Source organism: Flintibacter hominis, from assembly GCF_014287965.1.
GTDB lineage: Bacteria > Bacillota > Clostridia > Oscillospirales > Oscillospiraceae > Lawsonibacter > Lawsonibacter aceti.
Map to the genome: position 1 here is coordinate 1 of NZ_JACOPO010000012.1, position 49,723 is coordinate 49,723.

Below are 49,723 nucleotides of genomic sequence, written 5' to 3' on the forward strand. Positions count from 1 at the left end.
CCACCTGGTCAGCGGGGACAAGGCCGGGGATGGACTCCAGCTCCTCCTTACCGCCGGCGTTATACCAGGCGGTCAGGCCGGGGATCTGCTGCTCCTGGATCAGGGACAGCATATCGGTCCTCCACGCGGTGCCCTTAGCCGCGTTCAGGGCGCGGATGGGAAGAATGCCGTTCTTGGCTACGATGCCGGCCATCTCCGTATCGTTCCACTTGATAGTTGCCAGTCTCATAATTATTTCCTCCTTCGTATACCTGTTAAAAATAATTGAGTTTGTTCACGTTTTAGAACTCTTATATGAGTCGTCCCACAGGCTCACGGCCAGAAAGATAAGACACAATGTTTTCTGCGGCGATCGTGGATACTCGCATGGCTGCCTCCAAGGTGGTGGGGGCATAGTGAGGAGTGACGATGACATTGTCCATTTGGAACAGAGGGCTGTCTGGGGAGGCGGGCTCCGGATCGGTGACGTCCAGGCCGGCGCCAGCTAGCTTGCCGCTCTGAAGCGCGCTGATCAATGCCGCTTCATCAACCAGAGGTCCCCGTGCGCAGTTGATAAGTAGGGCGGAGGGCTTCATGACGGACAGCCGCTCTTGATTGATGATCTTACGAGTGCCATCTACCAGGGAGCAGTGGAGAGAGACAACATCAGACCGGCAAAGCAGATCGTTTAGGTCGGAAACCAGTGTAATTCCCTCAGGAGCCTCCGTGACAAAGGGGTCATAAGCCAGCACTTCCATGCCGAATCCGTAGAGACACATTTTGGCAAAGCGTGTGCCGATTTTCCCAAGCCCTACCACGCCTACAGTCTTGCCGGAGATCTCCATGCAGGGGGAGGTGTTCTTAGCGGCAAATCCAATCTCCTTGTAAGCCTTAGAGACAGGAATGATTTTTTTAGACAGGGACATCATCAGAGCAAAGGCGTGTTCAGCGACTGACAGGCCGTTGGCATCCGGGGTAATGGTGACCGCGATCCCTGCCTTCTTGCAGTATTCCAGGTCGATGTTATCCACACCCACGCCGTGCTTGCTGACTATTTTCAGGTTTTTCCCAGTCTCCAGCAATGATTGGGGCAACTCGATGATGCGAACAAAGACAGCGTCCGCGTCAACGATTTCACGGCGGATCACATCCATATCCCGATCGGCATAGACCACCTGATGTCCTGCTTTCGATAGAATGTCAGGCCCTACAGCGTGAACGGATTCTGTAATTAAGATTTTTCCCATGCTGATTGCTTCCTTTCCAGATTTGATTGATTTTGAGTCCCAGTCTGGCATTGCCACGGGCAGCCTGTGAACATCCTCGTTCTGCTTTTCAGCATACCTGATAGATACCGTCTTTTCCAATACTTTAATGCACATGTTTCTATAAGCGAGAACTTATAGTGTGCGGGCTTGCCGTGGCATTATAAGAGTTTACTAATATCGCCATTGGCAACTTTAAAATTGACTTTATCTCTCGTTACTGCTACCATAAAGCATGAAAATGCACAATTAAAAGCGGACAAGTTTGTGCATAATATCCATTATATAGCCTCCTGTTACCCTGCAGCATACGGGTAGAGAGGAAAACTTGCTCCGTCTTAGTACGTGTAAAGATGTTATAAAATTTATATGTCAATCTGTAAATATTGCAGATATTCAAGCCAACGACCACCCTATGGAATACTGAGGCACAGGGACGGAGAGCCGGTCAGGCTGCGCCTGCCGGGGGTATGTTGGACTACACGTTATGATGACAGCCACTATCGACTTTGTGCTTCCAGCTGAAACCGGGATGCTGACGATACAAAACTATGGTCGGCAAGGGGACACAAAAGGCGATTGGTAGATAGAAAAAGGGGGATTGCCTATCCGCGTAAAAGTGAAACCGTAGAAGAGTAGGAAGTGTATTGCTTCCTTAACCTGAATGTACCAGTATGATAACAAGGAGGGGTTCTTTTGGAAATTGGAATTGGCGTATGGGCATTTGTGGTGTATCTGGCTGTCGTTATTGTGTGGAACGCAGTAATCAAACGGTCTATCACAGAGGCCATGTTGCTGGGCTTTCTCGTTGCGGCCGCATTTGGAGGAATCGACAATTACATTACAACGGTTGTAGAGGCATTCTGTGCGGCAGCTACTGACGAAATTTTCGTGGCCACTATGATGTTCGTCTTTATGTCGGCCATCATGACAAAAACAGGGATTATCGGTGAATTGATTGAGATTCTTAATTCCCTTGTCGGTCGTCTGCGCGGTGGCCCAGGCTATGTGGCTGTACTGGCCAGTGGAATGCTGGGTCTGGTGTCAGGCAACTCTACCGCCAACGCCGCGACTGTGGGTACCATTACTATCCCCTGGCTGGTTAAGACCGGCTGGCCCAGAGAGCTTGCCGCTACTCTGACTGCTGGAAACGCCGGCTCTGGTCAGTCTTTCCCCGCAAGTTCGGCTATGTTCCTGATGCTGGGTATGGCCGAGGTGGCTGCTCTGGTCACCATTGATACTTTCTATGTAGCCATGCTTACTGCAGGCCTTTGGTGTGTGGCCTACCGTCTGCTTGTGGTTCGCTTTTATGTCGGACGCAACCATATCCAGGCCACCCCACAGGATCAAATTCTTCCTCTGGGCGAGTCCCTGAAGAAAAATTGGCCCGCGCTGATGATGTTTGTCAGCATTATTGTCCCCCTGGTTCTCACTTTGAGCCCCTTGGCTGGCGTACTGGAATCTATTCCATCCTTTGGTGAAGATGGCGTTGGTTCTATCAGCATTGTCGTCTGGGTCCCCATTCTTATGAGCATTATTGCCATCATTGAGGGCTGGAAGCGTCTGCCTCACAGCGTCAGCGGCTGGATCGGGCTGCTGAAAGAAACACAGAGCAACTTCCTTGGAGTGGGCGGTGTGTTCTTGTTCGCCATCGCCGGCAGCAGCGCTTTGTCCAGCATCGGCTTTGGCGACGATCTGAGTGCTCTGCTGGCCGCTTTGGATCTGCCCAAGGTGGTTATGGTGTTCATTGTGGGTGCTCTGGTAGCGTTGGTTGGAGGCCCTCTGGGCGGTGTAGCCACCACCATGGCTACGGGCCTTGTGGCTTTTACCGCTCTGGTGGGTGTGGGCTGCAGCCCTGTGGCCGCGCTGGCCGCCTTCCTCATTTGGATGTCCACTGAGGGCGCGTCTCCTCCCAGTTCTCCGCCAATCTTTGTCGCCTGCAGCCTAGCCGATGTGAAAGATGTAGGTAAAACCTTCTTCCCACTCGTGTTCCATTACGTTATTCCGATTACAATCCTGGGCGGACTGATTGCTCTGGGAGTCCTGCCTATTGCAAACGCTTAAGGGAGGGTAAGATATGAAGGGATTTTGTAAGCTGCTCGATGTGATATATACTGTTTGCCTGACTGTCTTTGTGTTGAGCTTAATCGCCATGCTGTTAGTGCAGGTTGTCTGCCTGTTCATCATGAACGGTCCTGCCTCTGTATGGATCTATGATTTTATCATGCCAAAAGCTGGCGTTGTGGCCGCGGTGATGGTGGTTGCAGTGGTTCTCCTCAGTTATTTGCGCCCCAATAAGAAAACGAACGATTAAATTGAAATCAATTAGCAGCGCTCCGGCATGATATGCCGGAGCGTGTTTTCATCCTGCTATCCTTTTCTGCTCTGTACAGGGTGAGGGTCCATAAAAAATTTAATTTTGGACACATAAGAAGATATTTGGCATGAAAAATGGCTCATGAGAACAAATGCGCAGCAGATAAGTGCCTCCTTGTCAGTCAATCAACATCGTGATACAATGGTTAAAGTCATAGACATATAAGTTAATTTTTTTAGTGCCCTAAGGTATCCGCTTTGCTCTGGGAAGGAGATTTATTTTATGGTTATCAATCGAAATCCGGAATATTTTTTAACCATCGCCAGAGAAAAAAGCATATCCAGAGCGGCGGAGAAGCTGTATATTTCTCAGTCCTCTCTCAGCCAGTACATTGCGAAGCTGGAGGACGCCCTGGAAGTCAAACTCTTTGACCGATCCCGGAACCCCATTCAGCTTACTGAAGCGGGACGTATTTACCAGAGTTATTTGGAGAGCAACGACCATTTGTATCAGAAACTCCAGTCCGACCTGTGTAGTCTAAACAGCAATCGCAGTCAGGAGCTCAATATTGGCTTGGGTACTTGGCGGGGATCACTCCTCCTTCCCGAAATTCTCCCCGATTTTTTGGCACAGCATCCCCAGGCTCAGGTGACACTCTTTGAATTTCCAGTGAGCGAGCTGGCGACCCTTACGATCAACGAGCAAGTCGATTTTTCCATCATGAACACTGCTGTGATTGGGATCCCAGACACCCTGGTTCAGGAGGTCATTGCCCATGAGCGCATTTTGCTGGTGATGAACCGTTACAACGAGGCAACACAGAACTTTCTCGATCAGTGGTCGGCGGGTAGGCATCTCGATCTGCAGCCTCTCAGTAGACAACGTTTGATCTCTCTCAGCCGCAGCCTGACTGTGGGCCGGCAAGTGAACAATTTTCTAGAGCGAAACCGACTCCTTTTTCCTGACCGGCTTTATACTACCAACAACAGTACAGCTTTGGGGCTGGTGGCTAAGGGGTTGGGGTTCTGCTTTATGGTGGAGACTGGGCTGAAGGATGCTATGTCTCGACCGGAATTGGTGGCTTTTGACCTGCGGTCCCAAGATTTGATGATTCCGCTCTCTCTGATCTACAAGAAAAACGGTTATCTCACTCCCTTGATTCAGGATGCCATGGACCTAGTTCGTAACTACTACTTGGATCTTTTCCAAAATAATCACCCCCTTCAGCTTACCTGAACCGTTCAGGTAAGGACTCTTTGATCCTGCTATTACCCAGGATATATGTGAGAAAATAGAGATGGAACCCAGTTGCTAAGACGGGAGAGGCATACAACTGCCTCTCCAACCTTTTAATACAACAAAAAACCACCGGCTGTGCCGGTGGTTTTAAAAATCTTTGGCTGTGTAATATTCCGGACAAGAGATGTGCTTGCCCGCGGTGAACACCCCGCGTAGTATTGATGGTGCTATGTATATTGCGGGTGCCGCAGAAAAGCACGTCTCCCTTGTAGCGGTTGAGGCTCTCCTCACTGATCTTATCCCGTAGCGCCTATGGAGCTATAAAAGGCCGCAAAACAATTTCTCCATATTACAAAGGACAACTATGGCCTGCCCAGAGCTCTTCGCGGGTCTTTCTGCGGTAGCCATGACGACGACCTACACAGAATAATTCTGTGCCACCAAACCGTTCAGCGCTGGTTAACTCACCACTTGCTACCCGGACAATCAAATCCAGCAGTTGATGGCCTACTTCATCCACAGGCCGACCTTCAGAGATGATCGAACTGGCGTCAAAGTCAAAGTTTTCTTCCATGCTGTGGAAGGTTCTGGAGTTGCCCGTGATCTTGATTACTGGGGCGATTGGGTGGCCGGTAGGATTTCCCCGGCCGGTGGTAAATGCCACAAGCTGGGCACCGCAGCCAATCATACCGGTGACTACTTCTCCATCATGACTCTCGTAATCCATTAGGAATAAACCATGTTTATCTAATTCGGGGCGGGTAGCATATTCGATGACGTCCACGATAGGCGAGGTACCAGACTTGTGTACACCGCCTAGGGCCTTTTCCACGATGCTGCTCACTCCCCCATCGAAGTTGCCACGGGAAATAAGGAAATTTCTGTTGGCAGGCAAAGTCGGATCCAGGCCGCTGCGCAGTACATCTTCAATTCCGTAGATGGCATCATAGACCTTTCTTGCCACTTCTGGGCTAACCGCCCGCCGGGCCAAATAGTCCTCGGTACCAAGCAGCTCGTTACACTCTGAAAGGATAGCACTGCCTCCAGCTGCAACCAGACGGTCCATCGCACATCCCACGGCTGGGTTGGCAGCCAAGCCGCTGGTAGCATCGGTACCTCCACATTTGGTGGCTACCATCAAGGCGGACAAGGGGCAGGGCTCTCGCTTCATCTGATCCAGCGTTGCTTTCATTTCCTTCCCGGCTTCAACGGCCCGGCGGATAGTAGCGCTGGTACCTCCCTCGTTTTGGATAATAAACATAGCCACAGGCTTTTGTGTTTCCCGAACAGCATCCAGCAACTCCTGGGGATTAAATCGTTCGCAACCTAGGCCAATAATTAATACAGCGCCTACGTTAGGATGACAGGCCATAGATTTCAAAGTCCTGGCAGTCAGCTCCAAGTCAAAGCCCACCTGAGCACAGCCTACTACATGAGGCATTGGAACGGAACCGGGAATCTGAGAAGCAATTTTTTCCACTGTAGTATTGGCGCAGAAAACAGATGGAATGATTGCCAAATAGTTTCTTACGCCCACTGTGTGGTCAGGACGACGGTATCCCATAAATGTTGTTTCCATAGTGAAGGGCCCTCCTTATTTTGTGCCACGGTCGCAGTCCATATTATGGGTATGAATCCAACTACCAGCCGGAGTATCTTCCAATAGATAGCCGATCTCCTCCCCGTATTTTATGACGGGATTACCCTTTTTCTGATCCAAAATGCTGACCTTGTGAGCAAACTCCACATCAGACAACAAAGTGACAGTTTGTCCCTGAGGAGTCTGGATAGTGTCCCCCTTGAGGGCATCCTCTAGAACCATGGCCACAGTATCAGTGGGATTGATAATAAGACTTTTTCGAAGCATAACAGCATCCCTTCTAAAAAAATACTTGTAAAGGCCGTATAGCTTGGCCAAAGCAGGACATCAGCAAACACCCATGGATCCCAAAATGATAGCCAGAATAGCACCACTGGCGGTAATAGCAATATTAACTACTGCCACATCACGATAGGAGTCTTTGTGAGTGACGCCGCATACGGCAAACATGGTCATGACCGCTCCACACCAGGGCATGGAGTCTAAGCCATTAGCGGAGATGGAGGCTACACGGTGAAGAATTTCTGGGTTGAGACCGGTGGCCAGCAGGCGCTCGGATAAGGTTTCCAGGGCAATGCTCAAACCGCCGGAAGCAGAACCAGTAACTCCAGCCAGGATGTTGACAGAAATAAACTCGTAGATCAGCCCATTTCCGCTGGAAAGAGTATCAATGGCGTTACAAATAATAGTAAAGGCCGCAGAGGCTTGGATCACATTGCCCATACCAACTGTAAGGGAGGTGTTCATGATAGCGGTCATGGAGTTAGCAGCGCCTTGATTGAATGTTTCACGCATACATCCCTTCAACCGAGGGAAGAACAGCAGAGTGGCCAAAAGTACGCCCAGCAATAGGCAGACCATGGTATTCCACTTCACGAAGATGATAGTACATACCACTACCAGCAAAGGGAGGATGGACAACCACGCATTGGGTAAGGACATATTTTTGGTGGACTCCATAATAGCCAGATCCTTTTCACTGGCTACAAAGTGCTCCTGATTTTTCCGGGCCTGATTGGCGCGGTGATTCATATACAAAACGCTGACAACTAAAATGTAGATAGCGACAATGCAGCCCAGGACGGGGGCGGCGGTAGGGTCAGTTCCGAAATAATTGGTAGGAATGATGTTCTGATTTTGGGGAGACCCGGGAATAGCCATGGCGGTATAGCTGAAAGCACCAGTGGCAATACAGCCGGGAAGCAGACGTTTGGGTAAGTCAGCTTCTTTAAACAAATCCACTGCAAAAGGATAGACCACAAATACCACTACAAATAGGCTGATGCCGCCATAGGTCATTACAGAAGTTGCCAGGATTACAGCCAGTACAGCATTTTGAGGGCCAATCAGTTCGGTCACAGAGCGGGCAATGGAGGCGGCCGCTCCCGAAGCCTCCATAATCTTACCAAATAGAGCGCCTAGCATAAATAGCCCAAACCACTGGGCCAGATAATTTCCAGTACCGGACAAAAAGGTATCGGTAATAGAGGTTAGGGGGTTCATCCCGGAGGTGATAGAAACAATGATAGCACAAATGGGGGCAGAAATAAAGACGCTCCAGCCCTTCATACACATATAGGCCAAAAGGACAAAGGCGAAAATAATACCGAAAATCATAACCGGAGTATTGTCCATAGAAGATACACGCTCCTTTCTCAATTACTTTACTGACAGATGGTATACGCCGTTGTCGCCGTCCATACATCCGCGCGGAAGCATAATGTCCAAAACCAATTCTTGCTCAGGAACGACTTTTCCGTCCTGAACCAGCAAATAGCCGTCGTGGCCAGGCAAAACCTTATAAGCCATCGACTTAATCTTTTTGATGCTGGCGGTGCTGGCTTGCTGATCTACATACTGGTCGGAATACTCCAATTCCAGTTCACTGCGGTTTTTCACTGCGTCGCCAGCCAGGACTACTACACCCTTCGGAGTGTCAACGGCCAGACTCATGTGTCCTGGCGTGTGGCCCGGAGTCCAGATTGCTCGGATTCCAGGTAGGATTTCCTCACCATCATCTACCAGACGCACTTGACGGCAATGTTGTAAGTACAGCACGCTCTCTAATGGGGTCCACTCGTCCTTGGAGGTGGTAGCGTATTCCCATTCACTGCGCCCCACAATGATTTGGGCGTTTGGATAATAGGCTGCATTGTTCAGATGGTCATAGTGCATATGGCTGAGAAAAATAGTGTCCACAGTCTCTGGTGCGACCTCCAATCTTGCCAGAGAATTTTGGATGGTCTTAATAACCCCATGAGCCGCTGTGTCAAACAGGAGGGTGTGTCCCGGGGCACGAAGTAGTGCGCAGGTACTCAGTCCCAGCGCACCGGCACTGGACTTGCCAGGAAATACTTTGGTTAGCAAATCAATTTGGTAGTTCAAAATATCGTTCCTCCCTTGAAAAGTAATCAGACAACATCGAATCTCATGCGCAGAGATACACTCTTTGGTATATCCGTCGTTATGGACTACCACTGTATAGAGTATAGTAGCTTAGAAAAGAAAGTAACAACATGGAAAATGAGAAAAAATGACTATTTTTTAAACAAAATGAATTGTTTTTTCTTTTCAAAAGTGATTCTATATGTTAAAATATCAAAAAATGTTTGAAATTTAGACGGATGGAGGGGACGGAGATGGACAAGATCAAGATTTTGGCCATTGCGCCTTATTGGGGTATGGCATCTGTTATGAAACAAGTAGGACAGAATCGCAATGATATTGAATTGACTGTAAAGCTGGGTAACTATAAGACTTGCCTTGAGGTATTACGGGAGGAGCCTGATTACCGCTATGATGCTATCGTTTCCAGAGGGGGCACAGCGGAATTGTTGCGTACAGCCGCGTCTATCCCGGTAGTGGAGATTGATGTATCAGTATATGATGTGCTGCGCTGTCTGAAGTCAGCGCAGCATTACTTAGAAAAGTTTGCGGTAGTAGGCTTTTCCGGCATCACGGAGTGCGCGGTGCAGCTTTCGGCTATGATGCAGTATGATTTTACGGTATGTACCATCACTGCTGAGAGCGACATCAAGGGGGAGCTGCAGAGATTACGGGACCAGGGAGTAGAACTGATCCTGTGTGATCGGGTGAGTATGGTCAACGCTGAAGAACTAGGTATGAACGCCATGTTTCTCTCGTCTGATGAGGCCAGCATTGCGGCCGCTTTTGATGAGGCCGTCCATGTGTGCGCAAAATATGGACACTTTCAGAAGCAGAACGCTGCGCTGCAAAAGTTACTAGGGGTGTTGGCACCCGGTACATCTCTGTTTACACCTGGCGGAAGACTAATTTTCTCCAACCTGGAGCAGCAACCGGGTTGGGTGGGCCTGGTGGAGCAGATACAAATGATGCTTCCCTGTCTGACTGTGGGAAATGAGCCCGTGCAGCGAGAATTAGAATGGAAGGGAGAGCTGCTGTTTCTGTCGGCATTTGGATTGGAGCATTGTGGACAACGATGTCTGTGTATTCAGGTGCGGCAGGCACAGACTATGCCTGTGGAGACGGGAAAGGGAGTAACCATCACGCACCGAAACGAACCCTTATTTAACGATGTATCTCGAGTGGGGTGTGCGGTGCTGGTAGGGGAGATCGGCCGAAGGATACCCGCCTATTACCAGAGTATCTGGCCCGTTCTGATCCTCGGAGAGACTGGAACGGGAAAAGACACGGTGGCCTCTATCCTATACCGGAATGGGCCCTTTCATGAGCGGATGATGGTGACAGTGGACTGCCAGGTACTAACTCCCCGGCGATGGAAGGCGCTTCTCAGCCGGGACAGTTCGCCGTTCTTTCGCACAGGAATTACTATTTATCTACGCTCAGTGGATCGGCTGGAAAATGAAACTGCGGAGGAGCTGTTCCGTTTTATGGAGCAAAGCAATCTGTGCCAACGTAACCGTCTATTGTTTTCTGGTGTGCTGGACCGCCCTGATATAGAAGATGAATATGTGCTTACATATCTGAAAAATCATTTTTCTACTGTTGTACTGCGTCTGCCTGCCTTGCGTCAGCGCCGTCAGGATATACCGGGTATCACCGCGTTGTATATTAATCAGCTGAATATGGAGCTGGGAAAAGGAATTATTGGATTTGCCTCCGAGGCCATGGCTCTGCTCCAGCAATTTGGATTTGATGGAAATTTGGCCCAACTTAGTCGCATGATGCGCACCTTGATGCTTACTACCCCCGGTCCCTATATCCAGGCAGAAGAAGTCCGCAAGTTAATTCATGAGGAACTTCCTCAACGCAGTCAGTTGCTGCCTCGAGGCTTCGCCGCCGTCAATCTAAATCAGAGTTTGGAGGCTATCAATTACGACATCGTGCGTCTCGTATTAGAGGAAGAAGCGGGCAACCGTTGCCGGGCCGCAAAGCGGTTAGACGTGTGCCGGTCTACTGTTTGGAATATGCTTAAGCGCAACAAAGAAAGTTGACGTTATCCCTGTCCTGGCTCCACTGCTTCTTTCATTATTGTGCGGGAAAAGGTATTTGATCCGGCGCTAACAGGCAAAACCCACGCCTCACATCTGCTACGACAGCATAGCGAGGTCCCTGTGACCTTAAAAGATTGTGGGAGAGGTAACTCTTTTGCGTTACCTCTCCCACGATGTAAGACTTACTGTCCATATGGCCGGAAGCAGAGATGGGCTTTCAGGGTCACAGCTCTTCCACGGAAATAACTCCCTCTACCATGAGCACTGAGTTGAGCACACTTTCTACAGTGTGCTTTTTATTGAGCGCCAGAGTAAAGATGGCGCAGGCATTATGGCGCTCGCTGCCGGTTGAACGGGTGATTTCCATGTTTCGCACCTTCACGGCCAGATCCCGGAACAGGACTAATACCTGGTCCAGACATTGGGAATCTGTGTATTCCATGTACAGGTTGATTTCGGGGGCATGGTTTAGGATGCGGTATTCTAACTTGGAGAAAACCAACTCGGCGATCATGACAAGAATGGTGGCGAAAAGCCCCCCTTCATAAAACCCGCTGCCGATAGCCAGACCAACAATGGCAGTGGTCCAGAGGCCGGCGGCGGTGGTGAGCCCCTTGACCCGCTGACGACGGGTGACAATAATTGTGCCAGCTCCGATAAAGCCGATTCCGGCCACTACCTGGGCCCCCAAGCGGGAAATATCTGTATCATAGCCCATGTACATATAGAGATACTGGCTTGTCAGAGTAGTGATGGCGGCACCCAGGCAGATCAGAATATGGGTGCGGAAGCCGGCTGGACGGCGTTTATACTCTCGCTCGATGCCGATGACTCCACCACAGAGAGAAGCCAGCAGCATACGCAGAGCGACAGAGAGCAGGGTGACATCACGCAATTCATGAAATATGGATAACACGGCGGCTTCCCCCCTCATGTTTCTTCAATGGAATAAATGCAGTCCAGCGCCGAGATATCAGCCAGAAGCTTGGTGTGGGGCATCCGCTCCTCCAGCCGGATGGAGAGAATGGCACTGGGGCGAGCCCTCTCCTTGTCACGGTTGATGTCAACATCATAAATATGGGAGTTATGGGCTTTGATGCAGGCAATGATTTGACCAATATCATCTAGTGAGGTGAACTCCACGTAGATATTGATGTTTCGGGAGCGCTCTATGATAAAAACTTCCAGACGGGGGAGCAGCCAGACTGCAAGAAAGATCAGCAGAAATGCCAGAGCCACACACTCGTAGAAGCCAGCTCCAATGGTCAACCCCATGGAGGCCGAAGCCCACAGACCGGCGGCAGTGGTCAGGCCCTTTGCCTCCTGCTTTCCAGTGACCAGAACGGTCCCGGCACCTAAAAAGCCGATGCCGTTGATAACCTGGGCGCCGATGCGGGAAATATCGGTGCGCAGGCCATAGCGTCCTTCCCAGAGGGTGCTGAGGATATAGTGCTCGTACTGCCCCAGGATCATGGTCAGGGCGGCGCCAAGGCATACCAGCATATAGGTGCGAAAGCCAGCCGGCCGCCGTTTACGACCCCGGTTCAGACCTATCATACCACCGAGTAGCATGGCGAGCGTCAGCCTCAGCAAAACAGATACTGTATTCAGCTCTCGGAAATAGTCCAATGCTTCGATCATAGGCTCACCGCCCTTTCAAGAACAGCTCAAAGGTTAATTTTGCCCGTAGTAGGCGTTGGCCCCATGTTTCCGGAAATAGTGCTTATCCAAAAGATACTGGGGAGCTGGCTCGGCCTGGGGGGAGAACTGGGTCGTAATCAATGCCATGCGGGCTGTTTCCTCCAGGATAAGGGCATTTTCCACAGCTTTTTTGCAGTTGATGCCCCAGGAGAAGGGACCATGCTTGCATACTAACACTCCTGGGATGGCCATGGGGTCCAATTTCCGATGGCGAAAGGTCTCTGCGATGACAAGGCCGGTATTGGCCTCATACGCTTGGTCCACCTCCTGCTTGGTCAGGTGGCGTGTGCAGGGGATGGCACCGTAAAAGGAGTCGGCATGAGTAGTTCCATAGCACGGCAGATCCAGTTCTGCCTGAGCCCGCGCCGTAGCATAAGGAGAGTGGGTGTGAACCACGGCGCCTACGCCAGCAAAGCTACGGTACAATTCTAGGTGGGTCAATAGGTCGGAGGAGGGGCGAAGCTCGCCCTCCACCACGGTTCCGGACAGATCGGTGACGACCATCTGTTCTGGACACATGGAGGAATAATCCACCCCGCTGGGCTTAATGACGACGAATTTGCCGTCCTCAGACAGAGCAGAAACATTCCCCCAGGTAAGAATAACAAGGCCATACTCTACCAGCTTCAGATTGGCGTCGCAGACCTCCCGTTTCAGTGTTTCCAGCATAAATAGATCCTCCCTGATGTATCAAGAAAGACCGGGGTGGTCAGAACACTGACCACCCCGATCCTTACAAGGTAAAACGAAGAGGTTAGCTAGGTGTTTCCCCCAAAAGGGATTAGCCCATGACCTCAGCCCACAGCTCATTCCAGTGCTCCAGAATGGCGTCCTTATTTTCAGTCAGGTAAGACACATCGCGGTCCACCCACTTGATGTCGGAGGAGGGGGCCAGCCAGGCATTCTCGGGAGCCTCATAGTTAGCGTTGGTGTAGCGCAGGGTGCCCTCCTGATAGGCGGCCAGAGCGGTCTGACCCTCGGCGGAGCAGATGAAGTCGATCATAGCCTTGGCGTTCTCGGGGTTGGGGCCGTTCTTGACCAGAGCCACGCCGAAAGCGGTGGCGGAGGTGCCCTCCTCGGGGTACTGCAGACGGATGTTGTCAGCGCCATCCTTGATCAGGGTAACAGCGCCGTCCTCGTAGGTCAGACCCACGGCGTACTCGCCCTGCTGGACGCTCTTGAAGCCAGCGGAGGAGGAGCCGGCGATGACCAGGTTGGGCATCAGCTTCTCGATGTAGGCCCAGGCCTCGTCGGAGTCCATGCCGTAGACGGCCATGATGTTGGACAGGTTGTTCCAGGCGGAGGAGGAGCTGTTGGGATCGGCGGTGACAATCTGACCCTTCAGCTTGGGATCCAGCAGGTCCTCGTAGGAGTTGATCTCCAGGCCCAGTTCGGCCTCCAGATCCTTGTTGATGCAGAAGACGACAGTGGACAGATGGTCCATGGAGTACAGGCCGTTGGGGGAGGTGTAGCCGGGCATATTCTCGGCATCATGCACGGAGACCCAGGACTCGAAGATGTCAGCGTAGCGGTCGCCGTCGGAGTCGGCCATGCCGCCCCAGACCAGGTCGCCCACGGGGTTGGATGCCTCGCCAGTCAGACGGGTGGTCAGCTCGCCGGCGGAGCCGTTGACGACCTCCACCTCAATATCGGGGTATTTCTCATTGAAGCAGGTGATCAGAGCATCCAGGTCGGGGTCGGTCATGGAGGAGTAGAGGACCAGGTCGCCGGACAGCTCAACGGGCTCCTCGGCGCTGGAGCCGGCACCAGTGCTGGTGCTGGATCCGGTGCTGGGGGTGGAGGTTCCGCCGCTCTTGTTGTCATCGCTGGAGCCACAGGCAACCAGAGACAGGGCCATGGCAGAGGCCAGGGCAAGGGCAAGTAACTTTTTCATGGTTCATTCTCCTTTTCATTCTTCTCAGAATAAGGTGTATACTTACATGCGGCAGGGCCGCAGATAAGCCGGGAAGGGGGTTAGAGACGGACGTCTTCCGACTTGGTCACAGCCAGATAGATGAGCAGGGAGATGGTGGTGATCAGCGTCAGGATGGCGGCGAAGGCGGCGGCCAGACCGTAGTTGCCTCGGCTGATGGCCACATAGGTGGACATAGTCAGGGTAATGCTCTTCTGGTTATATAGGATGATGGAGGAGGACAGCTCCGTCACAATGGCTACCCAGCTGAGGATGGCGCCGGAGAAGATGCCGTTTGCCATCATGGGGACGGTGATCTTTACGAAGGTCTTGGCCTTGGAGGCGCCTAGGCTGATGGCTGCTTCCTCGATACTCATGGAGATCTGCATCAGCGTGGCCGTTGCTGAACGGATGGTGTAGGGCAGACGGCGGATGACCAGGGCGATGATCATGATGGTCATGGTACCGGTGAGGGCAAAGGGCTTCTTGCCAAAAGCAATCAGCAGGGCCAAGCCAATGACAGCGCCTGGCATAATGTAGGGCAGCATAGACAGAGTATCGATGGTGTTGTTCAGGGCGCTGGAGCGGCGGACCACCAGATAGGCGATGAGCACCGCGATCACGATGATGATGACCAGTGCCAGGATACCCATAACGGTGGTGTTTTTAATAGAGCGGCCCAGCAGCTTCTTGGTGGCGGCCTCGTAGTTGCCCAGAGAGAAGCCGGGCTTGAAGACAGCGCCAGAGCAGTTGCGGAAGGACAGGTAGATAATGTACAGCTGGGGCAGGAAGGCCACAGCCACCAGCACATAGCAGTACAGATGCATCAGGAAACCGGACAGGCCCTTGGCGTCCTTCTTTTCCACGGGGTGCAGGGCGTTCATGGAAAACTTGAAGCGGCTGGTGGCGAACTTCTGAATGCCGAAGACCACAGCGGTGATAATGACCGCAATCATAGCAAGGGCTGCGGCGAAGTTGAAGTTCTGGCCGCCCTCACCCAGGTACTGGTTGTAGATCAGCACGGGGAAGGTCTGGAAGCCCTCGCCCATGAGCATAGGGGTGCCGAAGTCGGCAAAGGCCTGCATGAACACCATCAGGCCGGCGGCTAGGATGGTGGGCATGGACAGAGCCAGCACGATGCGGAACAGACGGCTGACACCAGTGCAGCCCATGTTGGCGGAGGCCTCCATCAAGGTGTTGTCGATATTCTTGAATGCGCCGTTCATATAGATGAACACCAGGGGGAAGAACTTGAGCGACTGGACCAACAAGATACCTTTAAAGCCATAGATGCTTCCAATGTCAATGCCTAGACCAAGCAGGAACTGGGTAATGACGCCGGAACGGCCCAACAACATGATCCAGGAGTAGGCCCCGATGAAGGGGGCGGACATGGAGCACAAGATGGAGATGACAAACAGGGCTTTGGCGCCCTTGATCTTATAAAAGGAGTAAAAATAGGCGATAGGGATGCCCAGGATCAGGGAGACTGCGGTGACGGAGACGGTCACCAGCATACTGTTGACCATGGTGTCTGTGTAGTAGGACTTGCTGAAAAATTTGGTGAACTCCGCCAGGGAGAACTGGCCCTCGGGTGTGATGACTGACTGCTTCAGCAGACCAAACATGGGGTAGACCAGGAAGAGCAGGAAGGTGGCCAGCAGGACCAGAGAGACCACCGTCCATAGCTCAAACTTTTTCTTTTTTACTGTCATACTATGCGCCCTCCTCTGTCAGGATGCAGCGCAGTCGTTGCACACGCCGGTGAGGATATTGGCGGAGCCATCGGCGGTGAACACATTGACTTTTTCTGTGTTTAGCTGCAGCTTAATGTGAGTGCCAGGGCGGATGATGCTGTCGATAGAGGACTCCTGGATGATCTCCACTTCCTCGCCGGAATCCAAATGGACAAAATAGTGTGTGTTCAGGCCGAGGAACACACAGTCATCCACCACTCCGTCAATGCCATCCACAGTGGCATCCTGGGTGAGCAGGAATTCCTCCGGCCGGACGGACATGATCACGTCCTGGTTCTGGCGGTATTGGTCCATCACGTTCTGGATCTCGGCCCGATGCCCCTTCTGCGTAAGCAGATAGGTTCTGCCGCCCTCGACTACCAGCTTGGCGTTCATCACATTGGAGCGGCCAATAAAGGTAGATACGAACAAGTTGGCAGGCCGCTGGTAGATATTCTTGGGCGTTCCGACATGCTGGATAACGCCATCCTTCATGACAGCGATCCGGTCGGAAACGGCCATGGCCTCCTCCTGGTCATGGGTGACGTAAACAGTAGTGATATTGACGCTGTGCTGGATGTTCTTGATGACGGTCCGCATCTCCACCCGGAGCTTGGCGTCCAGATTGGAGAGCGGTTCATCAAAAAGCAGAACGTCGGGCTGGATACACAGGGCACGAGCTAGAGCAACACGCTGCTGCTGTCCGCCAGACAGACGTTCCGGCAGGCGGTCGGCATACTGGTCAATCTGCATCAGCTTCATGAACTCGTCGGTTTTGGAGGCAATTTCAGCTTTTGGGAGCTTTTTGTTCTTCAGACCGAACTCCACATTTTTACGCACAGTCATGTGGGGGAAGATGGCGTAGTTTTGAAACACCATGCCAATGTTGCGTTTAGCGGGATCCAGGTCATTGATGCGTCGATCGCTGAAATAGAAGTCTCCTCCCTCGATGGAGTTAAAACCGGCGATCATCCGAAGCAGGGTGGTTTTACCACAGCCAGAGGGCCCCAGCAGAGTGAAGAATTCTCCCTCCTTGATATCTAGGTTCAGGTCAGGGATTATCACATTCTCCCCGTACTTCTTTAAGGCGTGCTTGATCGAAATGGTCACACTCACAGTACATTCTCCTCTCAAATACACACATGGCCGGCAGGCGGTCTGCTTTTTGTCTGTATCTGCTTTTTTATCTTTTAATGGCGGATTATCCGCCGGACGCGCATAAAAGTGAGCCGGTTCCGGATCAGAGGGGAGGCCTCCAAAATCAGTTCCAGAGCCGCTTCAGGGACGCCCAGGTCAGACAGGGAGGCACTTGCCTTCAGGTCCGTTAAAAACTGATGGATCTGAGCGGCGGGAGGGATTTTCGCAATGATTTGCCGTATCTGAGGCCACTGCTGTATCAGCCGCTCCGGCGTTACCTGGGCCAGACAGTCATGGAGGTTTTCCTCCCGGCAGGCGGAGAAAAGCCTGGGGCCAAACACTTCCATCAGCCGCTCATCTGACACAGGGGCATAGGGCAGCGCCAGTGAGGCGATGTTCTCTATCTGGGATAGGCGCTGATATTCCTGAGCGATGAGAAGCGTGCCGACGCCAACCTTCTCTCCGTGGAGAGCGCTGCTATGAGTGCGCAGGGCCGCTGGCTCCACCTCGATGAAATGGGATACATGGTGTTCCGCTCCAGAGGCAGGGCGGGAGGTGCCAATCATCTGCATGGCAAGTCCGCTCATCAAAAGCCCGTAGACTACCGCCTCGTAAGCGGCGGAGCCGCCGCTGCGCAGGTCGCGGCATCTGGTCCAAATGCTGTCAACAGCATCCTCCATAATTTGATAGATGACTGGGCAAAGCTTTTCTCCAGTGAGGAGATGGGAGATGCGCCAATCAGTCAAAGCAATGAATTTGCCCAGCATATCGCCAATCCCGCTTGCGGTGAGCCACCAGGGGGCGGCGGAGATCACATCAAGATCGGCCACGACAAGGAGCGGTGCCTGACAGGGTATCGTTTTTTTATATCCATGCCAAGTCATGGCCGCCACATTGGAGCAGAAACCATCGCAACTGGCGGCGGTAGGGATAGAAATGAATGGAATACCCCGCTCCGTCGAGCAATAGCGGGTGATATCGTGGACAGTACCCCCGCCAATGGCCAGCATCACTTGAATATCTGGTTCCAGACGAGCTAACACGCTGGCGGTAGAGTTCTCATCGGCATGGAGCCCAGAGGGGGATAGGATGATTTCCTGCTCCGCTCTAGGGTGTATGGAATTTGGGATGGCGCGGTAAGTATTTTCATCGTAGACCGCACAACGCTTTCCAACAACGGGAATGCTGGAAAGAATTTCCTCCAGATGGAAAAGAGCCCCTTCCTGAATGACACATATCTGGGTCGCAAGGAGGTGTTCCCCGCCGCAAGAGCAGGGTCCGCTCAAATGGTTGGCGTCTATTTTCACATTTCAGGACCTCCTGGGTATTCGAACAGAAACGAAAGGGAAACAAGACAAGCGCATTGACTTCAACATTTCCTTTTGTTAATATATAAACAAAAGGGAGGAAAATGGCTCGTGATTTGTACATATTTTATAGCCACTATAATAACTGAAGTGAGCATTTCTGTCAACAGTGTTAATATAGAACAATAAAAAATCATTTTCGCTCATGGAGAAGGGGACTATGCTGAAAGAAGAACGACATCAAAAACTACTAAAGGTCCTGGCAGAGAAGGAATTTGCCACGGTAGAGGAACTGAGCAAAAGCCTTTTGGTTAGTATGCCTACTATCCGGCGTGATCTGACTGAGCTGGCCCGCCGAAAGCTGATCATTCGCAATCACGGCGGAGCTATGCACATTCCGACGGAGAATGTGATAGCTCCGGTGGACTTCCGAAAGAGCGTCAACTACAAGAAAAAGAATCTTTTGGCCCGGGAGGCCGTAAAATTTGCTCTTAACAATATGGTGGTCTTTCTCGACGGTTCCACCACTGCTTCTTATCTGTGCGACTATTTAAAAGGGCGTCCTGATATCATTGTCATTACCAACAGCTTGACGACTGGCGCCCATTTGAAAAGCCTGGGCCTGCGAACCTACTGCCTTGGGGGCGAGGTAATCGGAAGCTCCTCCTCTGTGGGGGGGGCCATGGCCATTGAAACAGCCGCGAACTTTAATATCGACGTAATGTTCTTCTCAGCATCAGGAGTAAATGAGAAGGGAATGATCGTGGATACCTCAGAGAAAGAAACGGAGTTGAGGGCTTTCCTGCTGAAAAACGCGGCGGTCAGCGTGTTTCTATGCGATGGGAGTAAATTTGGCCACTCAGCGGTATATAATATCGCGTCTCTATCAGAGATAGACTATATGATTACCGACAGCCCGGTGCCAGAATCTTATCCTTCCCCCAAAAAGGAAATAATCTTAGTTGAGGAGAAGTGAACAGGCAGAAGGGCGGATCAAGCGCGTTTTGAGACAAAAAAGGCGGTGGAGCTGGAACACCTGTCCGGGTGATCCGCTCCGCCGCCTGTTTATGTTCCGTCCTGAGAGGCGACCAGGATGCCCCGACGGGGCAATGGGTAGGCGGGGGGGAGCGGGGAATCGGTGACCATATAGTCCACCTGATCTAAAGAAGCGACCCGAAAAATGGATCCCTTGCCAAATTTGCTCCCATCACACAAAAAGACGCTTGTGATCGGCCGGCGAAGAAGGTGGCGGCGCAGAAGCGTTTCCTCCTCAGAGGGATCAACAATGGCCCCTTTGGGCTCTACACCATAACAGGAGAAAAAAAGCATATCAATATGAAAGCGGTCCAAAGAGTCATAGGATATCTTGCCCCCGGCCGCAGTAGAACTGCCAAAAAAGCGGCCGCCAGTATAATAGGTTCGGATCCCCCTCTGTGTAAGTTGTACCGCGGCGGAAACCCCGTTTGTGAGTACAGTCAGATCCAAACTGGGACTGAAGCAGTCAATGAGATAGCCAGTGGTGGAGGAGGCGTCCAAAAAGAGAAAGGTATGTGGGCGGACTAGCTCCATGGCCCGGTGGGCGATGGCGGCTTTGGCCTTGGCGTGGATGGTCCGGCGGATATCCAGCGGCATACTGGTCCTGTCAGCGGAGATGCGCATTGCCCCGCCATTGCCACGGATAATCAACATCTGTTCTTCCAGCTCCCTTAAGTCTCGATAGACCGTGGGGGGACTGATAAAGAAGTGGCGGCTCAGGGTATCTACGGTGACAAAGCTGTGGTCATTTAAGAAATCCAGGATGTTTAGCAGCCGGTCCTTTCTCGACATAATCATTTCCTCTTGAACATTTGTGATTGTTTTTGCTTTTTTGCGCCGGTCATTGACAAAAATGCACAATAGTGTATAGTTTCAGTATAAATGAAATAACAGAAAAATGCAAGCGGATGGGAGGAGAAAAAGTGGGGAAAAGGATCCAGATGATCGCCTTTGATATGGACGGTACGATAACGCAGCACAAATGCCCTTTAGGGGAGGAGAATAAAAAAGTGCTGGATCGTCTAGCCAAGCTCTATCGGCTGCTAATTGTGGGGGCCGGTTCAGGCTCCAGGATTTTTCGACAGATGGGCGGCTATCCCATTGATATCCTGGCCAATTACGGGATGCAGGAATGGGAATACTGTCAGGAACGAGGAGAGATGGAGGTAGTCCGGAACATATCGGTGCGCTGTGACCGGGAGTCGGTTGACCGGCGAATGGACCAGCTGCGTCGACAGTTTGGTTACATGAACTATGCGGGGGAATCGGTGGAGTACCATCCTTCTGGATGTGTCACCCTCCCACTGCTTGGAACTGAAGCGGACAGCAGGGAAAAGCTGTCCTTTGACCCGGACCGGAGCCGCCGCCGAGCCATCTACCCCTATGTGAAGGAACTGTTCTTGGACTATACAGTGTATGTGGGTGGATCCTCCTCCTTTGACTTGGCTCCCCGGCCATACAGTAAATATTATGCCTTAGACCGCTACTGTGAGGAGCGGGGGCTGTCTCATGACCAAGTGGTCTATGTGGGGGATGACTACGGCCCTGGTGGCAATGACGAGAGCATATACCGCTCTGACTTTACATTTTATACTATCGACGACTACCGCCAGCTGGGGACGGTGCTCAATGAATTTTTGAGATAAAGGCGAAAAAGGAGAATCGAGAAATGGAATTATATCATACTCCTCATGGGCTGAACGACTATTTGAATCGGACATTTACCTGTCCCTGTGGAAAGACCCACAGCGCTCCCTTAAAGTATGTAAGTGTGAGGAAGGATGCCCTTTCGGACCTGCCGAAATTTGTAAAGGAATTGGGGTTCCACAGTCTTTATCTGGTCAGTGACCACATCACCTATGGGATCGCTGGCCAAAAATGCATGGATATCCTGGCTCGGGCGGGTATCCGGGCTGAGATCATCCAACTGACCCATTTGGAGTTTGACGAGGCTACCCTGGGGGAGTTGGTCATTCATATGCCCCAGGACTGTGATCTGGTGGTGGCCGTAGGCACCGGAACCATTAACGATATGACCCGGTATTTCAGCTTTAAGCTAGGGAGGCCCTTCTTTACTGTTGCCACAGCGGCCCCTATGGATGGATTCGCGTCCAGCATAGCGGCCATCCATGTGAACCATCTAAAGACCACCTTCCAGGCACAGACCCCGCTTGCGGTCATTGGGGACACAGAGATTTTGAAAAATGCCCCCTATCCAATGATAGCGGCCGGACTGGGTGATCTGCTTGGAAAATGTACCTGCCTGTGTGACTGGCGGCTGTCCCATATCATTACGGGGGAGCATCAGTGTGAGCGGATCATGGAGCTGGTGGAGAAGTGCGTCCAGGACCTGCTTCCGGTGGCTGGTCGGGCTAAGGAACGGGACCCAAAGGTGTTGGGAGATATCATGGAGGGGCTTGTCTTAACCGGTGTGGCTATGAGCTTGTACGGCAATTCCAGACCTGCCTCCGGCTGTGAGCACCATATGTCTCATTATTGGGAAACCATCCTGGAGCAGCGGGGCCAGCGGCCAGCTCCCCATGGAGCTCAGGTAGGCGTAGGTACTGTTCTGGTCCTGAAAGCGGTGGAACTGCTGCTGGAGCGGAAGGTGGATTTTGATGCCGCCCGCAGGGCGGCGGAGGCATATGACCCGGTCAAGTGGCGCGAGGAGATCCAGAGAGCCTACGGCCCTGCCGCCCCTGGAGTGATTGAGATGGAAGAAGAGGCGGGTAAGAATGCCTCCGCCGGCCGGCTAGCGCGCATCGATACCATGGAGCGCCGCTGGAGCGAGATCTCGGCCCTGCTTCGGACCTTACCCACTTCCGACTATGTGGCGGACCTGCTGTCCGGCTTGGGGGCGCCCTGCCGGCCGGAGGGAATTGGCATCGACCGGAAGCTGTTGAAGGATACATTCCTCTACTGCAAAGAAATAAGGGCTAGATATACGATTCTTCAGATGATGTGGGATCTGGACCTGTTGGACTCTATCTCTGATCAGGTGATCGAAGAGATCGGGTGAGCAGGGAATAGAAGGGCACACAAATAATTTGCCCTAGATTTAACACAACGGAACTTTCTTCAGCTGGGTAGTTGTTGTATTGTGAAACAGGGTGAGAGAGGAGGTGCGGAAAGCGTCTCCGCCAAAATGGCGGGGGCGACCCAAAGTAAAAAAGAAGCCGGCAGTTACCCAACCGCTGAAGGAAAAACGACGATGTCGGACTGACAGACGGTTATATAAGAAATTTTTGAATGATGGAGGGACAAACGTGAAAAAGAAGTATCATACCCAAAACTTGTGGAGGCGCGTCATGGCTCGCGTCATGGCATTGGCACTGGTAGTTGGCCTGTTTCCGGCAGGGATGGCCCAATCAGCGTCGGCCGTTGAACTGCCAGAAGACGAGATCAAAGAGATGTGGGAAATCGCCCTGGAAAATGGCTATACCCACTATGATACCATCGACCTGTGCGGTGGCAACTCCCATATGCAGGGAATTTGTGTGGATGACAAGATGGAATACATGTATTTCTCCTATACCAGTGCGCTGGCCAAGGTAGACATGAAGACTGGCAAGGTGGTCGGTTCCGTAGGTGGCTTCGGCGAGGGAAGCTTCGGTACCCCTGGCGGCGCCCACTTGGGCTGTCTGGCCTACTATGACGGTAAGATTTACGGTTCTTTAGAATATAAAGAGCCAGGAGCAAAATTCTTTATTGCCGTCTTTGACGAGGATGCCATTACTGAAGTAGGCATGGATATGAAGGAGATGGATACCGGCGTGTACGGCATCCTACTGGAGGAGCCAACCTCTGACTTCCGTGATCCTCTGAACGATGTCGTCAGCGGCGCGAACGGCTTTGCGGTTAATGAGGAGAAGGCGGGGCATAAATTTGGCTGCTCCGGCATCGACGGCGTTACCTTCGCCCCCATGCCCGGCAGCGATGACGACAAGATGTACCTCTTTGTAGCTTATGGCGTATATGGCAACAATGACTACTGGAAGGGCCGTTATGATAACAATTACAATGTTCTCCAAGTCTATGACCCCGAAGATTTTGACCAGCCATATAACGAGTCAAAGGGAACCGGAGACTCTGTACTCCGCCGCTTTACCTATGAGCGGGGACTGAGTACTGATTATGAGGAGAGCGAAGTGCTCACAGCCACCGATACCCTTTATGCCTGGACTGGAACTACTAGCTACGGTGCCCAGAATATGGAGTACGATAAAGACACAGGCGATATTGTCCTTTATACCTATGCGCCCCAGCAGGAATGGAGCAAGGGCCACACCCTCTATGTGATCGACGGCAGCAAGGTCCCCGTGGAGCGGGAGATCGAGGTGGGACAGAGCAACACAAACTCTGACCAGGATGCCCATGACGCCGCTGTGGCCAAGGCCGAGGAGTATAAGGTGGACGGCAAATATCCCATCGGTAAGCATGGAGTGCTTAAGTGTATCTGCGGCAACGATTGTCAACCTACTGTCTGCGGCGACACCGGCATCACCGCTATGGTCTGTGGCGGAGCACTGCCTGAAACCGCTACCTACGGTATCGCCTCCATCGGTGGTGGATATTATTATATCGTAGATGGCGCCACGACTGCCAGCCTGTTTAAGCGGGATGATAACTATAACTTCACCCGGGTCACTCTGGACCGACCTATCAATGCATTCAACGATATCGTTGAGGGAGACTGGTATTACAAGGCTGTGGATTATGCGCTGACCGAGGGTATTATGTCCGGTACTAGCACAGACACCTTTGCGCCAAACGCCACCCTGACCCGTGCCATGGTGGCCCAGATGCTGTACAGCCTGGAGGGCAAGCCCGCGGCCGGCAGGGCTGACTTCGCTGACGTGGCGGAGGGCGCCTGGTACGCTGACGCCATTTCCTGGGCGGCTGGTGAGGGCATCGTGTCCGGCTATGGCGACACCTTCGGTCCCAACGATCCCATTACACGGGAACAACTGGCCCTGATCCTATACGGCTATGCCCAGATGAAAGAGTATGACACCACCCAGGGCGGTATGTCCATCCGGGAGTTTAGCGACTACACCTCCATCTCCGGCTGGGCGCTGGAAGGTCTGGACTGGGCGGTGAACGCCGGTCTGCTGTCCGGCAAGGGGAACAACACCCTGGTGCCTACCGCCGGGGCCACCCGTGCCGAGGTAGCACAAATCTTTATGATGTTCTGTCAGGAAGTGGCGAAGCAATCAAAATAAAGCAGAGAACAGTGGGGGCCCAGGGACGAGATACGTCCCTGGGCCCCTACTATTAATAGATACTTTGGAAGATGGCCGACGGTTCAAAATTAATCTTATGAAAGACTCCATAAAACAGAAGTAATAATTTTAGAAACTTATCCTATTTTTAGATGTTATGGTATTGCATACATCTACAAGCGCGGGAAGCTGCCATGGAAAACAAGAAAGCAGTGGTGGGGGCAAGATCCGCAAGAGGGAAGATGGATGCTTGGAATACCAATCAATATACTGCGGGCTATACCCAGAAGCAGAAGGCACACAAGACAACTTGAATACCGGTGCGTAAAAATAGGACCATTACGTTGGTGCGTTCCGTGTGAAGGAAAAAAGTTTCACACTGGCTGCTTTTCGTTGTTCTCTGACAGGGCGGGTACAGTTGGTCTATTCTCTGGAGACAATGACTCCTCATCTTCGTCCACAGGTCGCCACGCCTGACCGAAGTGTACGTCTCGGAACAGAGCGGCAAGACCTGTGATTTGCTTGAGCCGCAGGATCTCGTCCCGATCCATACCTAAGTGGCGGGCGATCCAGGCATCTGACCGCCCCAACTCGTGTAGCTCTTTGATAATATTGCTCATCAGGTCCACGTTATGAGAACCTCTGGCTCGGTTGTGACGTATCGTGCTGGCCATTCGATTAGACAGCGGCTTATCAATCACGGCTACGGGCAACATCCCGTGTTCCCGCTCATAAATGTCCCGGTGCTCCTTCATAATACGCCAGCGATGGAACCCATCCACGATAGCGTACAAGTCCTGTTTTTTGGAATAATAGCAGACGATAGGCTGGGTATAGCCATCCTCCAAAATACTAAGGTAGAGAAGTTTCATTTCCGGCGGAGCGACGCTGTTGGGATTGTATGTATTGGGGACAATCTTTTCAAAGGGCACAGCGATAATATGGTATGCTGGGCTAGAAAATCCATCAATTATCATCCATGATCCCCCCATATTTTCGTTTGATCAGGTCGATACGTTTCTGCTCCTGGCGGGTCAGCCCGAAGCCCATAAAGCGACAGGTATGGTCATTTTTTAGGATGCAGTAACACATCCTCTTCCAACTGGGTATATCCTTGGTGCTTTTAATATCATCTGTATGGTCCGGAATGGGCCCGGCAAAGATAACACGGGACTTCTTGTCCAATGTATAGTTGGACACGCCATTTCTTTGAATCTGATACCCGTGTTCCTCAAGCTCCCGGATGGTTTCTTCAGATAGGCCACCCCCTGTTTCACGCCAGAATCGGATAGAGGTCTTAAATTTTTTGACATAGTTGTTCCGAAGCCGACTTGGCAGGGTATCCAATAAAAATAGAGTATAGGACTTCCATGTATGGCCCTCAGGAAGAGAGATATTGCGGTAACCCATGGCCTTGGTGCGGCTGTAGATAGCGCCAAAATTGGCACCTCTAACCCGACCTACCAACTTAGTCCAGATCTCTGGATCAATTACCCGGTACAGGTTCAGCGCATCCTTGGAGTAGTCGTTGAAAGGAGAAGCTACACGCATCTGGTCGATTTTCAGCCCCGCCTGATAATAAAGGTCGTAAAGTCGATTATAGTCGTAGCCGAAACGAGCGTTGGCCACCCATACATCGCTATTGGTCCAGTCGTAAAGCGGGGAAGCGCACCATACATCCTTGAACTGCTTGGATATCCAGCACTCGCCCTTATATCCGTATTTTTTATTGAGGAAGGCACTATACCGCTGCAGGGATTCGCTGGCTCGCATTCCCAACAGGCAGACCGTTTTTCCACCCCCTTGCTGCTCTTTGTAAAAGCGGCCAAACTGTTTAGCCAGGTCTTCCTGATGCATCCGATAGCGGTAGTGGTTAAAGGGCCGCTCCATGTTGATTACATAGGGGTAGTTTGGCATAGGCCGCACCCAAAGCTCAGGGTGCCTATCATCCCAAGGATACCAGAACATCTCGTAGCTAGAAAGGGCGGTACGGGTGGCCATAGGAAGACAGACCCAGTAGGGGGCTACTTCCGGCAGCAGCCGCTCGAAGGTCCGTGTGACATACTCGGTCGTTACGGTATACTGGGCTTCAAAATCCTGGTGGAACAGGCCAATGACCCGGTGCGGATAATGAGCGCGTTTATAGTCCATCAGCAGATTTAGCAGCAGGCCGCTGTCCTTGCCACCGCTGAAGGAAACATAGATGTTCTCAAATTCCTGAAACAGATAATCAAACCGGTCCTGAACAGCGTCGTAGACGGACCGATCCAGGTATTCTCGCTTCATATCAATCTCTCTATCTAACAATATGACAACATTACTGATACTGTGGGAAGCGGGTACCTATGGAATCTCCTAACTGAAAGCGGCGAAATCCATAGACATGGACGAAAAGCGGACTGTCCTGCTGAAAAAGGGTTCCTTTTTTTGGAGTAATTTCCTATATATTGTATCACATCCAAAATTTTCTTCAATACCATATCCGTGTGAGGAGAGAGATCCTGCGGACAAAATATATTTTCCGATAGGAGTCCTGTAAAAAATGTCCTTTCCAATTTATAACAAAAAGAAAATAAGCGGATAAATAATACAGTTCGTATAGAAAGCGGGCGGTCCAAAGCATTCCATAATCGCGGTTGAAGACACAAACCATGAAGGGAAAGATAAAGATGATTTTGCGCCGTTATCTATCTCAAAGTCAGGACAATAAAAAGGCAGCCGCAAGCCAGACTGGCCTGCGGCTGCCTTACTGCGCTTTATATGCCCAGCACATGAGTAGCGATAGCAAAATAGATGAGCAGGGATAGAGCGTCCACGATGGTGGTTATAAAAGGCGCAGCCATGACTGCTGGGTCGATGCCGACTTTCTCGGCGGCCATAGGCAGAGTACAGCCTACTATTTTGGCGCAAACCACGGTCAACATCAGAGTCAGACAGACTACCAGAGCCACCAGAGGGGTGACCTCTGGATTGTGCATAAGCCAGCGGTCCACCACCATCATTTTAATGAAATTGGCGCCCCCCAGACAGACGCCGCACAGCACGGCCACCCGGATCTCTTTCCACAAAACGGCGAGCACATCGGAAAACTCCACCTCGTCCAGGGACAGGGCACGGATTACCGCCACCGAGGACTGAGAGCCGGAGTTGCCCCCGGTGCCAGACAGCATGGGGATAAAAGAAGTGAGGATCACGCAGGCGTTCAAGGCTGATTCAAAGCTGGTGATGATGATGCCAGTGAAGGTGGCGGACAGCATCAACAGCATAAGCCATGGAATGCGGGATTTCCAGGTCTCAAAGACGCCGGTACGAAGATAGGGCTTGTCAGAGGGCAGAATGGCCGCCATCTTTTCGAAGTCCTCAGTGGTCTCCTCCTCAATGACGTCCATGGCGTCGTCAACGGTGATGATGCCCACCAGGCGGTCTTCGCCATCCACCACGGGCAGGGCGGTCAGACCATATTTGGAGAACATCTGGGCGACGTCCTCTTTATCCTCATGGGTGGTCACGGAGAGGACATTGGTTTCCATAATATCGCCAATACGGGTTTCATAGGCGGACAAGAGCATAGTCTTGACGGTGACTACGCCGAGCAGGACACGGTTCTGGGTAACATAGCAGGTATACACAGTCTCCTTGTCCAGTCCGACACGGCGGATGCGGGCAAAGGACTGCTCCACTGTGGCGTCTGGATGGAGGTATACGAACTCTGTGGTCATAATGGAACCGGCGGAGTCCTTGGGATAATTGAGAAGCTGATTGATCTGGCTGCGGGTAGAGGTGTCGGTATTCCGCAGAATACGGGACACCACATTAGCGGGCATATCCTCAATGATATCTACCGTGTCGTCCAGAAACAGCTCGTCCAGCACCTCCCGAAGCTCCTTATCGCTGAGGGCGCCAATCAGTTTCTCTTGGTCTTCGGTATTCTCCAGATAGGTGAAGACCTCCGCGGCTAAGTCTTTGGGCAGAAGGCGAAAGACCAGGATCTCCTGTTCTACATCCAGTTCATCCAAAAACTCGGCGATGTCTACCTCATTCATCTGGCCCAGGGCTTCTTTCAACTGGCGAAACTTTTTTTGGCGGACCAGTTCCATCAGCAGCTCCAAGTCATAGTTTTCGTGCATATGGCTCTCCCCTTTCCGAATTTATGTGAAAGTGGGGCACAAAAAACCACAGGCCAGAGGTCATTTTGAAACTGACAGATAGGGGAGAAGCCCCTTTATCATCTTCAAAATGATCTCAGCGCCTGTGGCTGCGCACGGACAGACCAAAGCCAGAACCGTAAGGCCTGGCTAAACATTGTTCCGGCGGCGGACCAGCATCCGGATCAACCCGGCCAAGCCCGCCGCCTGCTGTCTGTGGCAGCATATCTCTGTGTCCTGATGGCGACTTCGACCGTCCACGCTGGATCCCACTTCCTTTCCGCACAAAAACTCCCTCCCAATACCATTTGGGAGAGGATCAAACGACATCAGTCAAACATGACCGCCATTTTTGTTTCATTATACCATTGTACGCACATCCTTTGCAAGCGGTCGCCAGGGAATTTTCCTTTGAAGATACCGGAAAACAGGAAATTATCTATTCCATAAAAGGGCCGTCCGACAGATCGCCGCCGGACGGCCCTGGATTGCAGACCTATCATGGCTGCCGGCATGGGAGCCCCCCTCTTTTGGTGCCACTCCAAAACCGAACAGAGAGGTCAGCCCCAACTGACCTCGGCCGATGTGTCTACCAGATTGATATAGCTGGTCCCGACGCCCAGGCTTACCGGGGCCCCGGACTGGTCTAAGAAAGACAAGCAGTCATTTCGGCTGTCCCGCTGCCAGGTAATCTCATAGAGCATACCGTCCCGGAGGAGGAGACCTTCCCCATTGCCGGTGGTGCGTACCTTCATCCGGCCCGCGGAGTCGCCATTGATCTGGGCTACGTCAGTGTACAGCACAAGCACGTTTTGGAAGCCAACCTCCTGGCCGGTGCTGCCATCGACATATGGTATATCCTTGCCGTTGATATGCTGCTCCACCATATACAGGCCGCTGTCAGAATTGTAGGTGAAGTGGCCCGTCTTATAATGGGAGAAGGGAACGGTCAGCCAAGTCGCATGCTGCTGATCGCCGGCGGGGGCCTCCTTGGAGAAACTCCAGCCCACCTGGAAGTCCTGGTCGTGTTCCCGCTCGATGCGCTTGGGCAGCTGATCCAGCATTTTCTCGCTGGAGGTGAGCAGGGAGTGCTCCAGGCCGGTAGTCTTTCGCCGGCCTGGGTCCCGCCAGCACATATCGCCATAGGGCCCGTTGACAAAGTCAATGTAGGACATCCCCCAGCCCTGAAGGGCGTCATAGGCCTGGGGACTGCCGCCGGCATGGACGTAGATAGCGTCGTGCCCGCAGGCCAGACTGACGTAATAGTCCCGGGCTGAACGGACGCTGCCCAGGTCGCCCACCCCCTCTATATCCTGGAACACGGCCAGCATCCGAGTGATACCGCCCTCAGCTACAATCTCATAGATCACGTCGGCCTGGGATACGCCGAGTTGTGGCAGAGCCTTTGACAAATTGTTGAGCATGACCGCGAAGGGCCGCTGCCCGCTGATATCCTCCTCCAGCCCCTCTCCGGTGAGGGGATTATGATAGGGATAGACGGGTTCCGGTTCTGGATTTATCGGGGCGATGACGGAGACAGAAGGCTCCTGGGAGGATATCTCTCCTCCAGAACCGCTGCCTGGGTCCTCTGCCGTCTTTCCACAGGATGTCAGAGCGGCGGACAACGCGGCCGCCAGCAGGAGCGCGCCCATACGTTTCACAGTCATAGCTGGTCCCCCTTGCGTTTTTGTATATATCGCTGTGCTTATCATACTGTTTTTTCAGCGGTGCTGTCAACCCTGTCTATAAACAAAAGGGGCGGGAGTGTCCTGCCCATGCCGCCGTCCCCACAGGATCATCTGGCCTGTTTTCTAAGCCAATCCAGTAGCTCTGACAAGTCCGGAGCGATATGGACATGGGGAAAGGGGAAAAAATCCTGCCTTGGGGTGGTCCCGTTGAGGACTGCCGAAAAATGGCATCCGGCCCGCTGGGCCGCCTCCGCGTCCAGAACGGTGTCCCCACAGTATAGCACCTGGGAGGCCGAGACTTCCAATTGCTCCATAGCAAGCAGAAGCCCCTCGGGGTCCGGCTTACTGTTGGAGACATCGTCGCCGCCGAGTACCACCTCAAACTGGTTTGCCACACCCCTGTGCTCCAGAATGCCCCGCAGAGTGTCCGCCCGCTTGGTGCTGACGACGGCTCTCTTGACGCCCTTCTGACCCAGCCAGCGGAGCAGTTCTGTGGCGCCGGGCAGCAGGACAGCTTCTTCCCTCTGGCGGGCCTGAGCTGCCTGGGTGAAATAGGCGCGGAACTGCTCGCGGTGAATCGGGTCACGATCCCCGGTGAGCTTGGTATAGGACTCCTCCAGAGGATAGCCAACAGTCCGACGGATCTCATCCGCGTCGGGGGCGGGCCAGCCGAGCTGGTCCAGGCCGTAGGCAAAGCCTGCCAGAATAGAGGGGGTAGCATCTCCCAGAGTGTAGTCAAAATCAAAAAATATGGCTTGATACGGCACCATTGTTACCCTTCTTTCCCATTTAGTCAGCCTGTCCCCTAGAGGCATGAGGCCCCAGACAGGAGATCACAATTATAACACAGGCGGCCGCGGAGCCACAAGAGGGCGGCCCTTACTCCTGGTCCATGCTTTTCAAATAGGCCTCCGCCCCATAGCGCAGGCAGCGTTGGAGCCGCCGCTCTCCCCGCTTGATGGTCCGGGAAATAGTGGATTTGTCCACCCCCAGCCGCTCACCGATCTCCCGCATATTCAGCCCCTCGGCGTAATACAGCAGGAGGACCTGCCGCTGCTTGGCGGTCACGTCCTCTTTCAGGGCACGGATCAGATTGCGCTTGAGGCGGCTGACCTCCTGGCTGTTGTCCGCCGCCATCTGCCGGGTATACACCGCCATGTCAGCGGCGTATACCTTGCCCCTCCTATATCGTGTATTTGGCATTCCGGCGGTACCCCCTGTCATAGTAGCGTTCGGTAAGGACGGCCAGCTCTCTGGCCTCCCGAAGCATGGTGGCCAGCAGCTTGATCCGCTCCTGAAGCTGGTTGCGGGCGTCCGGGTCCTCCGTCCGTTCCAGCCAGCACTCCAGTTGGCAGATCCTTAGGTCCAGGGACCGAGCATGGGCCCGGTATTCGACAGACAGTTCCATCAGCGTCATGTGATCTCCTCCTCTTTTTCCAGCCTGGCCCAGCAAAGGCGGCAGATCCATCTGCCGCGCCACTGCCAGACTCTGTCCCAATGGTATTGCTCCCCGCCGCACAGAGCGCACAGGCAGCGTGCCCTCTCCTGCTGGCGGTCCTCCAGCGGGGGACGCAGCCGCCGGTTTGGGGAATATGTCGTGGCCCTCTCCTCCTCATATCCAGGTCCGGTAGTCTTTGGAGCAAAGAAACGGCCGCCCTGGAAAAGTTTTTTTGAAATCTGCTTGACAAGTGACGGTTCCTTTGGTAAAATACCACTTGCTGCTGGACAGAAACCTGAGATGCTGGTGTAGCTCAGCTGGTAGAGCAGCTGATTTGTAATCAGCAGGTCGGGGGTTCGAATCCGTCCACCAGCTCCAATTTCATATGGAGGAGTTCCCGAGTGGCCAAAGGGGGCAGACTGTAAATCTGTTGCGTTAGCTTCGGTGGTTCGAATCCACCCTCCTCCACCAAGCCGGAGCAAACGGTCATATCGTTTGCTCCGACTTTTTTATAAAAAGTCAGAGCGCGTTCATTTTGCTGCTCCTCCTTTCCAAAACGGACCCGCTTCGTTGGGACTCGATTTTGCTGGCCGCCCCATGGGCGGCCTTTTGTGTATAAAATATGGCGCCCGACCGTCCTTTCCAGCTTGATAAGAGCAATCCGAAATAGAACATATGTTCTATTTCTGACATAGGATACTCCTTTTTTCTTCTGGTGTCAACTATTTCCTCCCATATTTTTGTGTGGAAAAGGCCGGAAAAAGGGACCTTCGAAAATAAAAGCGCCCCGCGGGGAAAACCCGCGGGGCGCTGCCTGTCCGAACTCAGAAATATTTTTTGACGCCGTCAGGAGCCAAATCAGCATCATCGCTGATGGTGATGGTGAATTTGATATTATGCTGCTCACCAAACTTATTCAGCCAATCCAGGAAATTCTCGGTCTCATTGTCGCACTCGCCGCCTGCGATCTTGGTCAGACTGTCGATAAAGATATGGGTGATGTCATAGTTGCTGGCGTACATACCGCTGATAAAGCCCTTCAAAGCAGTATAGCTGCCGATATCATAGTCGCTGGCTTCCACCAGACGAATGTGGTAATGGATATCCAGGGTCAGCTTGTTGCCTTTCTCGATGCAGATCACATTGCCATGCTCGGTCTGAGCGGCGGCATTGATCATCTCGATCATCTGCTTGGTCTTGCCGGAGCCCTTCTTGCCCATGATAACTCGAATCATGTGTATCACTCCTTAAACGAATTGACGTGGGGAACCTCCCCGTTCTTGTATAACACTTTACCATATCACGCCCAGTTTTTCAACCGGATTATCGTGAATTTTTTGTGACAAGCTTAGAGCCGCATCTCCAACTGGGCTTTCAAGTCCTCATAACCGGGCTTGCCTAAAAGAGCAAACATATTCTTTTTATATGCCTCCACACCGGGCTGGTCAAAGGGGTTGACCTCTAGCAGATGACCGGACAGGCCGCACACATACTCGAAGAAATAGATGAGATATCCCACCGAGGCCTCACCAATGGCGGGCAGTTCGATCAGCACATTGGGGACGCCGCCGTCTACATGGGCCAGGATAGTGCCTCGCATAGCCTGCTCCGCCACAAAGGAGAGGGGCTTTCCAGACAGGAAATTGAGGCCGTCCACGTTGTCCGGATCGTTGGGGATGATGAATTGCCCCTTGGGGGCAAACTTAACTACAGTTTCAAACATGAGCCGCTCTCCCTCCTGGATATATTGGCCCATGGAGTGGAGGTCGGCAGTAAATTCTACGCTGGCAGGGAAGAGGCCTTTGCCCTCCTTGCCCTCACTCTCTCCGTACAGCTGCTTCCACCACTCGGCAAAGAAGCGGAAGGGAGGCTCGTAGCAGGCTAGTAGCTCTACCTTCTTTCCGGCCTGATACAGGCCGTGCCGGGCGGCGGCGTACTGCCAGGCGGGGTTTTCTGGCCCACCCGCGGAGAGCTCCTCCATAGCCAGACGGGCGCCGCCCATCAGGGCGTCGATGTCGATACCGGCGGCGGCGATGGGCAGCAGACCCACGGCGGTAAGGACAGAATACCGGCCTCCCACCGCGTCGGGTACAACGAACTCCTCATATCCTTCCGCGTCGGCCAGCCCCTTCAGGGCGCCGCGGCGGGCATCTGTAGTGGCATAGATACGCCCACGGGCTCCCTCTTTGCCGTATTTCTCCTCCAGCATGGCTTTGAAGATACGGAAGGCCACAGCTGGTTCCGTGGTAGTACCAGACTTAGAGATGACGTTGACAGAAAAGTCCCGGTCACCGATGAGGGCGATGAGCTCCAGCAAGCTGTCAGTAGACAGTCCATTGCCAGCAAAGTAAATATCGGGCGTGTCCTTTTTCTTCAGATTATAGTTGGGAGAGGCCAATAGCTCAATGACGGCCCGGGCGCCCAGATAGGAACCACCGATCCCGATGACCACCAGTACCTGGGACTGTTGCTGGATCTTCCGCGCGGCGGCCTTGATGCGGGCAAATTCCTCTTTATCATAGTCCCGGGGCAGGTCCACCCAGCCGGTAAATTCGCCGCCAGGTCCGCTGTGGCTGGACAACATGGAGGCAGCTTTTTCAAGCTTGGCCTGCCGACTGGTCACATAGTCCTGTGGCAGGAAGGGGGATACCTTGGATAGGTCCAATTTCAACATATCGTATTCCTCCTGTGAGAAAATGAGATCCTACAAAACAAATTATACCACAGCTCGTCTCCTTTTTACAGAGAATTTTCCCGGTACCGGGATACCAAAAAAAGATTTGTGGAAATTCTTTGGAAATAGGTTGACAAGGAGGGGAACAGCAGTTATAATAATCTTCGCTGTCTGGACGATTAGCTCAGCTGGTAGAGCATCCGCTTGACGTGCGGGAGGTCACAGGTTCAAGTCCTGTATCGTCCACCAACAAGAAGCCCTGGAACCATAAAATGGTGCCAGGGCTTCTTTGCGTCTGTTAAAAAGTAGTATGCCTTACCATAACTTTATTGGCCAGCTATGGGCCCCCATGACTGCATATGTTAAGATGAAGATGATACAATTTTTTGAATGGTGTCCATATCTTGACTACGATTCGTTTTTAAGTGAATTCACTATTTTTCTAATATAATTGGGTAAAGAATTTAAGAAAAAGTTAAAAGAAAAGAGCGGATGATGAAACACTGATCGAGACAGACGCCCTGCCTAAATTGTGCCCTTGGACAATAAAACGAGATTAGTTTAAATTCATCATTTTTAGCTCTTGCTTATATGCTGGCTTTGTGCTAAATTTATATATATTAAGAAAAAAGGAGGTATGTTTATGTGCAAAGTAGATCTGAACAGCGACTTGGGCGAGAGTTTCGGTGCCTATACCATTGGCCTGGACAGCGAGGTTATCCAGTATGTATCCTCTGCTAATGTGGCCTGTGGCTATCACGCCGGCGATCCTCTAGTGATGGACAAGACGGTGGCCGCCGCCAAATCTGCTGGCGTGGCGGTAGGCGCGCATCCCGGCTACCCCGATCTTATGGGCTTTGGCCGCCGGAACATGGTGTGTTCTCCCAAAGAGGTCAAAGCGTACATCCAGTATCAGTTGGGCGCGCTGATGGCGTTCACTGCGGCCCACGGAGTAAAGTTGCAGCACTGCAAGCCTCATGGCTCCTTGTACAATATGGCTGCCAAGGATATGGATCTGTCCTTGGCCATTGCTGAGGCCATCGTTGAGGTGGACAAAAATATCATTCTCATGGGGCTGGCGGGAAGCAAGATGCTGGAGGCTGGAAGGCAGATGGGCCTACGGGTAGCCAGTGAGGTTTTCGCCGACCGAGCCTATCAGGCGGACGGCTCCCTAGTACCCCGGAAACAGCCTGGCGCGGTGATCCATGACAAGGACGAGGCCATTGCCCGCACCATCCGCATGGTTACCGAGGGCAAGGTCACCGCCATCACCGGCGAGGAGGTATCCATTGACGCCCACTCTATCTGCGTCCACGGTGACAACCCCTCTGCGGTGGAATTTGTCAAGAACATCCGGGCCTCCCTCAGCGCCCAGGGGGTGGAGATTGCCCCCATTGCTGAGATTGTGTGACCGAGTGTATGAGGAGAGAAATCCCTAAATTTCATATCATGGGAGGTACATTATGAGTAAGGAGCCTAACATCCTGAATCAGTCCTCGGCAAAACCCAGCCGATCGGTGCTCTTCGGTGCCGCCTTCCTGATGGCCACCTCGGCCATTGGCCCCGGCTTCCTAACCCAGACGTCCACCTTTACCGCCCAGCACGGAGCGGCTTTAGCCCTAGTCATTGTGCTGGCTATTGTCATGGATATCACCGCCCAGATGAACATTTGGTCTGTGGTTTCTGTCTCCCAAATGCGCGCCCAGGATGTAGCTAACAAGCTGCTGCCTGGTTTGGGCGTGGTCATCGCCATTTTGGTGGCCATCGGCGGTTTGGCTTTCAACGTAGGCAACGTAGGCGGTGTGGCCTTGGGATTCAACGCCATGATCGGTTTGGACCAGAAGGTAGGGGCCGTTGTTGCGGGCTGTTTGGGGATCATCATTTTTATCAATAAAAATGCCAAAACTATCATGGATAAGGTAGCCACGATTCTAGCTGCTGTTATCCTTGTCACTGTTCTGGTGGTGGCCATCATCTCTCAGCCCCCCATGGACCAGGTTGCCCATGGGCTGACACGTGTGGACTATTTGTTTAATCCGGATAACAAGATGTTTACTGCGCTGACCACTCTATTGGGCGGATCCTGTGGCGGTTACATCGCGTTCTCAGGCGCGCACCGCCTGCTGGACGCTGGTATCTCTGGCCCGGAGAACGTGGGCCATGTACGTAAAAGTGTGATCCAAGGCTGTGGCACCTCTGGCATCGTGAGGATTCTGCTGTTCCTGGCGGTATTAGGCACCTGCATGGAGGGTTCCCAGTGGCTGGCGGAAAACGCTAAAATTATTACTGACGCTGCCAGTGGCGGCAATCCCGCTGCCGAGGCATTTCGCCTGGCCGCCGGTGACTTTGGTTACCGCTTATTTGGTCTGTGCCTATTCTCCGCCGGCGTGTCCTCTGTGGTGGGCGCGGCATATACCTCAGTCTCGTTCCTGAAAACCCTGCACCCCTTCATCGCTAAATATGAGCGGCAATTTGTGGTGGGCTTTATTGCCTTCTCCACCCTGATGATGGTGATTGTGGGCAATGCCGCTGGGCTTTTGATTGTCGCCGGCGCCTTTAATGGCCTGATTCTGCCTATTACTTTGGGTGTCATGCTTATCGCCAGCCGCAGCAAGCGTATTGTGGGTGAGGAGTACAAACACCCCATGCCGCTGATCGTGCTGGGCGTAGTAGTGGTGGCTGTCTCCTTGTACTCTGGTATACAGACTGTTCCCAATATTTTGCAGCTATTTGGCTAAGAGGATAACAGATATCCGGAAAACCTGCGTTATGCGGGCTTGCCGGACTGGAACAGAAAGGAGCCGTATATGGCTGAAGTGAAATTTCTCCTCTCCGGGGATACCTCTGTGACGGTGGAGTTCGGCAATGAGATTAGCCCGGCTATTAACGCTCAGATCCGCGCCTTTAACATTGCCCTGGAGGAGAGCAGGATTCCTGGCATTACCGAGACGGTTCCCACCTACCGCTCCCTCATGGTCCATTACGATCCTGGCATCATTCTCTATGATGACCTGGTGAAGGAACTCAAGGGGCTGATGGGCCAGCTTTCCAACATTCAGATTCCCCCCAGCGACGTGCTGGAGATTCCTGTCCTCTATGGCGGGGAAGCTGGGCCTGATCTGGAGTTTGTCGCAGAGCATAACAAAAAAACCCCGGAGGAGGTCATCAAAATTCATACCTCCACCGAATACCTCATCTATATGCTGGGCTTCACCCCAGGCTTTACCTACCTGGGCGGCATGAGCGAGGAGATCGCTGCCCCCCGCCTGAAGCAACCACGGGTGAAGATCCCCGCTGGGTCAGTGGGGATCGCGGGTTCTCAGACCGGCGTGTACCCCATCGACTCCCCAGGCGGCTGGCAGCTCATCGGTAAGACCCCGGTGCGTATGTACCAACCGGACCGGGCGGAGCCCATCCTCCCCAAGGCTGGTGAGTACATCAAATTCTATTCCATTACCCAGGCGGAGTTTGACGCCATCGCCGCCCAAGAGGCGGCGGGCACCTATGTGTGCAAGCGCCACCCCAGAAAGGAGGGGGGACAATGAGCATCATGGTATTGAACCCCGGCTTGTTAACTACGGTGCAGGACATGGGGCGCGTTGGCTATCAGCAGTTCGGCGTGCCCGTTTCCGGAGTCATGGACCCCCGAGCGGCGGCCGTCGCTAATATTTTGGTGGGAAACCCGGAGGATGAAGCGGTGCTGGAGTGCACTATGCTGGGCCCACAGCTGCGCTTTGACGCGGCCAACACCATCGCCATCACTGGCGGGGACCTGATGGCCGCTCTAGATGGACAGGTGGTACCAACCTATCGAGCGGTAACTGTCCAGGCAGGTCAGACACTCCGTTTTCAGGCCCCTAAGACAGGTTGCCGGGCCTACATCGCTTTTGCCGGAGGTTTGGACATTCCCGAGGTCATGGGCAGTCGCTCCACCTACTTGAAGGCCAAGATCGGAGGCCTAGGGGGGAGAAAGCTTCAAAAGGACGATGTAATAGGCTTCCGGGCCCCCGGCATCCCTAAGAACCTGTCCGAGCGGTATATCTACCCAGAGTTCATCCCACACCCCGTGTACACCCTGCGGGTAGTTATGGGACCTCAGGACGATGCGTTTACTGACTCAGGTATTGCCACATTTCTGAGGGAAACCTACTCGGTGACCAATGAGTTTGACCGTATGGGCTGCCGCTTGGACGGAATGCCCATCCAGCATGTTACCGATGGCAACATTATTTCTGATGGCATCGCCTTTGGAGCCATTCAGGTGCCCACGGAGGGGAAACCCATCATCATGATGGCTGACCGTCAGACCACTGGTGGCTATACCAAGATCGCGAACGTGATCTCCGCCGACTTCCGCCTCCTGAGCCAGATAAAGGCGGGGGACAAGGTGAAGTTTGAGAGAGTGTCCATTCAGACCGCGCAGGAGGCTCTCCTCAACCAACGCGCTGCCCTGCGCACCCTGCGCCGGTCCCTGGATATGTGATCAATGTGGCCCTGCCTCTGTCGGGTGGGGCCACAGGACAGAAAGGATGATAATTATGGCCTTTGACATTACCCCTTATATAGACAAGAAACCCTCTGAAGTCCGCCAGTTAATTCGTCAGGGTGTCATTGACTTTCCTACCGCCGGTATGTGCCGGGGCTACGCCCAGGCTAACTTGGTGATCCTACCTCCGGAGTACGCCGACGACTTTGAGGAGTACACGCGGAAAAACCCATTTCCCTGCCCGGTGCTGGAAATCATTCGAGGCACCCCAGAGACCCACGCCATGGGACAGGGCGGAAACATTGTCACCGACATCCCCCGTTACCGAGTGTATGAGAACGGGGTGTTTACCAAGGAGCTGACTGATGCCTCTGCATACTGGAAGGCTGGGTATGTGGGCTTCCTAATCGGGTGCTCCTTTTCCTTTGAGGAGGCGCTCATGGCCGCAGGCCTCCCCGTGCGTCATATTGAGCAGGGCTGCAATGTGCCTATGTACAAGACCAATATTCAGACTGTAAAGGCGGGACCGTTTGAAGGACCCATGGTGTGCTCCATGCGCCCTATGACCCCGGAACAGGCCAAAGTAGCCTACGACATTACAGTAAAAATGCCGAATGTTCACGGTGCTCCGGTCCAGATCGGTGATCCTGAGAAGGTAGGCGTTAAGGATGTGATGAAGCCAGACTACGGCGATCCTGTCGAAATTCGGGAGGGAGAAATACCGGTATTTTGGCCCTGCGGAGTCACTCCTCAAGCTGCAGTAGAGAACGCGAAGCCACCCGTTGTCATTACACATGCCCCTGGGCATATGTTTATTACCGATATCCTCAACACAGAGCTAAACGATTATCTGGAAAAAAACAAGTGAAGCTGAGTATAAGGCATGATTGCCTCAAATAATTTGGAGAAAGAGCTGCCTGTGATTTGGAATATCAGGCAGCGCAAATAACCTGCATCGGCAGTACATAACAGAGCATTGAATTACTTCAATGGACCTGTGACAAACGCCTTTGTGGAGGCTCTGAATCATATCACGCAATTTTCTTTCAGTCTGAAGAATATGAATTTGAAGTGTTATAAGAGAACGAGAGCAGCAATCTGATATGGATTGCTGCTCTCGTTTCATATTCCGGAACGATATCTTAAAGCTTACCTCTTAATTGAATAATATTTATTCTAACTTCTTTCGCTCCGTCCGGTCGATGTACCTCTTCTCAATTTGCCGCAAATGGTTATCCATTGCCTGATAGGCGTGATCATATTCTTTTCGTTCCAGGGCGTCCACAATGGCGGTGTGCTCAACTACAGCCGGTTTATAGGAGGAAAGCAGTGTGGTACTGAGTATCAGACAGCGGGTGCTGTGTGTGTTAAGCCGTTCCACCACATCGCAAAGGAAGCGATTTCCGGTCGCCTCTGCCAGCGCGGTATGGAAGACATAGTCCTGCTGAATATAGTACATATAGTCATCGGCATCGGCCATCTTGCAATTTTGCTGTTCCTCAATACTATTGCGCAATTTGCGAATCAGCATGGGGGTGACTCGTCCCCTCAGCTCGTTTATAGTCAGAAGCTCCATTGGCCGGCGAATAACATTAATGCTTGCCGCGTCCTCCTCCGTTAGACGGGAGACTGTCACACTTTTTCCGCGCACTTCAGCCAATCCGTCGTCTACCAGTCGGTGAAGTGCAACCCGAACGGTAGTGCGGCTGATTGACAGTTCCGCGCAAAGTTTTTCCTCTGTCAATACATCATCAGGAGCCAGCTCATTGTAGACAATGGCGTTTCTCAGTACATGATATGCCTTGTCTGACAGTTTCATATTTTTCTTCAGGGGTTCCAGCATGAAATACTCGCTCCTTAAACTTAGTATCCAAAAACGCACTGGGGATCAGAATATTACCGACAAGGCGGTGGTATCATTTTTCGTTAAGATATTTCTCCAAGACGCGCAGCATAATAATGGGTAATTTGCCGAAGGAATACTCCTTATGGACTCGCTCTGTCCACTTATGGGCGTCCTTGCCGTGACAGCCGAAGTTGAAGGCGGGGATATTCAGCCGCTTAATTTGGTCCAGGGGCACGTCATAGTGGCCCTTCATGTCAGGGAAGTTGTCCACCAGAGTCTTGATAGAGGTGTCGGTGTCATCCAGCTTCAGATAGCTGCTGTCAGTGAGCACTGGGAAGAACTGCATCATCTTCAGCTCCTCGCCCATCTCCTGGCCCAACTGATTCAGCAGATCGACTACGCTGTCTAACAACGCGCCTTCCTCCGGAATTTCGCGCTTCAGTGTATTTCGGGGGCAGTAGGGCGGTGCCAGGAACAAAATGACTGTGGGTGTATTAATACTCAAAATATTATTTGCCAGATATTCTACAATCTTCAGACACAGCTCGCGGCGGTCCAGGTTTTCCTCAAGCGATTGTTTGGTGATTGCACGGATATCCTCGTCCACATCAGGCTTGAGGGCCTTGGCCTTCTCATACAGCTCACTGTATTCCATGACCTTCAGTTGGTACTCACGCTTGTAGTAGTCGGCACCGGTCATCTTGCAGTAGACCTTATTCTGCTCATCTGTGTAGGTATCCACAGTGTTCAGGGCATCCTCGGCCACCTTGCGCAGGCGGGCAAAAATCTCATCCATCTCCATATTATGGATGAAGTAGTTGAAGTACACAAAAGCGGAGAAGGCGGTCTGCACGTCGTAGGAAGGCTTCAGGTCCCTCATCTTCAGCACCGTGGGGGGCATAGCGAACTCGCCGTTGTAAACGTCGCTGAACTCGGCACGCATATCTATGTTCCGGGTGATCTCAGCGGCTACCATAGAGGCGCTAAACCCCTCAAAGCCCTGACCGGAATGGGTGGGCTTACCAATGATGTAGAAGCAAGGCAGAATTTTTCCCACCGCTCCGGCATGGAAGTAGTGGGCGGTATCGCCGGGGAAGGCGGGGGAGATGAAGTCGGTGTTCATGGCCATCTTGTAGGTTAAGCCATACTTGGCCTTCAGCTCCTCCAGCACATTTAGAGACTCAATAATTCCGGTATGCTGGTTTTCTTCCACAGGATTGGTCATGAAGATCAAATTTCCATCAAACTGATTCAGGTGTTCTGTAAAATACCGCATCAGCACCATATTGACCGCATCGCCCGATTTCATATCAGAAGAACCGCGACCAAACATCCATTCTCCAGACTCAATATCCGCCAGGACCTCTGGGTCGCTAGTAATGGACTTGATCTTCTCTGGCAGAGCGTCGCAGTCAAAGGCGTACTCCTTGATGGAGCCGTAGTCATCGATACCCACAGTATCGTGGTGGCCGTGGAGGATGATAGTCTCGTTGCTGTTACTACGGGAACCAAAAGCGATGGCGACCACGTTGATGCGGTCATAAGGGTCGTCCTTTAGGGGCTGGGTGATGACTTGATCCGGATGTGCCTTAAAGTAGGGGAGCTCACGAATCCAGGCGGCCATATAATCAGCCACCGCACGCTCCCCACCATCGGAGTTATTCATGCTGGGAATGGAAACCAGCTTTTTTGTGAGGGCCAGTGCCTCATCATAGAAAGGATAATTTTGCATGGCGGGTATGCCTCCTTTGTCCCAGAAAGATGGGACGAATATAATAGAAACATTACCCTGATGTCTTTGTTTGAGAGTTGGCCATTTGTACTTTGTATACAGAACATAAATATTATAGTTGAAAGAAAGTTGAATGTCAACCCAAATATCACGATTATGATAAATAGCAAGAAAATACGAATATCTTTTTGTTGATATAATACAAATGATTTTTGCCAGTCTGTTGCCATTAATCGCTGTACACTATAAACAAAAATCTTGGATAATTTTTTCAGAAATAGTAAAATATTTTTTGATATCTTTTTATCTCTTGACAGATAAATGTCGTTTGTGCTATTGTCTTTTTGAACTTCCCTGATATTTTTGGCTATATTCTACATGTTTGTATACAGAACACTATATTACAGAACACTACATAATTACCTTTTGAAAAGAGTATATTTTCTAATACCTTGGCATCCTCATGAAGCCGCAGAATTGTGGCATAGTCAGACCAATTCTGATATGTTTCCTGTCATCGTACTTTCTGTGGGAGAATCCAGTCCAATGTAAACAGGCCGTCCAAATCTGCTCCTTCCTTGGGTTTATGGGCCGGAAGCTTCCCCAGAGTGTATATCAACCAAAACCGATCTAAATGTAATGAGGAGGATGAACAAAAATGAAGAGAAAGACCATTTCCATGCTTCTAGCCTGTGCCATGATGCTGAGTCTGGCTGCATGCGGCAACACCCAAAAACCCAGCACATCCAGCGCTTCCAACGCTGGCGGAACGAGCGGCACCACTTCTGATCCTGAATTTACTTTGATTGTCGGTTCTACCATTCAGGACGACTCTGCCTCCGGTATCGCCCTGATAGAGTATTTTAAGCCTTATGTTGAGGAGAACTCCAACGGCCGTATCCGGGTAGATGTACAGAACAATTCGGTTTTGGGTGGCGACCGTGAGCTGTTTGAAGCCCTGCAGCTGAATACAGTGCAATGCTCTTTTGGACCCATGTCTACTTTAGCCAACTTTGAGCCCAACTATGCTGTGTGTGACTTGCCCTTCCTTTTCAGCAGCAAGGAAGATGCCTATGAGCAGTTAGACGGTGAGTTTGGCGCCAAACTGGCCGAGAACCTCCCCAATGTCGGTATGCGTTTGCTGGCCTACGGCGAAAACGCTTTCCGCAACATCTCCAATAAAGTCCGCCCCATAACTTCCCTGGCGGATATGAAGAATATGAAGATTCGTGTTATGGAGTCCCCTGTTAATATTGCTACTTACGACGCACTAGGAGTTTCTCCTACTCCCATGGCTTTCTCCGAGTTGTACACCGGTCTGTCCCAGGGCGTTGTTGAAGGGCAGGACAACGGCGTAGTGCTGACCTACACTGCTAAACTGTATGAGGTTCAGCCCTACTATACATACACCGGCCACATCTATGCTGCCAACGCTATGGTTTTCTCCGAGGCGTTTTGGCAGAGCCTGCCCGCTGACTTGCAGAAGGTCGTAGAGGATGGGTCAAAGTACGCGATGGAGAATCAGCGCCGTTTGAACACGGAGATGGAAGAGGAACTGGAAGCCACTATGGCCGAGGCTGGGGTGGAATTTATCCATCCCGACGCCGCAATGGTTGAAGAGATGCGTGAGGCGACCAAGTCTGTTTGGGAACTAGAGGACATCAAGAATATGATTGATCCTGAGATCTACGAGATGGCGGTTCAGATTCGAGATAATTAAAGAAATATATTATCGCAAATTACTTGAGTAATGTCTCCTGTTGCGGGCGGGGATGCCGGCAGGCATCCCCGCCCACTTTGCCAATTAACAGAACTCGGTAAAGGCATTTCCTTGTCTACGACGTTATTATGGGGGCTCAATACATGAAAACCTTGGTTAAAATTTGGGATCATTTAGAGGAATATATTTTGGTCCCTTCTTTGATGCTTAGCACCGCCCTGATTTTCTATCAGGTTGTGATGCGTTTCCTATTTAAAGACGCGCCATCCTGGTCTGAAGAGGCTGTGCGCTATCTCTATGTGTGGCAGACTTGGCTGGGTGTGAGTTATGCTGCCCGCAACGGCACTCATCTCCGCATCACCATGATAAAGGATCGCCTCTCCCCTAAAGGACAGAAAATCCTTGAATTGTTTGTTACTGCCATCTGGATCGGCTTCGCTGTCTTTGTCTTTATTCAAGGCATGGCCGCAGTCCAGACGATTGCCGCTTTTGGGCAGAAATCTACTGCCCTGCGTATTCCCATGCAGATTTGTTACGCCTCCATTCCTGTCGGAATGGTGCTCATGAGCATACGTCTGATCGAAACAACAATTAAGAGTCTTATCGGCAAAAAAACTGTGGAAGGAGGGGCCGCTGAATGAACATTCTGCTTCTGTTTGGCGTGTTTTTTGTGCTGATCATGCTGAGTGTGCCAATCGGCGTCGCTCTGGGCGTGGCCACATCGCTGACCATCTGCCTGACCAGCAACATTGGCCCTGTGATGGTGGCCCAGAAAGCGTTTACTGGTCTGGACTCCTTTACGCTGATCGCCATTCCCTTCTTCATGTTGGCGGGCAATTTGATGGCTCTGGGCGGTATCGCCAGACGTATCGTCAATCTTGCCGACGCCGCGGTGGGTAAGTTTACCGGTGGCTTGGGCATGGCTACCGTCATCGGCTGTATGTTTTTTGCGGCCATCTCTGGCTCCGGCCCTGCTACTGTGACCGCCATGGGCTCCATCATGCTGCCAGAGATGGAAAAGCGGGGCTATGACCGGGCTTTTTCCACTGGTTTGACTGCCACAGCTGGTACGATTGGCGTCATCATCCCCCCGTCTATCCCCTTTGTGATCTACGGCGTTGCTTCCGGCACCTCTGTGGGTGATATGTTCAAGGCGGGCTTTATTCCAGGCATTCTGATTGGCATTGGCCTGATGATTGTCTGTTGGGTTATTTCTAAAAAGCGCGGTTATAAGGGAATTGAGCGTACCAAGAACGATGAGAGTTTCCTGAAGGTCTTTTTGGACTCCCTGCCCGCACTGATGGCCCCCGTCATTATTCTGGGAGGCATCTATGGTGGTATTTTTACCCCGACAGAGGCCGCGGTGGTTGCCACTGTTTATTCTCTGTTCGTAGGGAAATTTGTTTACCATGAGCTGACTTGGAAGATTGTATACGAATCTTACCGCAGCACCGCCGATATGAACGGCTTCACAGGGTTGGCGCTAGGGTTCTCCATGTCCTTCGCGGCCTATTTGACCATGGAACAGATCCCGGCCAAGGTAGCCAATGTGGTCCTCAGCGCGGTCTCCTCCAAGATCGCCATTATTGCTCTGATCATCGTCATTCTGCTGGTGGTGGGATGTTTTGTAGACAATATTTCCTCCTGCCTGATCCTGACCCCTGTGTTCCTGCCCATGGTTAAGGCGGTGGGAATGGACCCTGTCCACTTCGGCATTATGATGACTGTAGCGCTGGCCATCGGTTTTGTAACACCTCCCTACGGTGTGAATCTGTTTGTGGCCTCCGCTGTTGCAAAGCTGAAGATAGAGGAGGTCTCTAAGGCCGCTATCCCATTCTTGGCCGCCATGTTTGTCTGCCTGCTGCTCATTGCCTACATCGAACCCATCTCGATGGCTCTAGTCTGGCTGCTATCCTAAAACCTGTTTGATGTGTGCTCCTGCGCATGTATGATTGGTGGAAACAAAGCTGTTGGATTGCCCTGCGCTTTCCTCCGGCTTTGTTTCCATCCAATCTGGGCAAAAGATATTCCACGCGGTTTTGTGACACTGTGACATATTTCTGTTTTGAGGAGGAGCTGTTATGTATCCAATGCGTAGAAGCGATCGGGAACAGGGGGAAGAATTTGCCCTGTCCTTGATTGACCACTGCTCTCATGGCGTAATGTCTATTCATACCAGCGAGGCATTTCCCTATTGTCTGCCCCTCTCCTTTGTTCGAAATGGCAACTGCCTCTACTTCCACTGCGCCAAGGCGGGAGGGAGAAAGCTGGACCTGCTGCACGCCAACCCCAATGTGTGCATTACTTTCGTAGGGGGGGACGAGCCGGAATTTGTCGCGCCCAACACATATACCACCTATTTTCAGTCTGCCATCGTTACTGGCACCGCCGTTGAGGTCACGGACCAAGAGGAAATGATTGAAGCTCTGCGTTTGCTGTGTGAAAAGTTAATGCCTGAGCATATGTCTGGCTTCAGCCACGCCATACAGTCTACCCTCGCCGCCACCTCTGTCTGGCGCGTTGATATTGCGGAGGCCAGGGGCAAGCAAAAAAAGAGACCAGCGAACTGTTGACAAGTATTCCTGAACCTTTGGTCGACAGCTTTCACAGTTCATATTTGAATTTTACCGTTATTGGGGACGCTTCTTATGAACGATGACAGATGTATTGCGTTGCGCTGCGGAAACAAGAGCTATACTGTCCGCATCCCGGACGGTATTCGATTTCAATATGCCCGACTAAATCAGACAGAAAAAGTAACTGATTACGGCGGACTGATTCGGGATGCGCTGGACCACCCTATCGGCGCGCCTCGGATCGAAAACCTGCTTCGACCTGGCCAAAGGGTTTGTATCATCAGTGATGACAATACCCGCGTGACACCTGTCCGAACCATACTCCAGGAACTCCTGCCCCGCATTGAAGGGGCTGGGATCCTTCGACGTGATATTTTTATTGTCATTGCGCTGGGCAGCCACCGGCCCATGACACAAGAGGAAATTGCAGCCAAATTCGGACAGGATATTGTGGACCGCTACCAAATTCTCAACAGCGAATTTGAGAATCCCGATATGCTCACCCAGGTTGGCACTAGCGAATTAGGCACGCCGATCCGGGTATATAAGCCAGCTATGGAGGCAGATATACGTATCGGCATTGGAAATGTGGTGCCGCACGGCTGTATGGGCTGGTCAGGCGGCGCGAAGATCCTCTATCCTGGTATTACTTCTGCCGATATTGTCTCTGAGTTCCATGTCATGCAGGGACTTCGGGATGAAGTGCTTCTAGGCATGGTGGAATGTCCTGTTCGTCTGGCAGTGGAGGAGTGGACCAAAAATATAGGCTTACACTACATTATCAACACCGTGTTGGACGAGAATATGAATCTGTATCGCGCAGTAGCAGGGCATTATATCCATGCCCACCGGAAGGCGGTATCCTATGCCCAGGCTGTGTGCGGTGTATCTTTGAAGCAACGGCCTGATGTGGTGCTGGCCTCTGCTTACCCCATCGACATCGATTTCTGGCAGTGTGGAAAAGCGGCCTATGGTCCTACTCGTGTGATCGCAAAGGGGGGCGAGTTCCTTCTTTTGGCCGCCTGTACCGAAGGAGTAGGACCCCATCCCCAGATACTGGATTATATGGCATTGGAAAACGGAACAGAGGTTCTCTCCCACCGCATTGCTTCCCAAAATACTGGAGAGGATCTGCTTACTATGGCGGTAGGTGTGAGTATGGGCCGAGTAGTTCGACATTCAAACGTCACGCTGGTGACTGACGGCCTGCTGCCAGAAGATTGCCGGCGTGGGCAAATGTCCCATTGTTCTCCAGCCAATTTACAGCAGGCCCTGCAACAGGCGCTAGAAAGATTTGAAGATCCTTTCCTCCTTATAATTGGAGAAGGCGGCGAAGTGATTCCTCTTTTAGAAGATTAACCTATACCCTTTATGGGCGTTTATGTAGCCTGAACATCACCTGGGGGGTACATATGTGAATTTCAAGACATTTTATATCAACCGCCATCAGATTGGCTATCAGGAAGTCCTGCTGGATGATCCGGTCTTTGAAAAGGCATATCTGCTGGAAAATCCTAAAAAAATTGATATTATTGCCATTCCTGACGGCTGTGTCGATTTGCAATTCACATGGGAGAGCAATGTCTGCCGTGGATATGTATGTGGGAGCTTTCTCCAGGGAAAAAAATCCCTCATCAGTTCCTGCTGCCGTTGTTTTGGCCTGAAGTTGCAGCCGGGTATCCATTTTAAGTTTTTGAAACAGGATGTTGCCTCTCTGGTGGGCAATCGCATCCCGCTCTCTGAATTTCTTGATACCGGTTCCTTTGAGCAGGAATTGGGGGAGATGCCTGACTTCCTCAGTATGGTTGAGGCTACACGCCGGTTCTTCTACAGACAGCAGACCGTTCCAATCCATATAATCGCCAACTGCGTAGCCAAATTGATTGTTAATTCCCCTGGCACCTTGAAGGTATCAGACATGACAAGTACCTTGGGATATAGTCAACGTTATATCAGCAACATTTTTAAATGCCATTTTGGCCTCTCGCTCAAAAAATACTCTGATATCATTCGAGCCCAAACTGCCATCACTTATTTAGAGTATACCGATATAATGGATGTCATTGTTGATCTTGGCTACTACGACCAGCCTCACTTTATCCATGACTTCAAACAATATACTTCTATGACCCCAAGTTCTTTTTTGAATCAGGTATGCCGCAGCAAGGTTGGCTTGGTCGTCTAGGGACTGGATGATATGTCCACTTTTTACAATCTTTCTTTTTCCTCAGATGATACAATGTGGCCAAGTTAATGAAGCATGTTTAAAGAAATTTCTTAAGACCCAAACAATAATGAATAGAAAGGATTGACGTTTATGACTCAGCATGAGAGAAGCAAGGTACTCCTGCCTCCAATGGCGATGCACGCGGAGACAACGCCCTGTGTTGTAAGGGGAGAAGGCTGTTATCTATATACGGAGGATGGCCGGAAGATTCTGGATATGGCATCCGGTATTGCCACGAACGCCCTCGGCCACTGCCACCCCAAGGTGATCGCTGCCGCTGAGAAGCAGCTGCATACTCTGATCCA

The 49,723-nt window shown here is 52.0% G+C and carries 45 protein-coding genes, 3 tRNA genes and 1 pseudogene; 23 read left to right on the forward strand and 26 right to left on the reverse strand.

Annotation, left to right across the window (positions count from 1 at the left end):
• Both H8S11_RS12720 and H8S11_RS12725 read right to left on the reverse strand, forming a co-directional pair.
• Window positions 1–229: pseudogene (locus H8S11_RS12720) on the reverse strand (fumarylacetoacetate hydrolase family protein); the annotation flags it as partial.
• 61 nt (window positions 230–290) lie between these two features.
• Window positions 291–1,226, reverse strand: coding sequence for a hydroxyacid dehydrogenase (locus H8S11_RS12725; RefSeq protein ID WP_186853388.1), 936 nt, complete (start codon window positions 1,224–1,226; stop codon window positions 291–293).
• A 714-nt stretch (window positions 1,227–1,940) separates the two neighbouring features.
• Here H8S11_RS12725 and H8S11_RS12730 point away from each other — a divergent pair.
• The 3 genes from H8S11_RS12730 (at window position 1,941) to H8S11_RS12740 (ending at window position 4,797) form a co-directional block, all read left to right on the forward strand.
• Window positions 1,941–3,308 (forward strand): TRAP transporter large permease subunit, encoded by a 1,368-nt coding sequence (locus H8S11_RS12730; RefSeq protein ID WP_147573433.1) that lies wholly within the window; start codon window positions 1,941–1,943, stop codon window positions 3,306–3,308.
• A gap of 13 nt (window positions 3,309–3,321) precedes the next feature.
• Complete coding sequence (locus H8S11_RS12735) at window positions 3,322–3,558, forward strand: hypothetical protein (protein WP_147573432.1); 237 nt, start codon at window positions 3,322–3,324, stop codon at window positions 3,556–3,558.
• 285 nt (window positions 3,559–3,843) lie between these two features.
• A complete protein-coding gene (locus H8S11_RS12740; RefSeq protein ID WP_147573431.1) occupies window positions 3,844–4,797 on the forward strand; it encodes a LysR family transcriptional regulator in 954 nt (317 codons plus the stop codon).
• A 352-nt stretch (window positions 4,798–5,149) separates the two neighbouring features.
• On the opposite strand, the gene H8S11_RS12745 is transcribed toward H8S11_RS12740, so the two are convergent.
• Genes H8S11_RS12745 through H8S11_RS12760 form a run of 4 tightly spaced genes read right to left on the reverse strand, consistent with a single transcriptional unit; the run spans window position 5,150 to window position 8,767 of the window.
• Complete coding sequence (locus H8S11_RS12745) at window positions 5,150–6,379, reverse strand: UxaA family hydrolase (RefSeq protein WP_186853389.1); 1,230 nt, start codon at window positions 6,377–6,379, stop codon at window positions 5,150–5,152.
• 15 nt (window positions 6,380–6,394) lie between these two features.
• Window positions 6,395–6,667, reverse strand: a complete 273-nt coding sequence (locus H8S11_RS12750; protein WP_186853390.1) for a UxaA family hydrolase — start codon at window positions 6,665–6,667, stop codon at window positions 6,395–6,397.
• A 60-nt stretch (window positions 6,668–6,727) separates the two neighbouring features.
• Window positions 6,728–8,035, reverse strand: coding sequence for a GntP family permease (locus H8S11_RS12755; RefSeq protein ID WP_186853391.1), 1,308 nt, complete (start codon window positions 8,033–8,035; stop codon window positions 6,728–6,730).
• A 24-nt stretch (window positions 8,036–8,059) separates the two neighbouring features.
• On the reverse strand, window positions 8,060–8,767 hold the full coding sequence (locus H8S11_RS12760; protein ID WP_186853392.1) for an N-acyl homoserine lactonase family protein: 708 nt from the start codon (window positions 8,765–8,767) through the stop codon (window positions 8,060–8,062).
• 272 nt (window positions 8,768–9,039) lie between these two features.
• On the opposite strand from H8S11_RS12760, the gene H8S11_RS12765 reads away from it, so the two are divergent.
• Window positions 9,040–10,836 (forward strand): sigma-54-dependent transcriptional regulator, encoded by a 1,797-nt coding sequence (locus H8S11_RS12765; protein WP_186853393.1) that lies wholly within the window; start codon window positions 9,040–9,042, stop codon window positions 10,834–10,836.
• A 223-nt stretch (window positions 10,837–11,059) separates the two neighbouring features.
• On the opposite strand, the gene H8S11_RS12770 is transcribed toward H8S11_RS12765, so the two are convergent.
• The 7 genes from H8S11_RS12770 to H8S11_RS12800 all read right to left on the reverse strand — a co-directional run bounded on the left by H8S11_RS12770 (window position 11,060) and on the right by H8S11_RS12800 (window position 18,629).
• The gene (locus H8S11_RS12770) at window positions 11,060–11,752 is read right to left on the reverse strand and encodes an MgtC/SapB family protein (RefSeq protein WP_240286606.1); all 693 of its coding nucleotides are present in this window, start codon (window positions 11,750–11,752) and stop codon (window positions 11,060–11,062) included.
• A gap of 14 nt (window positions 11,753–11,766) precedes the next feature.
• Window positions 11,767–12,477 (reverse strand): MgtC/SapB family protein, encoded by a 711-nt coding sequence (locus tag H8S11_RS12775; protein ID WP_147573429.1) that lies wholly within the window; start codon window positions 12,475–12,477, stop codon window positions 11,767–11,769.
• Window positions 12,478–12,510: 33 nt separating this feature from the next.
• The gene (locus H8S11_RS12780; RefSeq protein WP_147573428.1) at window positions 12,511–13,206 is read right to left on the reverse strand and encodes an L-ribulose-5-phosphate 4-epimerase; all 696 of its coding nucleotides are present in this window, start codon (window positions 13,204–13,206) and stop codon (window positions 12,511–12,513) included.
• 112 nt (window positions 13,207–13,318) lie between these two features.
• Window positions 13,319–14,431 (reverse strand): extracellular solute-binding protein, encoded by a 1,113-nt coding sequence (locus H8S11_RS12785; RefSeq protein ID WP_147573427.1) that lies wholly within the window; start codon window positions 14,429–14,431, stop codon window positions 13,319–13,321.
• A gap of 80 nt (window positions 14,432–14,511) precedes the next feature.
• Window positions 14,512–16,164 (reverse strand): ABC transporter permease, encoded by a 1,653-nt coding sequence (locus tag H8S11_RS12790; RefSeq protein WP_147573426.1) that lies wholly within the window; start codon window positions 16,162–16,164, stop codon window positions 14,512–14,514.
• A gap of 18 nt (window positions 16,165–16,182) precedes the next feature.
• Window positions 16,183–17,301, reverse strand: coding sequence for an ABC transporter ATP-binding protein (locus H8S11_RS12795; protein ID WP_147573425.1), 1,119 nt, complete (start codon window positions 17,299–17,301; stop codon window positions 16,183–16,185).
• 74 nt (window positions 17,302–17,375) lie between these two features.
• Window positions 17,376–18,629, reverse strand: coding sequence for a sn-glycerol-1-phosphate dehydrogenase (locus H8S11_RS12800; RefSeq protein ID WP_186853395.1), 1,254 nt, complete (start codon window positions 18,627–18,629; stop codon window positions 17,376–17,378).
• A 220-nt stretch (window positions 18,630–18,849) separates the two neighbouring features.
• Between H8S11_RS12800 and H8S11_RS12805 the strand changes: the two genes are divergently transcribed.
• Complete coding sequence (locus tag H8S11_RS12805; protein WP_186853396.1) at window positions 18,850–19,605, forward strand: DeoR/GlpR family DNA-binding transcription regulator; 756 nt, start codon at window positions 18,850–18,852, stop codon at window positions 19,603–19,605.
• A gap of 89 nt (window positions 19,606–19,694) precedes the next feature.
• On the opposite strand, the gene H8S11_RS12810 is transcribed toward H8S11_RS12805, so the two are convergent.
• Window positions 19,695–20,456, reverse strand: a complete 762-nt coding sequence (locus H8S11_RS12810) for a DeoR/GlpR family DNA-binding transcription regulator (protein ID WP_186853397.1) — start codon at window positions 20,454–20,456, stop codon at window positions 19,695–19,697.
• 131 nt (window positions 20,457–20,587) lie between these two features.
• Here H8S11_RS12810 and H8S11_RS12815 point away from each other — a divergent pair, with 131 nt between their 5' ends.
• The 3 genes from H8S11_RS12815 (at window position 20,588) to H8S11_RS12825 (ending at window position 24,886) form a co-directional block, all read left to right on the forward strand.
• The gene (locus H8S11_RS12815; RefSeq protein ID WP_366461181.1) at window positions 20,588–21,310 is read left to right on the forward strand and encodes an HAD family hydrolase; all 723 of its coding nucleotides are present in this window, start codon (window positions 20,588–20,590) and stop codon (window positions 21,308–21,310) included.
• 23 nt (window positions 21,311–21,333) lie between these two features.
• Window positions 21,334–22,683, forward strand: coding sequence for a sn-glycerol-1-phosphate dehydrogenase (locus H8S11_RS12820; RefSeq protein ID WP_186853398.1), 1,350 nt, complete (start codon window positions 21,334–21,336; stop codon window positions 22,681–22,683).
• A 289-nt stretch (window positions 22,684–22,972) separates the two neighbouring features.
• Window positions 22,973–24,886 (forward strand): S-layer homology domain-containing protein, encoded by a 1,914-nt coding sequence (locus tag H8S11_RS12825; protein ID WP_186853399.1) that lies wholly within the window; start codon window positions 22,973–22,975, stop codon window positions 24,884–24,886.
• Window positions 24,887–25,260: 374 nt separating this feature from the next.
• Here the strand turns inward: H8S11_RS12825 and H8S11_RS12830 are convergent, their stop codons facing one another.
• From H8S11_RS12830 to H8S11_RS12865, 8 genes are all read right to left on the reverse strand, one after another.
• Window positions 25,261–25,863, reverse strand: coding sequence for an IbrB-like domain-containing protein (locus H8S11_RS12830; protein ID WP_240286617.1), 603 nt, complete (start codon window positions 25,861–25,863; stop codon window positions 25,261–25,263).
• Window positions 25,853–27,172, reverse strand: coding sequence for a phosphoadenosine phosphosulfate reductase (locus H8S11_RS12835; RefSeq protein ID WP_147573413.1), 1,320 nt, complete (start codon window positions 27,170–27,172; stop codon window positions 25,853–25,855). The genes H8S11_RS12830 and H8S11_RS12835 overlap by 11 nt, the downstream gene beginning before the upstream one ends.
• A gap of 470 nt (window positions 27,173–27,642) precedes the next feature.
• Window positions 27,643–29,013, reverse strand: a complete 1,371-nt coding sequence (gene mgtE / locus H8S11_RS12840) for a magnesium transporter (protein WP_147573412.1) — start codon at window positions 29,011–29,013, stop codon at window positions 27,643–27,645.
• Window positions 29,014–29,181: 168 nt separating this feature from the next.
• Entirely contained in the window at window positions 29,182–29,319 is a 138-nt protein-coding gene (locus H8S11_RS12845) for a hypothetical protein (RefSeq protein ID WP_186853400.1), read from the reverse strand.
• Window positions 29,320–29,591: 272 nt separating this feature from the next.
• Window positions 29,592–30,698 (reverse strand): DUF3048 domain-containing protein, encoded by a 1,107-nt coding sequence (locus tag H8S11_RS12850; RefSeq protein ID WP_186853401.1) that lies wholly within the window; start codon window positions 30,696–30,698, stop codon window positions 29,592–29,594.
• Between the two features lie 128 nt (window positions 30,699–30,826).
• The gene (locus H8S11_RS12855; RefSeq protein ID WP_186853402.1) at window positions 30,827–31,489 is read right to left on the reverse strand and encodes an HAD family hydrolase; all 663 of its coding nucleotides are present in this window, start codon (window positions 31,487–31,489) and stop codon (window positions 30,827–30,829) included.
• A 109-nt stretch (window positions 31,490–31,598) separates the two neighbouring features.
• A complete protein-coding gene (locus tag H8S11_RS12860; RefSeq protein ID WP_186853403.1) occupies window positions 31,599–31,922 on the reverse strand; it encodes a sigma-70 family RNA polymerase sigma factor in 324 nt (107 codons plus the stop codon).
• Window positions 31,903–32,136, reverse strand: coding sequence for a hypothetical protein (locus H8S11_RS12865; RefSeq protein WP_186853404.1), 234 nt, complete (start codon window positions 32,134–32,136; stop codon window positions 31,903–31,905). Before H8S11_RS12865 ends, H8S11_RS12860 begins: the two co-directional genes overlap by 20 nt.
• Window positions 32,137–32,459: 323 nt before the next feature.
• Here H8S11_RS12865 and H8S11_RS12870 point away from each other — a divergent pair.
• Window positions 32,460–32,535: transfer RNA gene (locus H8S11_RS12870), tRNA-Thr, on the forward strand.
• Window positions 32,536–32,544: 9 nt separating this feature from the next.
• Window positions 32,545–32,628: transfer RNA gene (locus tag H8S11_RS12875), tRNA-Tyr, on the forward strand.
• A gap of 353 nt (window positions 32,629–32,981) precedes the next feature.
• On the opposite strand, the gene H8S11_RS12880 is transcribed toward H8S11_RS12875, so the two are convergent.
• Window positions 32,982–33,392, reverse strand: coding sequence for a hypothetical protein (locus H8S11_RS12880; RefSeq protein WP_147573407.1), 411 nt, complete (start codon window positions 33,390–33,392; stop codon window positions 32,982–32,984).
• A 113-nt stretch (window positions 33,393–33,505) separates the two neighbouring features.
• Window positions 33,506–34,831 carry a glucose-6-phosphate isomerase gene (locus H8S11_RS12885; RefSeq protein WP_186853405.1) on the reverse strand — a complete coding sequence of 442 codons (1,326 nt, stop codon included), beginning with the start codon at window positions 34,829–34,831 and terminating at the stop codon, window positions 33,506–33,508.
• Between the two features lie 173 nt (window positions 34,832–35,004).
• On the opposite strand from H8S11_RS12885, the gene H8S11_RS12890 reads away from it, so the two are divergent.
• From H8S11_RS12890 to H8S11_RS12915, 6 genes are all read left to right on the forward strand, one after another.
• A tRNA-Val gene (locus tag H8S11_RS12890) sits at window positions 35,005–35,080 on the forward strand.
• Between the two features lie 394 nt (window positions 35,081–35,474).
• A complete protein-coding gene (locus tag H8S11_RS12895) occupies window positions 35,475–36,242 on the forward strand; it encodes a LamB/YcsF family protein (protein WP_147573405.1) in 768 nt (255 codons plus the stop codon).
• A gap of 52 nt (window positions 36,243–36,294) precedes the next feature.
• The gene (locus tag H8S11_RS12900) at window positions 36,295–37,569 is read left to right on the forward strand and encodes an NRAMP family divalent metal transporter (protein ID WP_186853406.1); all 1,275 of its coding nucleotides are present in this window, start codon (window positions 36,295–36,297) and stop codon (window positions 37,567–37,569) included.
• 69 nt (window positions 37,570–37,638) lie between these two features.
• Window positions 37,639–38,376: a 5-oxoprolinase subunit PxpB gene (pxpB, locus tag H8S11_RS12905; RefSeq protein WP_147573403.1), complete on the forward strand. Its 738-nt coding sequence runs from the start codon at window positions 37,639–37,641 to the stop codon at window positions 38,374–38,376.
• Window positions 38,373–39,314, forward strand: a complete 942-nt coding sequence (locus tag H8S11_RS12910; RefSeq protein WP_147573402.1) for a 5-oxoprolinase subunit C family protein — start codon at window positions 38,373–38,375, stop codon at window positions 39,312–39,314. The genes pxpB and H8S11_RS12910 overlap by 4 nt, the downstream gene beginning before the upstream one ends.
• A 55-nt stretch (window positions 39,315–39,369) precedes the next feature.
• A complete protein-coding gene (locus H8S11_RS12915; RefSeq protein WP_147573401.1) occupies window positions 39,370–40,185 on the forward strand; it encodes a putative hydro-lyase in 816 nt (271 codons plus the stop codon).
• 303 nt (window positions 40,186–40,488) lie between these two features.
• Here H8S11_RS12915 and H8S11_RS12920 read toward each other — a convergent pair whose 3' ends face one another.
• Window positions 40,489–41,136: a GntR family transcriptional regulator gene (locus tag H8S11_RS12920; RefSeq protein ID WP_186853407.1), complete on the reverse strand. Its 648-nt coding sequence runs from the start codon at window positions 41,134–41,136 to the stop codon at window positions 40,489–40,491.
• A 97-nt stretch (window positions 41,137–41,233) separates the two neighbouring features.
• A complete protein-coding gene (locus H8S11_RS12925; RefSeq protein ID WP_186853408.1) occupies window positions 41,234–42,895 on the reverse strand; it encodes a M20/M25/M40 family metallo-hydrolase in 1,662 nt (553 codons plus the stop codon).
• A 658-nt stretch (window positions 42,896–43,553) separates the two neighbouring features.
• Here H8S11_RS12925 and H8S11_RS12930 point away from each other — a divergent pair.
• From H8S11_RS12930 to H8S11_RS12960, 7 genes are all read left to right on the forward strand, one after another.
• Window positions 43,554–44,615, forward strand: coding sequence for a TRAP transporter substrate-binding protein (locus H8S11_RS12930; RefSeq protein ID WP_147573398.1), 1,062 nt, complete (start codon window positions 43,554–43,556; stop codon window positions 44,613–44,615).
• Window positions 44,616–44,758: 143 nt separating this feature from the next.
• Window positions 44,759–45,256, forward strand: coding sequence for a TRAP transporter small permease (locus tag H8S11_RS12935; RefSeq protein ID WP_186853409.1), 498 nt, complete (start codon window positions 44,759–44,761; stop codon window positions 45,254–45,256).
• Window positions 45,253–46,533, forward strand: coding sequence for a TRAP transporter large permease (locus tag H8S11_RS12940; protein ID WP_186853410.1), 1,281 nt, complete (start codon window positions 45,253–45,255; stop codon window positions 46,531–46,533). Before H8S11_RS12935 ends, H8S11_RS12940 begins: the two co-directional genes overlap by 4 nt.
• Window positions 46,534–46,696: 163 nt before the next feature.
• Entirely contained in the window at window positions 46,697–47,188 is a 492-nt protein-coding gene (locus H8S11_RS12945; RefSeq protein ID WP_186853411.1) for a pyridoxamine 5'-phosphate oxidase family protein, read from the forward strand.
• 75 nt (window positions 47,189–47,263) lie between these two features.
• Window positions 47,264–48,550, forward strand: coding sequence for a nickel-dependent lactate racemase family protein (locus H8S11_RS12950; RefSeq protein ID WP_147573394.1), 1,287 nt, complete (start codon window positions 47,264–47,266; stop codon window positions 48,548–48,550).
• A gap of 55 nt (window positions 48,551–48,605) precedes the next feature.
• The gene (locus H8S11_RS14315; protein WP_147573393.1) at window positions 48,606–49,376 is read left to right on the forward strand and encodes a helix-turn-helix domain-containing protein; all 771 of its coding nucleotides are present in this window, start codon (window positions 48,606–48,608) and stop codon (window positions 49,374–49,376) included.
• Between the two features lie 132 nt (window positions 49,377–49,508).
• On the forward strand, window positions 49,509–49,723 hold a 215-nt coding region (locus H8S11_RS12960; RefSeq protein WP_207722000.1), incomplete at its 3' end, for an aminotransferase class III-fold pyridoxal phosphate-dependent enzyme.

What these genes read in the sequence shown, in the direction of transcription:
- H8S11_RS12880 (WP_147573407.1), bottom strand. Translation starts at nt 33,392, where the DNA reads ATGATTCGAGTTATCATGGGCAAGAAGGGCTCCGGCAAGACCAAGCAG.
- H8S11_RS12855 (WP_186853402.1), bottom strand. Translation starts at nt 31,489, where the DNA reads ATGGTGCCGTATCAAGCCATATTTTTTGATTTTGACTACACTCTGGGA.
- H8S11_RS12950 (WP_147573394.1), top strand. Translation starts at nt 47,264, where the DNA reads ATGAACGATGACAGATGTATTGCGTTGCGCTGCGGAAACAAGAGCTAT.
- H8S11_RS12780 (WP_147573428.1), bottom strand. Translation starts at nt 13,206, where the DNA reads ATGCTGGAAACACTGAAACGGGAGGTCTGCGACGCCAATCTGAAGCTG.
- H8S11_RS12835 (WP_147573413.1), bottom strand. Translation starts at nt 27,172, where the DNA reads ATGAAGCGAGAATACCTGGATCGGTCCGTCTACGACGCTGTTCAGGAC.
- H8S11_RS12830 (WP_240286617.1), bottom strand. Translation starts at nt 25,863, where the DNA reads ATGATAATTGATGGATTTTCTAGCCCAGCATACCATATTATCGCTGTG.
- H8S11_RS12900 (WP_186853406.1), top strand. Translation starts at nt 36,295, where the DNA reads ATGAGTAAGGAGCCTAACATCCTGAATCAGTCCTCGGCAAAACCCAGC.
- H8S11_RS12850 (WP_186853401.1), bottom strand. Translation starts at nt 30,698, where the DNA reads ATGACTGTGAAACGTATGGGCGCGCTCCTGCTGGCGGCCGCGTTGTCC.
- mgtE (WP_147573412.1), bottom strand. Translation starts at nt 29,013, where the DNA reads ATGCACGAAAACTATGACTTGGAGCTGCTGATGGAACTGGTCCGCCAA.
- H8S11_RS12930 (WP_147573398.1), top strand. Translation starts at nt 43,554, where the DNA reads ATGAAGAGAAAGACCATTTCCATGCTTCTAGCCTGTGCCATGATGCTG.
- H8S11_RS12805 (WP_186853396.1), top strand. Translation starts at nt 18,850, where the DNA reads ATGCTGAAAGAAGAACGACATCAAAAACTACTAAAGGTCCTGGCAGAG.
- H8S11_RS12865 (WP_186853404.1), bottom strand. Translation starts at nt 32,136, where the DNA reads ATGACGCTGATGGAACTGTCTGTCGAATACCGGGCCCATGCTCGGTCC.
- H8S11_RS12735 (WP_147573432.1), top strand. Translation starts at nt 3,322, where the DNA reads ATGAAGGGATTTTGTAAGCTGCTCGATGTGATATATACTGTTTGCCTG.
- H8S11_RS12860 (WP_186853403.1), bottom strand. Translation starts at nt 31,922, where the DNA reads ATGCCAAATACACGATATAGGAGGGGCAAGGTATACGCCGCTGACATG.
- pxpB (WP_147573403.1), top strand. Translation starts at nt 37,639, where the DNA reads ATGGCTGAAGTGAAATTTCTCCTCTCCGGGGATACCTCTGTGACGGTG.
- H8S11_RS12820 (WP_186853398.1), top strand. Translation starts at nt 21,334, where the DNA reads ATGGAATTATATCATACTCCTCATGGGCTGAACGACTATTTGAATCGG.
- H8S11_RS12885 (WP_186853405.1), bottom strand. Translation starts at nt 34,831, where the DNA reads ATGTTGAAATTGGACCTATCCAAGGTATCCCCCTTCCTGCCACAGGAC.
- H8S11_RS12790 (WP_147573426.1), bottom strand. Translation starts at nt 16,164, where the DNA reads ATGACAGTAAAAAAGAAAAAGTTTGAGCTATGGACGGTGGTCTCTCTG.
- H8S11_RS12925 (WP_186853408.1), bottom strand. Translation starts at nt 42,895, where the DNA reads ATGCAAAATTATCCTTTCTATGATGAGGCACTGGCCCTCACAAAAAAG.
- H8S11_RS12915 (WP_147573401.1), top strand. Translation starts at nt 39,370, where the DNA reads ATGGCCTTTGACATTACCCCTTATATAGACAAGAAACCCTCTGAAGTC.
- H8S11_RS12755 (WP_186853391.1), bottom strand. Translation starts at nt 8,035, where the DNA reads ATGGACAATACTCCGGTTATGATTTTCGGTATTATTTTCGCCTTTGTC.
- H8S11_RS12810 (WP_186853397.1), bottom strand. Translation starts at nt 20,456, where the DNA reads ATGTCGAGAAAGGACCGGCTGCTAAACATCCTGGATTTCTTAAATGAC.
- H8S11_RS12765 (WP_186853393.1), top strand. Translation starts at nt 9,040, where the DNA reads ATGGACAAGATCAAGATTTTGGCCATTGCGCCTTATTGGGGTATGGCA.
- H8S11_RS12920 (WP_186853407.1), bottom strand. Translation starts at nt 41,136, where the DNA reads ATGAAACTGTCAGACAAGGCATATCATGTACTGAGAAACGCCATTGTC.
- H8S11_RS12750 (WP_186853390.1), bottom strand. Translation starts at nt 6,667, where the DNA reads ATGCTTCGAAAAAGTCTTATTATCAATCCCACTGATACTGTGGCCATG.
- H8S11_RS12785 (WP_147573427.1), bottom strand. Translation starts at nt 14,431, where the DNA reads ATGAAAAAGTTACTTGCCCTTGCCCTGGCCTCTGCCATGGCCCTGTCT.
- H8S11_RS12745 (WP_186853389.1), bottom strand. Translation starts at nt 6,379, where the DNA reads ATGGAAACAACATTTATGGGATACCGTCGTCCTGACCACACAGTGGGC.
- H8S11_RS12935 (WP_186853409.1), top strand. Translation starts at nt 44,759, where the DNA reads ATGAAAACCTTGGTTAAAATTTGGGATCATTTAGAGGAATATATTTTG.
- H8S11_RS12740 (WP_147573431.1), top strand. Translation starts at nt 3,844, where the DNA reads ATGGTTATCAATCGAAATCCGGAATATTTTTTAACCATCGCCAGAGAA.
- H8S11_RS12825 (WP_186853399.1), top strand. Translation starts at nt 22,973, where the DNA reads ATGGCTCGCGTCATGGCATTGGCACTGGTAGTTGGCCTGTTTCCGGCA.
- H8S11_RS12945 (WP_186853411.1), top strand. Translation starts at nt 46,697, where the DNA reads ATGTATCCAATGCGTAGAAGCGATCGGGAACAGGGGGAAGAATTTGCC.
- H8S11_RS12725 (WP_186853388.1), bottom strand. Translation starts at nt 1,226, where the DNA reads ATGGGAAAAATCTTAATTACAGAATCCGTTCACGCTGTAGGGCCTGAC.
- H8S11_RS12775 (WP_147573429.1), bottom strand. Translation starts at nt 12,477, where the DNA reads ATGATCGAAGCATTGGACTATTTCCGAGAGCTGAATACAGTATCTGTT.
- H8S11_RS12940 (WP_186853410.1), top strand. Translation starts at nt 45,253, where the DNA reads ATGAACATTCTGCTTCTGTTTGGCGTGTTTTTTGTGCTGATCATGCTG.
- H8S11_RS12910 (WP_147573402.1), top strand. Translation starts at nt 38,373, where the DNA reads ATGAGCATCATGGTATTGAACCCCGGCTTGTTAACTACGGTGCAGGAC.
- H8S11_RS12895 (WP_147573405.1), top strand. Translation starts at nt 35,475, where the DNA reads ATGTGCAAAGTAGATCTGAACAGCGACTTGGGCGAGAGTTTCGGTGCC.